45 protein-coding genes and 1 tRNA gene (2 of these 46 cut by a window edge) are annotated in these 57,671 nt (G+C 34.1%); 27 read left to right on the forward strand and 19 right to left on the reverse strand.

The genetic code is table 11. The annotated features are described in order from the left end of the window. Window positions 1-831 carry the 5' portion of an NAD(P)H-dependent flavin oxidoreductase gene (locus BMY39_RS13050; protein ID WP_092580423.1) on the reverse strand. It extends 117 nt beyond the left edge of the window, so only the first 831 of its 948 coding nucleotides appear in the window; its start codon is at window positions 829-831; the stop codon falls past the left edge of the window. A 175-nt stretch (window positions 832-1,006) separates the two neighbouring features. Here BMY39_RS13050 and BMY39_RS13055 point away from each other — a divergent pair, with 175 nt between their 5' ends. Continuing rightward, window positions 1,007-1,507: a hypothetical protein gene (locus tag BMY39_RS13055; protein ID WP_092580425.1), complete on the forward strand. Its 501-nt coding sequence runs from the start codon at window positions 1,007-1,009 to the stop codon at window positions 1,505-1,507. Window positions 1,508-1,513: 6 nt separating this feature from the next. Here the strand turns inward: BMY39_RS13055 and BMY39_RS13060 are convergent, their stop codons facing one another. Continuing rightward, window positions 1,514-2,743 (reverse strand): class I SAM-dependent rRNA methyltransferase, encoded by a 1,230-nt coding sequence (locus BMY39_RS13060; protein WP_092580427.1) that lies wholly within the window; start codon window positions 2,741-2,743, stop codon window positions 1,514-1,516. 97 nt (window positions 2,744-2,840) lie between these two features. Then, window positions 2,841-3,845, reverse strand: coding sequence for an NADPH-dependent aldehyde reductase Ahr (gene ahr / locus BMY39_RS13065; protein ID WP_092580429.1), 1,005 nt, complete (start codon window positions 3,843-3,845; stop codon window positions 2,841-2,843). Between the two features lie 430 nt (window positions 3,846-4,275). Between ahr and BMY39_RS13070 the strand changes: the two genes are divergently transcribed. After that, the gene (locus BMY39_RS13070) at window positions 4,276-4,950 is read left to right on the forward strand and encodes a Crp/Fnr family transcriptional regulator (protein ID WP_092580431.1); all 675 of its coding nucleotides are present in this window, start codon (window positions 4,276-4,278) and stop codon (window positions 4,948-4,950) included. Between the two features lie 129 nt (window positions 4,951-5,079). After that, window positions 5,080-5,628, forward strand: coding sequence for a hypothetical protein (locus BMY39_RS13075; RefSeq protein WP_092580433.1), 549 nt, complete (start codon window positions 5,080-5,082; stop codon window positions 5,626-5,628). 108 nt (window positions 5,629-5,736) lie between these two features. On the opposite strand, the gene dnaK is transcribed toward BMY39_RS13075, so the two are convergent. Then, complete coding sequence (gene dnaK, locus BMY39_RS13080; protein ID WP_262490336.1) at window positions 5,737-7,674, reverse strand: molecular chaperone DnaK; 1,938 nt, start codon at window positions 7,672-7,674, stop codon at window positions 5,737-5,739. Window positions 7,675-7,821: 147 nt separating this feature from the next. Between dnaK and BMY39_RS13085 the strand changes: the two genes are divergently transcribed. The 5 genes from BMY39_RS13085 (at window position 7,822) to BMY39_RS13105 (ending at window position 14,073) form a co-directional block, all read left to right on the forward strand. Further along, window positions 7,822-8,334: a hypothetical protein gene (locus BMY39_RS13085; RefSeq protein ID WP_092580436.1), complete on the forward strand. Its 513-nt coding sequence runs from the start codon at window positions 7,822-7,824 to the stop codon at window positions 8,332-8,334. A 135-nt stretch (window positions 8,335-8,469) separates the two neighbouring features. Beyond that, complete coding sequence (locus tag BMY39_RS13090; protein ID WP_092580437.1) at window positions 8,470-9,891, forward strand: L-serine ammonia-lyase; 1,422 nt, start codon at window positions 8,470-8,472, stop codon at window positions 9,889-9,891. 203 nt (window positions 9,892-10,094) lie between these two features. Next, complete coding sequence (locus tag BMY39_RS13095; RefSeq protein ID WP_092580439.1) at window positions 10,095-11,900, forward strand: DUF1800 domain-containing protein; 1,806 nt, start codon at window positions 10,095-10,097, stop codon at window positions 11,898-11,900. Window positions 11,901-11,905: 5 nt separating this feature from the next. After that, window positions 11,906-13,321, forward strand: coding sequence for a DUF1501 domain-containing protein (locus BMY39_RS13100; protein WP_092580441.1), 1,416 nt, complete (start codon window positions 11,906-11,908; stop codon window positions 13,319-13,321). Beyond that, entirely contained in the window at window positions 13,318-14,073 is a 756-nt protein-coding gene (locus BMY39_RS13105; RefSeq protein ID WP_092580443.1) for a T9SS type A sorting domain-containing protein, read from the forward strand. Before BMY39_RS13100 ends, BMY39_RS13105 begins: the two co-directional genes overlap by 4 nt. 23 nt (window positions 14,074-14,096) lie before the next feature. Here BMY39_RS13105 and BMY39_RS13110 read toward each other — a convergent pair whose 3' ends face one another. Continuing rightward, window positions 14,097-14,723 (reverse strand): DinB family protein, encoded by a 627-nt coding sequence (locus BMY39_RS13110; protein ID WP_092580445.1) that lies wholly within the window; start codon window positions 14,721-14,723, stop codon window positions 14,097-14,099. A 244-nt stretch (window positions 14,724-14,967) separates the two neighbouring features. Between BMY39_RS13110 and panB the strand changes: the two genes are divergently transcribed. From panB to BMY39_RS13125, 3 genes are all read left to right on the forward strand, one after another. After that, on the forward strand, window positions 14,968-15,786 hold the full coding sequence (panB, locus tag BMY39_RS13115; RefSeq protein ID WP_092580447.1) for a 3-methyl-2-oxobutanoate hydroxymethyltransferase: 819 nt from the start codon (window positions 14,968-14,970) through the stop codon (window positions 15,784-15,786). A 108-nt stretch (window positions 15,787-15,894) separates the two neighbouring features. Beyond that, window positions 15,895-16,593, forward strand: coding sequence for an RluA family pseudouridine synthase (locus BMY39_RS13120; protein ID WP_092580449.1), 699 nt, complete (start codon window positions 15,895-15,897; stop codon window positions 16,591-16,593). Window positions 16,594-16,610: 17 nt separating this feature from the next. Then, on the forward strand, window positions 16,611-17,990 hold the full coding sequence (locus BMY39_RS13125) for an aldehyde dehydrogenase (RefSeq protein ID WP_092580451.1): 1,380 nt from the start codon (window positions 16,611-16,613) through the stop codon (window positions 17,988-17,990). Window positions 17,991-17,994: 4 nt separating this feature from the next. On the opposite strand, the gene BMY39_RS13130 is transcribed toward BMY39_RS13125, so the two are convergent. The 4 genes from BMY39_RS13130 to BMY39_RS13150 form a co-directional block, all read right to left on the reverse strand. Further along, window positions 17,995-18,795 carry a sensor histidine kinase gene (locus BMY39_RS13130; RefSeq protein ID WP_092580453.1) on the reverse strand — a complete coding sequence of 267 codons (801 nt, stop codon included), beginning with the start codon at window positions 18,793-18,795 and terminating at the stop codon, window positions 17,995-17,997. Between the two features lie 720 nt (window positions 18,796-19,515). Then, a complete protein-coding gene (locus BMY39_RS13140) occupies window positions 19,516-20,031 on the reverse strand; it encodes a hypothetical protein (RefSeq protein WP_092580457.1) in 516 nt (171 codons plus the stop codon). A 75-nt stretch (window positions 20,032-20,106) separates the two neighbouring features. After that, window positions 20,107-20,736, reverse strand: a complete 630-nt coding sequence (locus tag BMY39_RS13145; protein WP_245738287.1) for a CPBP family intramembrane glutamic endopeptidase — start codon at window positions 20,734-20,736, stop codon at window positions 20,107-20,109. Continuing rightward, entirely contained in the window at window positions 20,733-21,191 is a 459-nt protein-coding gene (locus tag BMY39_RS13150) for an Lrp/AsnC family transcriptional regulator (protein WP_092580459.1), read from the reverse strand. Before BMY39_RS13150 ends, BMY39_RS13145 begins: the two co-directional genes overlap by 4 nt. Before the next feature lie 156 nt (window positions 21,192-21,347). Here BMY39_RS13150 and BMY39_RS13155 point away from each other — a divergent pair, with 156 nt between their 5' ends. Next, window positions 21,348-22,568 carry an aminotransferase class I/II-fold pyridoxal phosphate-dependent enzyme gene (locus BMY39_RS13155; protein ID WP_092580461.1) on the forward strand — a complete coding sequence of 407 codons (1,221 nt, stop codon included), beginning with the start codon at window positions 21,348-21,350 and terminating at the stop codon, window positions 22,566-22,568. On the opposite strand, the gene BMY39_RS13160 is transcribed toward BMY39_RS13155, so the two are convergent. Continuing rightward, window positions 22,565-23,587: a metal-dependent hydrolase gene (locus tag BMY39_RS13160; RefSeq protein ID WP_092580463.1), complete on the reverse strand. Its 1,023-nt coding sequence runs from the start codon at window positions 23,585-23,587 to the stop codon at window positions 22,565-22,567. The genes BMY39_RS13155 and BMY39_RS13160 overlap by 4 nt on opposite strands. A gap of 92 nt (window positions 23,588-23,679) precedes the next feature. On the opposite strand from BMY39_RS13160, the gene nhaC reads away from it, so the two are divergent. The 5 genes from nhaC to BMY39_RS13185 all read left to right on the forward strand — a co-directional run bounded on the left by nhaC (window position 23,680) and on the right by BMY39_RS13185 (window position 27,707). Beyond that, window positions 23,680-25,167 carry a Na+/H+ antiporter NhaC gene (gene nhaC, locus BMY39_RS13165; protein ID WP_092580465.1) on the forward strand — a complete coding sequence of 496 codons (1,488 nt, stop codon included), beginning with the start codon at window positions 23,680-23,682 and terminating at the stop codon, window positions 25,165-25,167. Window positions 25,168-25,386: 219 nt separating this feature from the next. Beyond that, window positions 25,387-26,031 (forward strand): peroxiredoxin, encoded by a 645-nt coding sequence (locus BMY39_RS13170; RefSeq protein WP_092580467.1) that lies wholly within the window; start codon window positions 25,387-25,389, stop codon window positions 26,029-26,031. A 157-nt stretch (window positions 26,032-26,188) separates the two neighbouring features. After that, complete coding sequence (locus BMY39_RS13175) at window positions 26,189-26,503, forward strand: thioredoxin family protein (protein ID WP_092580469.1); 315 nt, start codon at window positions 26,189-26,191, stop codon at window positions 26,501-26,503. Then, window positions 26,484-26,741, forward strand: coding sequence for a DUF6952 family protein (locus BMY39_RS13180; protein ID WP_092580471.1), 258 nt, complete (start codon window positions 26,484-26,486; stop codon window positions 26,739-26,741). The genes BMY39_RS13175 and BMY39_RS13180 overlap by 20 nt, the downstream gene beginning before the upstream one ends. Before the next feature lie 201 nt (window positions 26,742-26,942). After that, on the forward strand, window positions 26,943-27,707 hold the full coding sequence (locus tag BMY39_RS13185; protein ID WP_092580473.1) for a DUF6090 family protein: 765 nt from the start codon (window positions 26,943-26,945) through the stop codon (window positions 27,705-27,707). A gap of 158 nt (window positions 27,708-27,865) precedes the next feature. Here BMY39_RS13185 and BMY39_RS13190 read toward each other — a convergent pair whose 3' ends face one another. Continuing rightward, a complete protein-coding gene (locus BMY39_RS13190; protein ID WP_092580475.1) occupies window positions 27,866-28,336 on the reverse strand; it encodes an ankyrin repeat domain-containing protein in 471 nt (156 codons plus the stop codon). Window positions 28,337-28,414: 78 nt separating this feature from the next. Further along, window positions 28,415-30,649 carry a catalase/peroxidase HPI gene (katG, locus tag BMY39_RS13195; RefSeq protein ID WP_092580477.1) on the reverse strand — a complete coding sequence of 745 codons (2,235 nt, stop codon included), beginning with the start codon at window positions 30,647-30,649 and terminating at the stop codon, window positions 28,415-28,417. A gap of 281 nt (window positions 30,650-30,930) precedes the next feature. Between katG and tpx the strand changes: the two genes are divergently transcribed. From tpx to ribB, 6 genes are all read left to right on the forward strand, one after another. After that, entirely contained in the window at window positions 30,931-31,437 is a 507-nt protein-coding gene (tpx, locus tag BMY39_RS13200; protein ID WP_092580479.1) for a thiol peroxidase, read from the forward strand. Beyond that, on the forward strand, window positions 31,430-31,795 hold the full coding sequence (locus BMY39_RS13205; protein ID WP_092580481.1) for a diacylglycerol kinase: 366 nt from the start codon (window positions 31,430-31,432) through the stop codon (window positions 31,793-31,795). Before tpx ends, BMY39_RS13205 begins: the two co-directional genes overlap by 8 nt. A 63-nt stretch (window positions 31,796-31,858) precedes the next feature. Next, window positions 31,859-34,246, forward strand: coding sequence for a DNA translocase FtsK (locus BMY39_RS13210; RefSeq protein ID WP_092580483.1), 2,388 nt, complete (start codon window positions 31,859-31,861; stop codon window positions 34,244-34,246). A 22-nt stretch (window positions 34,247-34,268) separates the two neighbouring features. After that, a complete protein-coding gene (locus BMY39_RS13215) occupies window positions 34,269-34,907 on the forward strand; it encodes an outer membrane lipoprotein periplasmic chaperone LolA1 (protein ID WP_092580736.1) in 639 nt (212 codons plus the stop codon). A gap of 14 nt (window positions 34,908-34,921) precedes the next feature. Further along, window positions 34,922-37,378 (forward strand): LptF/LptG family permease, encoded by a 2,457-nt coding sequence (locus BMY39_RS13220; protein ID WP_092580485.1) that lies wholly within the window; start codon window positions 34,922-34,924, stop codon window positions 37,376-37,378. A gap of 40 nt (window positions 37,379-37,418) precedes the next feature. Beyond that, a complete protein-coding gene (ribB, locus tag BMY39_RS13225) occupies window positions 37,419-38,582 on the forward strand; it encodes a 3,4-dihydroxy-2-butanone-4-phosphate synthase (RefSeq protein WP_394333966.1) in 1,164 nt (387 codons plus the stop codon). Between the two features lie 57 nt (window positions 38,583-38,639). Here ribB and BMY39_RS13230 read toward each other — a convergent pair whose 3' ends face one another. The 4 genes from BMY39_RS13230 to BMY39_RS13245 all read right to left on the reverse strand — a co-directional run bounded on the left by BMY39_RS13230 (window position 38,640) and on the right by BMY39_RS13245 (window position 42,347). Next, window positions 38,640-39,785 (reverse strand): T9SS type A sorting domain-containing protein, encoded by a 1,146-nt coding sequence (locus tag BMY39_RS13230; protein WP_092580487.1) that lies wholly within the window; start codon window positions 39,783-39,785, stop codon window positions 38,640-38,642. A 283-nt stretch (window positions 39,786-40,068) separates the two neighbouring features. Continuing rightward, window positions 40,069-40,227, reverse strand: coding sequence for a T9SS type A sorting domain-containing protein (locus BMY39_RS15380; protein WP_092580489.1), 159 nt, complete (start codon window positions 40,225-40,227; stop codon window positions 40,069-40,071). Between the two features lie 144 nt (window positions 40,228-40,371). After that, window positions 40,372-41,568 carry a DegT/DnrJ/EryC1/StrS family aminotransferase gene (locus tag BMY39_RS13240; RefSeq protein ID WP_092580491.1) on the reverse strand — a complete coding sequence of 399 codons (1,197 nt, stop codon included), beginning with the start codon at window positions 41,566-41,568 and terminating at the stop codon, window positions 40,372-40,374. Window positions 41,569-41,714: 146 nt separating this feature from the next. Beyond that, window positions 41,715-42,347, reverse strand: a complete 633-nt coding sequence (locus tag BMY39_RS13245) for an NAD(P)H-dependent oxidoreductase (protein ID WP_092580493.1) — start codon at window positions 42,345-42,347, stop codon at window positions 41,715-41,717. A gap of 184 nt (window positions 42,348-42,531) precedes the next feature. Between BMY39_RS13245 and BMY39_RS13250 the strand changes: the two genes are divergently transcribed. From BMY39_RS13250 to BMY39_RS13260, 3 genes are all read left to right on the forward strand, one after another. Then, window positions 42,532-42,616: transfer RNA gene (locus tag BMY39_RS13250), tRNA-Ser, on the forward strand. 258 nt (window positions 42,617-42,874) lie between these two features. Then, window positions 42,875-45,841: an AAA family ATPase gene (locus tag BMY39_RS13255; RefSeq protein WP_092580495.1), complete on the forward strand. Its 2,967-nt coding sequence runs from the start codon at window positions 42,875-42,877 to the stop codon at window positions 45,839-45,841. Between the two features lie 5 nt (window positions 45,842-45,846). Then, window positions 45,847-47,103 (forward strand): McrC family protein, encoded by a 1,257-nt coding sequence (locus BMY39_RS13260; RefSeq protein WP_245738289.1) that lies wholly within the window; start codon window positions 45,847-45,849, stop codon window positions 47,101-47,103. A 335-nt stretch (window positions 47,104-47,438) separates the two neighbouring features. On the opposite strand, the gene BMY39_RS13270 is transcribed toward BMY39_RS13260, so the two are convergent. After that, the gene (locus BMY39_RS13270; RefSeq protein WP_092580501.1) at window positions 47,439-52,244 is read right to left on the reverse strand and encodes a RecQ family ATP-dependent DNA helicase; all 4,806 of its coding nucleotides are present in this window, start codon (window positions 52,242-52,244) and stop codon (window positions 47,439-47,441) included. Between the two features lie 743 nt (window positions 52,245-52,987). Beyond that, window positions 52,988-54,202, reverse strand: coding sequence for a peroxiredoxin family protein (locus BMY39_RS13275; protein WP_092580503.1), 1,215 nt, complete (start codon window positions 54,200-54,202; stop codon window positions 52,988-52,990). 144 nt (window positions 54,203-54,346) lie between these two features. Between BMY39_RS13275 and pheT the strand changes: the two genes are divergently transcribed. Further along, window positions 54,347-56,776, forward strand: coding sequence for a phenylalanine--tRNA ligase subunit beta (gene pheT / locus BMY39_RS13280; RefSeq protein WP_092580505.1), 2,430 nt, complete (start codon window positions 54,347-54,349; stop codon window positions 56,774-56,776). A gap of 65 nt (window positions 56,777-56,841) precedes the next feature. Here pheT and BMY39_RS13285 read toward each other — a convergent pair whose 3' ends face one another. Continuing rightward, window positions 56,842-57,671, reverse strand: partial view of a choice-of-anchor D domain-containing protein gene (locus BMY39_RS13285; RefSeq protein WP_092580507.1) — the final stretch only. Its footprint extends 1,855 nt past the window's final position; the window shows 830 of its 2,685 coding nt (coding positions 1,856-2,685); the start codon falls outside the window, past its right edge; it ends in the stop codon at window positions 56,842-56,844.

Genomic DNA, 57,671 nt, shown 5'->3' on the forward strand with positions numbered 1-57,671 from the left:
AGCATTCATACCAATGGAAAAACGAATCATCTTTACCCACTTTTTGAGCTTCTTATTTTTATTAAGTAGATTTTCTATCCATGTGGATTTTGTTCCAATTTTCTGAACATAAGGCGTATTAATTACGGTACATGGTGTTCCTGAAATACGTTCTGTCATAACAATATCAACAGCACCGTAATCCACACAGGCTTGTTTATACTCTTCGGTAACATTGGCTTCTTCTGAAGCAATAAACGGACTACCAACCGAAACTCCAGCAGCGCCATAACTGAGCATTTTATCAATATCTGCCTTACACCCTACACCTCCCGCAGAAATAATAGGGATATTACAATTTGTACTCAGTTCTCTAATCAAGGCTTCTGGAGACATATTACCACGATGACCTCCTGCTTCATTATTTACGGCAATAATAGCATCTGCACCTAAACCTTCTACCTTTTTAGCAAATTTCAAATCTGTGACATCACAAAAAACTTTTATTCCAACTTTATGTGCTTGATTTATGGTTTCTTCAGGACTTCCTAAAGAAGTGATAATAAAATCGCAGCCTTCATCACAAATCACTTCTAGTTGACCTTTATACTTCATATTGGATTTGTTAACAATCAAATTAAAACCAAAAGACCCACCGCTAGGTTTACTAGCTTTTAATTCGCGTAAAGCTTCACGCAACTCATCAAGAGTTCTATAATTTAAGGCCGGAATACAACCTGCTATACCACTATTCATAGCAGCTTGTACCATGGCAACGTTAGATACCAAGAACATAGGTGCTTGAATAATAGGATGTGTAATTTGAAGTAAATCTGTTAATGCTGTAGCCATCAAAAAAAGTTTTATCAAATATACTAAAATATTATGCACGCATAATAGTTGATAATCAAGAAGTTATAAAATCCATTTGAATAAAACCACATAAATTACTGATAACATGACATTTATCATTTTTTTATTATGCATGCATAGTTAATTTTGAGCCTATATCAATAAAACCTCAATCATGAAAACTTTTTTATTTAGCCTTTTTGTATTAGGCTGCTTTACTTTTGCAAATGCTCAGACCGTAGAACTTCCTGAAACTATTATTTCTATTAATGGTGACTACTTTAATTCTAGTGATTCTGAAAATTCGTGTAATTACGTTAAAAAATTAGAACAAGCGTTGTTGGAATATGATCATTCTGAGTTATCTGACCTTTATGATTCAAAAAATGACATTTATAAGGTAACCTTTAAGATTCCACAAGGAAAAATTATAGCTTCTTTTAACAAGGATGGAAAAATTATTGAAACCTTTGAAAAATACAATAATATTCGATTACCACATTCTGTATTGAAGGCCATTGCAGAAAAATATCCAAACTATAGCATTCAGGAAGATGTATATATTGTTAAGTTTCACTGTGATGATGATGCTAAACAACAAGAATACAGAGTGAAAATTAAAAACGATACAACCATTTTAGATTTGAAAGCTAACGAACAAGGTGAGTTTATTTAATACCAACTAGTCTAAAAACTGATAATATCCACTTTTTAAATAAGCCCCTTCTGGAAACCCAACAGGATGATCTATATCGTGTTGGGTTTTTAATTTTAGTTTATATGTTCTTCTTTTTAAGGATAGCACTTGGCTATTAATATCATAAAAAGATTGCGTCGAGACTCTCGAAGAACACGAACATAATACCAACAGTCCTTTTTTAGCAGTAAGTTGTTCTCCCAAATCGGCTAATTGTGCATATTTTTTCTTTGCTAAATCTATTTCTGAGGACTGTTTAGCAAAACTAGGTGGGTCAATAACCACCACGTCAAAAGTAGTTTTATTCTTAATAAGCTTTTTTAATTCTTCAAAAGCATCACCTGCTATGGTTTTATGAGCTCCCACGTATTCATTTAGTCTTCCGTTTTGAACTGCTATTTCTAAAGCTTGTTTACTAATATCCAAACTTGTTACCGTCTTTGCGCCATTAGCCAGCGCATGAACTGAAAAGCCACCGGCGTAACTAAACACATCGAGTACTGTTTTTCCTGTACTCCACTCGCCTACTTGCTTTCTATTAGCGCGATGGTCTAAAAAATAACCTGTTTTATGCCCTTTTATAACATTTGCTGAAAAATTTACACCATGCTCTACAAATTCTACAACTTCATTTTCTAAAGTGCCATAAACCACGTCTCCGTTTATTAATTCATGTGCATTCGATTGTTCCAAACTTCTGCTTAAACGTATTACAACTGTTTTTACTTTTGAAATGTCTTTTAAGCTTTCCATGATTGGTTCTAGGTAAGGCAACCAAATTTCTGAATACAATTTTACTACCAGAACCTGAGCATAAACGTCAGCAATCAATCCTGGAAAACCATCATTCTCTCCGAAGATTAATCGGTAACTGTTCGTATTTGTTTGCAATAAAGTTTGTCGTTTTTTAAATGCAGCTTTTACTTTATTTTGAAAAAACACTGCATTGATTTCTACTTTTTCTGTTCCTGCATGCAACATTTTTATTCTGATGGGAGAATTCGCATCATACAAACCTAAACCAATTACCTTGTTTTTATTTTTACTGAAAACTATTGCTAAATCACCCGTTTTGGGATTATCATTAATCTTTGTGATGCTATTGGAGAATACCCATGGATGCCCTTTTAAAACGAATTGCTCGCCAGTTGCGTTTAGCTTTATGGCTAATCGTTTGGGAGTATATTTTGATTTTATCTTAGAGGAAAACTGCATTCACAAATTTTAAGTATTCAAAAATATTGGTTTTATTACGCATAAAAAAACGCAACCATATGAATAGGTTGCGTTCTAGTTAAGTTAAATATACAATTTATGCTTTTAACACCACTCTAAATCTAGCTTTGCCGTCATGCAAGTGCTCAATAGCTCTATTTACATCTTCCATTTTAAATTCTTCTACCGTTGGATAAATATCATGACGTACACAAAACTCCAACATTTTACGCGTTAAAGCAATACTTCCCAACGGACTTCCGCCTACTGATTTTTCTCCTGAAATCATACTAAACGCCGGTATTTCCATAGGTTCTAAAACTGCACCAACAGTATGCAGCTTTCCTTGTGGCGCCAAGGTTGTTAAAAATGCGTTCCAATCTAAACTTACATTTGTGGTATTCAAGATAAAATCTAGAGTACCAGCTATTGCCTCTAGTTCGCTTTTGTTTGTTGAATTAACCACGTGGTGGGCACCCATTTCCTTAAGTTTTTCAACTTTATTTTTACTGGATGTAAATGCTGTTACTTCACACCCCCAAGCTTTTAAAAATTTTAAAGCCAAGTGTCCAAGTCCACCTATTCCGATAATCCCAACCTTATCTGTTGGTTTAACGCCTGATATTACTATTGGGCTAAATACGGTAATTCCGCCACAAAATAATGGTCCAGCTTTAGCCATATCAATACCATCTGGTAATAAAGTTGCCCAAGACCAATGGCCTCGCACCTTGTCTGCAAATCCGCCGTGACGCCCTATAATCGTACCTTCCGCTTCACCGCAAAGATGTTGCTTTCCTCCCATACATTGATTACAGTGCATACAAGACGCGCTATACCATCCCATACCAACTTTATCACCTTTTTTTAGGCCTTTTACCTCACTTCCTACATTTAGAACTTCTCCTACTATTTCATGACCTGGCACTAATGGGTATTGCGACATACCCCAATCATTATTAATCATGCTTAAGTCACTGTGACACAATCCACAATAATGCACTTTTATATCAACTTGCTCTTTACCAATTTCTCCAAGTTCATAGTCGTACTGCTCTAATTTTGCTCCGGCTTCATTAGCCGCATATGCATTTACTTTCATAGTTGCTTATTTTTTTGGTTGAGCATTTAAGATACAAATAACATATGGCATTTTGTTATTTTATTGTAAAAATATGAGGGAAAGTTTAATTTTAAATACTGGCCAATTGAGATATACTTTTGTTGCCTTTTTTAAATTACTGAAAACGCACAAATTATTTTTTATAATACAAATTCATCGTGGGCTCCTATTAATAACGTAGTACATAACCTAATTCTACTTTACGCTCTGTTTCTTTACAATTACAATATTTAATAGCTCAAAAGAAACATGACAGAATTACGTTAACCTACATTCTCAAGCATTGAATGTCAACATTTAAAATAGTTTTATTCAAATTTTATTAGTAATTTGTGGTTGTATTATTCTAAATAGCTAGTTTTCCCTTTAAACGTTAGTAGTTTTAATTAAACTTGAAACACTAATTTATATGTTCTTAACTCAGGAAAACGTCTTACTCTCACTACAAAATAATCCAATTTTTAGGGAATTTCCTGATGAACAGTTAAGTATCCTGTTAAAAGATTCTGCATTAAAAACTTTTAATAAGCGCACTTGTTTTATAAGCTCTAATCTTATATCACATTATTTTTATGTTATTATTGAAGGGAGAATGAAGGTGTATTTTTATGATGAGAGTAAAGATCGAAAAATAACTCTTTTTATATTAACAAAACACGATGTATTTAACGTATATAATCTTTTTGATTATACGTCATACAATGTTTTCTATGAAACGCTGGATGACGTTACCGTTATTCAAACGCCTATAAATAGGTTTAAGAAATGGATGGATGACAATCCTAGGTTTAGTTCGGGCATTCTGCATTATCTAATTTCTAAAATGAAGGCACTGGAAACTTATGTTACCGCCTCTTGCTTAGATTGTACATCTACCAAACTAGCAAGACTTCTACTTAAAAATGCCGAAATAAACAGCAGTTTAATTGATGGTTTACCTCATAAAGAAATTGCCCAATATATGGGAACAACAAGAGCTGTTTTAAACAGACATCTTCAAAAATTTAAAAATAATGGTATTATCGAAATTCATAATAAAACTATAAGAATCGTTAATTTAGAATTATTAAAAAAGCATATATAAGGCAAAAAACTATATGTGCTACTAGAGTAGCATTTTCTTAGGTTTTCTATGTGTAAATTTGGTTATCTTATTTTCTCTCCCAACACAATTCTAGTTAATAAGCTATTCGTTTAATTTAATCTTATAATTATGAAAAAACTATTAACTATTTTACTCATTTTTGGGTTCGGAAGCCTCGTTTATTCTCAAATTGCATTCAATTACAAATCCGCTGATTTAAAAGTACTTGACATTTATAAAACAAAACCTATAGTAAAAACCAGTGCTGTTAATGCCAAGTATTACAGTGCCATTATACCTTTTACAGAATCAAAAAAGGTGAAATATCTAGAACAAAAAGTTGCTAACTTTAATATTACAGAGCACGAATCATTTAAAGAAAAAAAAGATGTCTATGAGATTGTTTTTACTGATCCAAATTCAAACGGCAGAATTAAAACCTTTTTTAATAGAGATGGTAAGCTTATTAAATCTTACGAGTCTTTTAAAAACGTGAGATTACCTACTGCTATATGGAAAATAGTTTATGATAAATATCCAAAATCTGTAGTCAAAAAAACAGTTTACCAAGTACACTATTCTGATATAAAGGGTAGCAAAAAACTGTATAAAGTCACCATAATACATAATAATGAAAAAAAGCTAGTTAAACTAGATGAAAACGGTAATTTTATATAAGTAGGAAATTTATAATAAAAAAAACGCAACTTTATGAGTTGCGTTTTTTTATGTTTCAAACTTTCGAAATCTAATTTATAGAGATTCTTGGGTTTGCTCGGTACAGACTTACTTTACTTCTTCGAAGTCTACGTCCTCAACATCATTACCTTCAGATTGTGCTTGCTCTCCTGCTCCTGCATCAGGACCTGGTTGTGCACCACCTGCTTGTTGTGCTTCAGCTTGTGCTTTGTACATTTCTTCAGACGCCACTTTCCACGCTTCGTTTATTTTCTCTAAAGCAGGCTCTATTTGTGCCAAGTCCTTAGTTTCATAAGCCTTCTTCAATTCTTCTAAAGCGTCTTCGATTGGCTTCTTCTTATCATCAGATAATTTATCACCAAACTCCTCTAATTGTTTTTCCGTTTGGAATATCATAGAATCTGCTTCATTCAATTTCTGAGCTTGTTCTGCCGCCGCTTTATCTGCTTCAGCATTGGCTTCAGCATCAGCTTTCATCTTTTGGATTTCTTCTTCAGTTAATCCAGAAGAGGCTTCAATTCTAATATCTTGTTTCTTACCAGTCGCTTTATCTTCAGCAGATACTTTAATGATACCATTAGCATCAATATCAAACGTTACTTCAATTTGCGGTGTACCGCGTCTAGCTGGTGGAATACCATCTAAATGAAAACGTCCGATAGTTTTGTTATCCGCAGCCATGGCCCTTTCACCTTGCAATACATGAATTTCTACAGAAGGCTGGTTATCAGCAGCTGTTGAAAACACTTGTGATTTCTTGGTAGGAATGGTTGTATTTGCTTCAATAAGTTTTGTAAATACATTACCCATCGTTTCAATACCCAAAGATAATGGCGTTACATCTAGAAGCAATACATCCTTCACATCACCTGTTAATACCCCTCCTTGAATACCAGCACCTAGAGATACAACTTCATCTGGGTTCACACCTTTACTCGGTGCTTTTCCAAAGAATTTCTCTACAGCAGCCTGTACCGCCGGAATACGTGTAGAACCACCTACTAAAATCACTTCATCAATATCACTCTTGCTTAAACCTGCAGCTTTTAAAGCAGACTCACATGGCTCAATAGTACGCTTAACCAAATCATCAATTAATTGCTCGAATTTAGAGCGTGTTAACGTACGTACCAAGTGCTTTGGTCCACTAGCAGTTGCAGTAATATAAGGTAAGTTTATTTCTGTTTGAGAAGACGATGACAATTCAATCTTAGCCTTTTCAGCAGCCTCTTTTAAACGTTGTAAAGACATTGGGTCTTTACGTAAATCCATATTCTCTTCAGCATTAAACTCGTCTGCTAACCAATTAATTATTTTCTCATCAACATCGTCACCTCCTAAATGTGTATCACCATCAGTAGATAATACTTCAAATACACCATCACCTAATTCAAGGATAGATACATCGTGCGTACCACCACCAAAGTCAAACACCACAATTTTTTGGTCTTGTCCTTTTTTATCTAAACCATAAGCCAATGCCGCAGCAGTAGGCTCATTAATAATACGCTCTACTTTTAAACCAGCAATTTCACCGGCTTCTTTGGTTGCTTGACGCTGACTATCGTTAAAGTAAGCAGGCACTGTAATTACCGCTCTGGTAACATCAGCTCCTAAATAATCTTCAGCGGTTTTCTTCATTTTTTGCAGAATCATAGCCGAAAGTTCTTGTGGCGTATATAATCTGCCATCAATATCAACTCTAGGCGTATCGTTATCACCTTTTACCACTTTATAAGGTACACGTTCTGCCTCTTTTTTAGATTCAGAATATTTATTCCCCATAAAACGCTTAATAGAATAAACCGTTTTAGTAGGGTTTGTTACCGCTTGTCGTTTTGCAGGATCACCAACTTTAATCTCTCCGCCTTCTACAAATGCAATCACCGATGGCGTGGTACGTTTCCCCTCCGCATTTGGGATTACAACAGGATCGTTACCCTCCATTACCGAAACGCAAGAGTTGGTTGTTCCTAAATCGATTCCAATAATTTTACTCATAATATGTTTTTTATTGTGTTGAATGTTCGTTTTATAAATCGATTAACAATAGTCAATCATTATGCCAATACAAAAAGTATGACATGATGTCATAAATTTATTTTAAACATTAATAAAATATTAATCACTTTGGTATATCATTTGATATTATGACAACAAAACTTAGTAATCATGAAACATATTTTATTTTTTATTGCAGTATTCGCTTTATTATTAACATCTTGTACAGGACCCCAAGGACCTCCTGGTTTTGACGGTTTTGATGGTATTAATGGGGAAGATGGAGGTCTTATAGTCGCTTCAGCTTTTGAAATTGAAGTTAATTTTAATGCGGATAATAATTTCCAGTTTGTAGAATCTTATGGTTTTGAAGTTTTGCCTTCTGATGTAACTTTAGTTTACATTGAATGGGATAATGATGCTGGTGAGCCTATTTGGAGACTATTAACCCAAACTGAGTATTTTAACGACGGTGTTTTAGTTTATAATTATGATTTTACACAACAGGATGTTAGGTTTTTCTTAGATGGGACAATAGATTTTAACACCCTAGATGATACTTGGACTCAAAATCAAGCGTTTAGAGTCGTTGTTGTTCCGGCAGATAATATTGATGGTTTAGATACTTCAGATTTAAATTTAATAATGGATGCTAGTACCATTAAGTCATTTAATATAAGGTAAATTTTTATCTAATATAGGTTGAAACATTTACACAGAGTATTAAAGTATTTTCATTAATTTGAAAGTACTTTTTTATTTTAAAAAACTTAAGGCTTCTATTTGATATATTTGCCCAACTACAACGTTTGCGTAACTATGGAATGTATTTCTGTTTTCGACATGCTAAAAATAGGTATTGGTCCTTCAAGTTCTCATACTTTAGGCCCATGGCGTGCCGCTGAACGCTGGATAAATGAACTTAAAGCTTCCCAAAAATTTAAAAACGTAGAAAGTATCACGGTTAATCTCTATGGCTCATTGTCATTAACAGGCAAAGGGCACGCTACAGACTACGCTATTATGTTGGGACTAAGCGGAAAAGATCCAGAAACCATTCCAGTAGAACAAATAGAAAGTACTGTAAACGCCATTAAAGAAAGTCATATTTTACATTTTGGAGGAGAAATTCAATTGGTTTTTAATCCAAAAACCAATATTATCTTCAATAGAAAATTTTTACCATTTCATGCAAATGGCATGAGTTTCACATCTGTAATATCCGGTAAAAAAACCACATCAAAATTCTATTCAATAGGCGGAGGATTTGTTGTAAAAGAAGAGCGTAAAAATGCAAAACGAAATTTTGAAATAAAATGTACGTTCCCCTATCCTATCGATAAAGGCACAGAATTATTAAATTATTGCAAACAACTTAATAAACCTATATCGCAAGTTGTTTTAGAAAACGAAAAGTCTATTCGATCTTCCGAAGTTATTGATAGAGAGCTGCAGCGTATTTGGGATACCATGTTAGAATGTATGTATTTGGGATGCCACACCGAAGGTAAACTTCCTGGAGGCTTAAATGTAAGGCGTCGCGCTTACGATATCTATCAAAATATAAAAAGCAATAAGCCATACAGTTCACCAGTAGAATGGATTTACAGCATTCGTGATACGGAAGTAAAATTTCGTCAAATCTTAAAATGGGTAAGCTGTTTCGCTTTAGCTGTTAATGAGGTAAATGCGTCGCTAGGTAGAGTTGTAACGGCACCTACCAATGGTAGTGCGGGTGTAATCCCAGCAGTTTTAATGTATTATTTAGTGATTGAAAACCATGATGGCAATTTTGAGGATATTAAACGCTTTCTACTGGTTGCAGGAGAAATTGGCAGTATCTTTAAAAAAGGGGCGACTATAAGTGCAGCTATGGGTGGTTGTCAAGCAGAAATTGGCGTATCATCGGCTATGGCTGCAGGGGCTTTAACCGAATTACTTGGAGGCACTCCAGAACAAGTTCTTGTGGCAGCCGAAATCGCTATGGAACACCATTTGGGTTTAACCTGCGATCCTATTGGCGGCTTGGTGCAAATACCTTGTATAGAGCGCAATGCAATGGGTGCAATTAAAGCCATAAATGCTGCTGAATTAGCACTGGACACCTCTCCCGAAAATGTAAAAGTTCCTTTAGATAAAGTAGTAAATACGATGTGGGAGACCGCAAAGGATATGAATACCAAATACAAAGAAACATCAGAAGGTGGTTTAGCCGTTGGTGTACATTTATCTGATTGCTAATAAAAATACCTGATTCATAATTACTAAATCTTTTAATGTTAGGATTATAGAAATTGTTTAACCTTAGCTGTGAAATACAAGTTAACGTTTATAATTATTTTACCATTCATCGAAAAAATAAATCATTAATCGGTTATTTACCTATATTTGAATGCATTAAGACTTAAAAAACTTACAATTTATAGCTGATTCAATAAAAAACTATGAAAAAATATCTACTCTACACGCTCTCATGCTTAACGATTGGTATTTCTGCACAAGATTATAGAGATTATTTAGGTGCAGGTCATAGTAAAGGTATTACGGTAACCTCTAGCAGTCAACTAACTAAAACAGATTGGAGAGAAAGTGCCGATGCGATAAATACAATAAATGGTAATGGCTTAGATGGAAGATTATTGGAAACCTCGCGTTTTTTAGCTCAGGCGACTTTTGGAACTGATTTAAAGTATATACAAACGGTTTCTAAAATGTCTTTTGAAGCCTGGATGGATAATCAATTTGCCATAACATCAAAACCTTTGCAGCAATTAACGCAAGATATTTTTTCAGAAGCACGTCAAATACATGTCTCCAATGGTGGCAATGCCGAAGATTTTGATAGTCCTAATTGGCAATACTTTATGTATGCATGGTGGCAAAGCAATATTAAAAATGAAGACCTGTTACGTCAACGAATTGCTCTTGCTTTAAGCGAAATTTTGGTGATTTCAAGAGATTCCAACCTTTCAGGTTATGGTGTTGGTTTAGCCGACTATTATGATGTGTTGATTGATAATGCTTTCGGAAATTTTAAAGATTTATTGAAGGATATTACACTGCACCCTATGATGGGTATTTACCTTAGCCATTACAACAACCCAAAAAGTATCCCAGAGAGAAACATCCATCCCGATGAAAATTTTGCAAGGGAAATCATGCAGTTATTCACCATTGGACTTTATGAGTTAAACCAAGATGGAACTTATATTTTAGACGGACAAGGCAACCGTATTCCAACTTATAACAATGATGATATCAAGGAGTTCGCTAAGGTTTTCACAGGCTTAGGGCCTGCAGCTGTTGAGGATTTTTCAAATCGAACTCCAAAGTTTGGATTAGGGCATTATCAGGCTAGAAAAGATGTACCGATGATAATGTATGACGAGTGGCACGAACCAGGATCCAAACAATTATTGAATGGTTTTACTATTCCTGGCGGACAATCAGGAATGCAAGATATAGATGCTGCTATAAACCATTTGTTCAACCATCAAAATACAGCACCCTTCATTGCTAAACGCTTAATCCAACAGTTGGTAAAATCTAACCCCTCGCCCGCTTATGTGTCGCGAGTAAGTGCTGCATTCAACAATACCAAAGGTGTTAGAGGCGATATGAAGGCAGTAATCAAAGCAATTCTTTTAGATGAAGAAGCAAGGAATTGTAGTTGGGTAGAATCACCAAACAGTGGTAAATTAATAGAGCCCATGATGCGCTATTTTAACGTAGTACGCCAAATTGATTTAAATAACAACGACGGGCGCTATTGGAATAATGCACAACCATTTTACAGAAACACAGGGCAAGCGCCACTATCGGCTCCAAGTGTATTTAATTTTTTCTTACCAGAATATGTTCCAAATAATGCATTTGCCAACGCTAATTTGGTGGCACCAGAATTTCAAATACACGATTCTGCTACAAGCATAAATTATCTTAATCAAGTTGATGCTTGGACCAACCCACGTTGGTATGAGGTATTAAGAACCTGGGGCTTAGAATTGGAAGGAACAACATTGGACTTTGAAGGTTTAAAATATTATGCTAAAGACAGCGATGTTTTGGTGAATCAGCTAGACAAACTATTTACCCGAGGTCAACTTTCCAACGACACTAAACAAACTATAGTAAAAGCTGTTGAAGGCATTACAAGAGGTTGGGGTGACGATGTTACCCAAGCAGACTTAAGAGTTAAAATGGCTATTTATCTTATTATGATAAGTCCAGATTACGTCATACTTAAATAACACAGATGACAAAAAAAAGAAACACAATATCCAGAAGAAAATTTATTGGTGATTCCTGTGCTGCACTAGGTTATACCACCTTATTTTCTTCACTCATCAACCTAAAAGCTATGGCTGCTGCAGCTATGGATAATTCGGCAATTATCCCTTATGGCGGTGATTACAAAGCTTTAGTGTGCCTCATGTTGAGTGGCGGAAACGATTCGTTTAATATGTTAATTCCAAAAGGGAATAGTGAATATAATGAATATGCCACCTCACGTTCCAATTTAGCGATTCCTCAGAACGATATTTTACAGATAAATCCAAATATCTCCGATGGTAGAGTGTTTGGTTTACATCCTGAACTTTCTGATATGCGCCAAATGTTTGAAAGTGGGAATATGGCGTTTCTCTCAAATGTGGGCACTTTAATAGAACCAGCAACCAAAAGCGATATAAAAAACAATGTGGTTAAAACGCCTTTGGGTTTGTTTTCGCATTCTGATCAAGTACAACAATGGCAGACCGGAAACCCAGGAGAACGCTCTAATATTGGTTGGGGCGGAAAAATTGCTGATTTGGTGCAATCCATGAATTCCAACGACGAAATTTCTATGAATATTTCACTTAGAGGCACAAACATTTTTCAACGTGGAGATCAAATAACACCTTATACCATTAAAAACTCAGGTAGTGTTGGCATAAATGGATACGGAGGCAACGGCTTTTTTAACGAATTGAAGACTGAAGCACTAAACTCTATGCTTGAAAAAGACTACCAAGATATTTATAAAAATACCTATAAAAATGTTGTAAAGGCCTCAAACGATGCGAATTTAGCATTTCAAGATGCCATAGATGGTGTTCAAGAATTTGTAACATCGCTCCCAGAAGAAAACAATCTCGCAGAACAACTACGAATGGTGGCCAAAACAATAGCCGCTAGAGATTCACTTGGTTTTTCAAGGCAAATTTTCTTTGTTGAAATTGGGGGGTTTGATAACCATGATGAATTACTCATTAATCACGGGAGCAATCTAAAAGAAGTAAACGACGCCTTGCTTTATTTTAATAGTTTATTGTTTGAACTAAATATGAATGATTATGTTACAACGTTTAGCGTTTCAGACTTTGCAAGGACATTAACCTCTAATGGCAACGGAACTGACCATGCTTGGGGTGGAAATGCATTTATAATGGGTGGAGCCGTTAATGGAAAAGATATTTATGGCAATTATCCCACACTTGCTCTAAATAGTGATTTAGATTTAAGAAGTGGTGTAATTATCCCCACCACTGCTGCAGATTTATACATGGCAGAATTAGCGCTTTGGTTTGGGGTTTCTGCTTCAGAATTAACTACTATCTTACCAAATCTATCGAATTTTTATGATACCAGTAGCGGTACACCGCCTTTAGGATTTATGAAAATGTTATGATGAAAAACTTATACATATACATAGCAGTATTCTTTGTTTCTGGCATGCAAGTCGTGGCAGCACAATGCTTTCCAGATCGCCACAGCACCAATTGGTTTGATGGTTGGGTGTCTTGTGAACCATCTCAAAACCCGATTTCCTCTTATGGCGAAACGCATTGGATAATGTACGATTTAGGCTATGACTATGTGCTTACTGAAACCCAATTTTGGAATTCCAATGAGCCAAAACATTTGGATTATGGAATGAACGAATTCAATATTGATTACTCTTTGGATGGTGTAACTTGGGATAATCTAGGTGAATTTAACTTAGAGCAAGCTTCGGGTTCATCTACCTACCAAGGAATGGAAGGCCCTAATTTTAATGCTGTAAGAGCCCGATATGTGCTAATTACACCAACATCAAATTTTGGTGGTGATTGCTTTGGCTTTAGTGAGTTAAAAATAGCTATAACCGATCCGTTTACTGTTGTAGATGAGGAAGACGGCTATAATGCTTCTGTATATCCAAATCCGTTTGTTAATACTGTATCGCTAAGAGTGGTGAGCTTATCGCAATCAGAGCCAGTTAGCTTTACACTCTACGATATGATGGGGCGCGCTATTACTTCTGGTAATATTACCATTTCAGAAGACAACCAAAACTATCAATTACCAATTAATGGATATAATTTATCCGGTGGTATCTACATTCTAAAAACCAATCAAAACGGAAAAGAAAAGTCTTTTAAAATTATCAAGAGACAATAAGTTTTAAACTACTTCTTTTCTATTTATAACGTGTTATACTTTGAATACCCTGGAGGTTGCACCCCTTTCATTCGTAAATATCCAATGGCTTGCGCTCTATGGTGCGCTGTATGGGTTTCCGCTCTCAGAATAAGATCTAAATGTGTATGCCCCTCTAAATACCAAGGTTTTACTTTATCAGCGCCACGTTTCAAATCGTTGTCATCCAATTTACCAATGCCTGCAATTACGTAATCAAAAGTTGCGTTTAAGTAATCAACCACCTTTTTCTTATTCGCTTTGGCATCCTTTGATTTAAAAGTATCTGGCTGAAACAAATTCACTGTATCTGGGCGCTCTATTAAAAAATCTGCCTTCATCACACTATTAAAATCTGGATAAGTTTTAGAGTCCAATAGTATACCAATAAAAACATTATTCGTAAAACCTACATGCAAAAAGTGTTGTGCAAAACTCAGTTGTGCTTCAGTTGGACTATACTCCAAATCTTTTTCTGGCATTGTATTAAAGACAGCTATAGTATAAGTTCTGGATGCCTCTAACCGTTTTATTAAATTAACTATAAATGTATTTTCATTACTAGGCATTTTTGAAGATAAGAATGCCAAAGGGCTCAGTCCTATCAAGCCCAATAATTTTCTTCTATTCATATATTTATTTAAATTTTTAATTTCATTCTTACTAGTAAAATACCTTCCTGTATCATTCAATTAAATAATTTTCAAGTACACTCGATTTTTTAATTACTCAAACGAATATAAAATATAACGCATCCTAATTTTTATCTATTAAACCAAAATAATCCATATACACTAACCTAACGGCGCATTAAAGAAAAGTTTAACAGTATCTGCTTTATTTAGTATTTTTACGAACTAACAAATTTGATAAGACATGTCTACAGCCAAAAAAGAATATAAGCGCGTTACCGTAAAGTCACTTGTTGATATGAAAGCAACTGGCGAAAAAATATCCATGCTAACAGCATATGATTACACTATGGCAAAAATTGTGGATAGCGCAGGTGTTGACGTGATTTTGGTTGGGGATTCTGCTAGTAACGTTATGGCTGGCCATGAAACTACACTGCCTATTACTTTAGATCAAATGATTTATCATGCATCCTCGGTAGTTCGTGCAATAGATCGCGCTTTAATCGTTGTAGATTTACCCTTTGGCAGTTACCAAAGCGACCCAAAAGAAGCATTGCGTTCTGCCATAAGAATCATGAAAGAAAGTGGCGCACACTCTGTAAAACTTGAAGGTGGAAAAGAAATTAAAGAGTCTATAAAACGTATTTTAAATGCTGGAATTCCTGTAATGGGGCATTTGGGCTTAACACCGCAATCTATATATAAATTTGGTACTTATACAGTTCGTGCAAAAGAAGAACAAGAAGCCGAACGCCTTTTAGAGGATGCAAAAATGCTTGAAAGAATAGGTTGTTTTGCTATAGTCTTAGAAAAAATACCAGCTAAATTGGCGCAACAAGTTGCCGAAAGCGTAAGTATACCTATAATTGGAATTGGCGCAGGGCCAGATGTAGACGGGCAAGTTTTGGTACTACACGATATGATTGGGATGACCCATGAATTTAATCCAAGGTTTTTACGCAGATATTTAAATTTATACGAAGATATGAGTAATGCTATTTCGCAATACGTAGATGATGTAAAAACAAAAGATTTTCCTAATGAGAGTGAATCTTATTAAGTTATCAACCTCTGCTATAGTATTCAGTTACATCTATTTTTAAATCTTTATGTAAATAACCTAATTACGCTTTGTTTATTCGGTTCAAGGCAGTAAAACAAAAGTTTCGTGTCAAACAAAACACTTTCAAACCAAAATAATCTTCAGGTTTTATTTGAAGACAACCATATCATCATCGTAAACAAACGTGCAGGTGATATTGTTCAAGGTGATAAAACGGGCGACACACCATTAAGCGATGTTGTAAAAGCCTATATAAAAAACAAATACAACAAGCCCGGAAATGTATACTTAGGCACTGTTCATCGATTAGACAGACCAACCTCAGGCATAGTAATATTTGCTAAAACCAGTAAAGTGCTGCCAAGATTAAATAAGTTATTTTTATCTAAGGATATAAAAAAAACATATTGGGCCGTTGTAAAGCAACCACCTCCAAAACCAGAGGGTACTTTGGTGCATTGGTTAAAAAAGAACCAAAAAACCAATAAATCTTATACCTACAACAAGGAAGTAAAAGACAGTAAAAAAGCCATCCTCCATTACAAAACCATAAAAAAACTAGATAATTACACATTGTTAGAGATAAACCTAAAGACTGGCAGACACCATCAGATTAGGGTTCAATTGTCAAGTATTGGAAGTCCTTTAAAAGGCGATTTAAAGTATGGTTTTGATAGAAGCAATAAAGATGCAAGCATACATCTTCATGCGAGAGCTATCGCCTTTATCCATCCGGTAAAAAAAGAACAAATTTTAGTTAGTGCACCTTTACCGAATGATGCTATTTGGAATGCATGCCTTTAATGTTTTATCTTTAAAAGATGAAATCGATCCCAGAAATAGTTGCATTACAGAAATCATTTTTCCAGAAGCAAAATACACTTGATATTTCTTATAGATTATCGCTTTTAAAGGCGTTAAGACAAGAAATTCTAAGTAAGGAACAAGATATTTTGGATGCCTTGCATAAGGATTTTAAAAAATCTGAATTCGAATCTTATATTAGTGAATTCGGTTTGGTAATTTCTGAACTTAATCTTGTTATAAAAAAACTAAAAACATGGGCTACACCAAAACGAGTATTTCCTGCTTTAATAACACTTCCTTCCAAAGATTATATCTATAAATCGCCTTACGGAACAGTTTTAGTAATCGCCCCTTGGAACTACCCATTTTTATTGGCTATAGAGCCTTTAATCATGGCAATTGCTGCCGGAAATACAGTGGTATTAAAACCTAGCGAATTAACCGAAAACACGGCAAAAACAATTACTGAAATTATAAATAAGGTTTTTCCTAAGGAAGTAGCAACTTCCGTTGAAGGTGGTGTAGAAACTGCTACCGAATTATTAGCACAAAATTGGGATTACATCTTCTTTACAGGAAGCACAAAAGTTGGTAAAATTGTTGCAAAAGCGGCTGCAAAGCACTTAACACCTGTAACTCTAGAACTTGGTGGTAAATCTCCGTGCATTATAGATGATACAAATAACTTAAAGCTTGTGGTACGCCGTTTGGTATGGGCTAAATTATTTAATGGTGGGCAAACTTGTATTGCACCAGATTATGTGATCGTTAAATCTGCTATAAAAGACGAATTGATTGAAGGTTTAAAAAAAGAAATTATAAGAAGGTATGGCAAAAATCCTAAAACATCTGAGGACTTGCCAAGAATCATAAATGCTGAAAACCTAAAACGATTAAAACAGCTAATAGAAAACGAAGTCATTTTGTTTGGAGGTGAGTTTGATGAAAACGATAACTATTTTGCACCGACCTTAATTGATAATCCAGGGCTAGACAGTGCTGTTATGCAAGAAGAGATTTTTGGGCCTATTCTACCCATTTTAACTTACGATACTGAAGAAGATATAGAACGTATTATTTTAAATGGTGCCAAACCATTGTCCTTTTACATATTTTCAAAAGACAATAACTTCATAGAACGCACCGTTAAAAAGTATCGTTTTGGAGGAGGCGTTATAAACGATTTAATGGTACATTTTGGAAACCCTAAACTACCTTTTGGCGGCATAGGAAACAGTGGTATGGGTAAATATCACGGTAAACATGGGTTCAATACGTTTTCACATGATAAATCAATTATGAAACGTGGCACTTGGTTAGACCCTTCGTTTAGATATGCACCATATAAAGGAAAAATGAACCTTTTACGAAAAGTGTTTAAATATTTAGGTTAAATAGCTAATGTAACGGGTATTCCAGTTGTAAAGTCACACCCTCTCCTAATTTTGATTGTAAATCTAAAGTTGCACCAATAAGTTCTGCTCTACTTTTCATATTGATTAAACCTGAACCTTTTTCTACAACATGAATATCAAAACCTTTTCCGTCATCCTTTGCGGTAATCCGTATGTTATCAGAACCGTAATTTATAGTAATATTCAAATTTTTTGCTTCAGAATATTTCACCGAATTAGACAAAAACTCTTGTAGTATCCTAAAAACTATAATTTTATGGTTTTTATCATTGAAATCTACCTTTTCACCAATAACCATTAATTCTGCTGAAGTAAACTTCATACGCTTTAAGCGATCCAACTCGTTAGTTATAGATTTTTCGAAACCTATATTTAAAATCACATCGTTATTAAGCGTTTTAGATAAAGCGCGCACCTCTTTTAACCCATTGCTTAGTGCCTCTGTAGTGTCTTTAAACTTATCCCTTACATCATCAGCTACTTGCATCTTTAAAATACTTAATTGCATACTTGCAAAAGACAATAATTGCCCCACGTTATCATGTAGCTCCCATCCAATATTTTTTAAAGTCTGTTCTTGTGTTTCGGTTTGTGCCTTTACCATTTCCGCTTCGAACTCGCGTTGTTGCTTTATTTTGTCTAACAACAACTTATTTTTTCGTTTTTGAAATACAATAAAAAACACAATCACGAGTGATGTAATGATAACTAAAACTAGTATCATATACACCAACATGTACCGCTCTGAAGTACTACTTACGATTCGTTCTCCGGTTTGCACCATATAAAAGCAAAAATAAAAGTTATATACATGAAAATATTTGAAAATAAGAATATTAAACGTCTCAAATCATGAAATTCTTGATCATAAAAGGATTTACCAACTTCGTATTTATAATACACATCATAAAATGACAATGGTGCCGTAATCAACCACCAAATAAATATAGTGGCGCTAATGTAAAAACTTATAGATGTATAAAAGTATAGAATCTTTTCACTTAATAAAACTTCAATAAAGTAGAAAACGGTACATACAAAAATGATTAATGCACCGGATAAATCAAGAACAGCAAAAAATGAATTAAAAAATGCTTCCCAATGCAACGCTATATATATTAAAGAAAATACTAAAAAAGCATAATGCAACGTCTTGATGATTTTTTTAAACAGAGCCGTTTTTAAAATCCTTTGATAATAAAACGCATAAAAAAGTATAGCGCCTATAACCCAATAGATATTTGCCCACCAGTGATTTTTCTCAAATTTTGTGCCTTTTAAAAAATATAAAAATTTATTTGGCCTTATAAAATAGTTATACGCACATAACAAATCTGCAAAGGCTATAAAAATTAAAAAATATATAAAATATTTAACTGGAGTTTTATTGTATTTCTTAAAATAAACTATTCCTGTTATTGCTGCTGAAAACTCTAATATGGTATATAAATAGAAGTTGTTATTTAGTAAAAAATCAATCAATACAAGAATAAATTAAATGCATTTAAGGGTATTCGTTTCCTCCTCCAGCTCCTCTATTTAGAGGTGGCGCTCCAGTATCCTCATCATCGCCCTGTAGACTTAAATTCAGGGTACTCCCTTTTGAAATATTTTTAATTCCCACTGGAGCAATAAACAAGGTGTTTCTATTTTTTAAGGCAGGATCTGGATTTTTACCATAATTTCCCATATACACTCTAATTCCGGTCATTTCAAAACCAAGGGAATCAGATTTAGCTTCGGCATAGTCTAGATAGTCCCGTACTTCACTTAAAGACCAACCAACATTAGTTATTTTCTTTCTAGACCCCTCTACTTCAATTGTTGAGTCTATTTCTGTTGGATTATTTTGTTGCCAGTTTTTAAACAACTTAGTGGCTTCGGCCACCGAAATAGTGTCTTTTGGAATTTTAATCTTGGTGTCTATGGCATGTATTTCTCCACCGGGTCTTGGGCAAAAGAAATAAGTTAACACTGCACCGATAATGAATCCTAAGATAATAGGTCCTAATTTTTTCATAAGTCATAAATTGGTTAATAATAGCTTGCTTAAAAATAGCAAAAAGATTTGATTGTGTGAGATTTCTTTTATTTTTTAGGTTGGAAACCCGAGCATCTCCCCCATTCCTACGGTAAACAACCATGAACCATATATCGCGTGCTCTATTGATACTAAGAGCGTTGACTTAGTCTTTTGATACGTTAAGGCAAATAAAATTCCTCCTAAAAATGTTAATGCTATTACTAGCGTATTTTTAAAAAACAAGTGTGCCATTGCAAAAATCACGGCATTTACAAATACCAATAATCTGTTTTGTCTAAAGAAAACACTATACCGTTTAAAGAAAAACGTGCGATAAATGAGCTCTTGCGGATACACCGAAAACAAGGCGTAAACGCACAATAAAATCAACCACTTTAGCGGTTTGTTAAGCAACACATAAAACAACGCTTCCTTATTGGTAAACCCTACAAATACCATTGTTATTATGGCAATGATTAAAAGCTTAATCATCGTTTGTTTCCAAAACACGCTCCAATTTAAATTTGGAGCTATTTTAAATTTTTGGTTTTCAACTTTTAAAAGCACATACATTACATATAGAAAACCAACAAAGCCAATACTTAACTTAATAACAGGATGATAAGCCAATGTGAAACTTACAGGAACTAAAATAAAAATAATAAAAAACTCAACGCCTCTATATACTCTTGTATGTATCAAAATCGTATGATGTTGGTTTGTTTTACTTCACTAATTACAAACATGCTATGCGTGCTACCAATATGGTTAATACGTGTCAGCTTTTTTACCATAAACTCCCGAAAAGTCGCCATATCCTTTACAATTACCTTTAAAAGATAGTCGTAATCCCCACTTATATGATAACATTCTAAAACTTCATTTAAGCTATTTACTTCTTTCTCAAAACTTACGACAAACTCCTGACTGTGCTGCAGTAGCTTTACATGACAAAACGCCACAAAATTTCTATCAATTTTCTGCTTATTAATTACTGCTGTATACCCATCAATAAACCCTTCTTTCTCTAGTTTTTTAATACGCTCATAAACGGCTGTAACAGAAAGCCCTAGCTTATTAGAAAGTTCTTTATTGGTTTGTTTACTATCCTTTTGAAGGTGTTCTAATAATGTTTTATCGGTTGCATCAAAAATCATGATTGAAAATTTTTCACAATAAGCTAATTAAAAATTAAAAATACTATTTATAAATCTAATAATTAATCTTTTATCAGTTTTATTTTCTAATAAATACAGATACTATTGATTTTATTTCTAATTATCACGAATTTAGTAATTTAAAGATAACATACTATGAGTTTCAAGCCAGCAAACAGCATTCAAGATTTACAGTACTTCGGAGAATTTGGAGGTGTAAATCCATCTATTTCAGATTCTTCAACCTATACATTTCTTTCAGCCAAAACCATGTTTGACACCTTTGAAGGAAATGCAGACGGATGCTATCTATACTCACGTCACTCATCACCCTCTAACCTGTATTTAGGGGAAGCCCTAGCTGCAATGGAACATACCGAAACAGCCAACGTTACAGCATCTGGAATGGGTGCCATTACCGCGGTTATGTTGCAATTATGCAATGCTGGAGACCATATTGTTTCAAGCAGAACTATTTATGGTGGTACATATGCGTTTTTTAAAAATTTTACCCCAAAATTTAATATTGAAACTTCCTTTGTTGATATAACGAAATTAGAGGCGGTTGAAGCTGCTATAACAAAACGTACGAAAGTGCTATACTGCGAATCGGTAAGCAATCCACTTTTAGAAGTGGCTGATATTAAAGGTTTAGCCGCTATTGCAAAAAAGTATAGTTTAAAATTGGTTGTAGATAACACCTTTTCACCCTTATCCATATCTCCAGCAATTTTAGGTGCCGATGTGGTAATTCATAGTTTAACGAAATTCATTAACGGCTCTAGCGATACTGTTGGTGGTGTAGTTTGCGGCACTCAAGAATTTATCAACGATTTACGAAATGTAAACGATGGTGCGGGGATGCTTTTAGGGTCCACCATGGATAGTTTGCGGGCTTCATCCATTCTAAAAAACCTAAGAACACTGCATATTAGAATGCAACAACACAGTAAAAATGGTATGTATTTAGCGGAAAGGTTTGAAAAAGACGGACTAAAAACCGTGTACCCCGGATTAAGCTCTCATCCATCCCACAATTTATTTAAACGTATGATGCATACTGAATATGGTTTTGGCGGTATGCTCACTATTGATGTCGGTTCTCTTGAAAAGGCAAACGAACTCATGGAACTAATGCAACACAAAAACTTGGGTTATTTGGCAGTAAGTCTTGGATTTTACAAAACCTTATTTTCTGCTCCTGGGACTTCAACATCGTCTGAAATTCCTGAAGAAGAACAAGCTGAAATGGGATTAAGCGATGGTTTAATTCGTTTTTCCATTGGGCTAGATGCCGATATTGAACGCACTTACAATATGATGCGCAAATGTATGACAGAGTTAAATATTTTGGTTAAAAAAACTACAGCTATTTAAATACCCTTTATTCTTTCCCAAAGCAATTGAAGAATATTACCTAGACTATCAAATTTGGGTTCAAAGGGCTTCATATTTAAACGGTTTTGGTCTTTAAACAATAACAGACTGAAAACAGAGGTATTCGGATTGTCTAAATCTAAAAGCGGGTAGCGTAAATCGTTATACTGATATTCGTTATCATTAAGCTTATAAATGCTATAGTAATTATTGCTAAACCATGCTAAACCCTTAATGTCATCATACGATAAAGGTGTTAAATCGCGTTGTTTAGGAACTTCCCTAAAGTTTAAAAACCTATTCTTAGTATCAAATAATGAATAATCCGCAACGTAATATGCAGTTTCTGTTTCAGCTATAGCATACCACAAAATATTGTTGAATATTGCCGGTTGCGTGCTAAATCGAGCTGCATTTATATTAGCATCTTTCAGAGATTTTCTGAATATAGTATCAATATATAATTTGTTTCCTAAGGTAAACAGCAAATACACTGAACTGATGCCTAACCCTAATTTTAGCCATAAACGCCGTTTATCTGAAGTTCTTTTGAAAAACATAACCCCTATCATACAAACTAAAAATGGCAAAGTATAAGCAGGATCTGCAACAGCTATATTGTTTAATGCTACACGATAATTACTAAATGGCGCAAATAGTTGCGTTCCATATGGTGTAAAAGCGTCTAAAATAGGATGTGTAAATAAAGACCAGAAGAACAATGAAATCCAGTCCTTTTGGGTGGTGGTTCCTCTTCGTTTTCCCAAATCATATAACTTGTGGACCAACCAGCCTAACAAAAACGCAGCTAAAATTGAAAACAATATAGAATGCATAAACCCACGGTGAAACAGCATAGCGTCTATTTCATTACCATAAAGCCAACTTCCAACCAATACGTCCAAATCAGGAATAGTGCCACCAATGGCGCCAAACAATAATGCTTTGTTGCCTATTTTTTTGCCAAGTACCGCTTCTCCACAAGCAGCACCTAAAACAATTTGAGTTAAGGAGTCCATTTCAATTTTAAATAAACATCAAAAGTAGGGAACTATTTTCCATTTGCATACCTAAAGTCAAAATCGTAACATTACGATACAAAAAAGGACCTATGAAAGACGAACAGAATATCTCTAAATTTAAAGCCGATAACCAAAATATTGTTGAAAATACCGAATTGAACATTTGGGAGGCTCTAATCCCATTATTTGCACTAGTAGGAATGCTGGCCTATAATGTTTTTGTTTTTGGAGATGATGCAATAAGTGGTTCTAATCAATTTATTCTGTTACTTGGTGCGGCAGTAGCGGCTATAGTTGGTTTTTACAATAAAGTATCCTATGCCATAATGCTTGACGAAGTTGCCGAAAGCATAAAATCTGCAACTGGAGCCATTCTTATACTTTTAATGGTGGGAGCGCTTGCCGGAACTTGGTTAATAAGTGGTATTATCCCGTCGATGATGTATTATGGTTTGCAAATTTTAAATCCCAATATATTTTTGGCTGCTTGTGTTATTATTTGTTCGATAACCTCCGTAGCGACTGGCAGTTCCTGGACTACTGCCGCCACTGTGGGTATTGCATTGATTGGCATTGGAGAGGCCTTGGGTATATCATTAGGAATGACTGCCGGTGCTATACTTTCAGGAGCCTATTTCGGAGATAAAATGTCACCGCTCAGCGACACTACTAACTTAACTCCAATAATGGCTGGAGGAGAATTGTTCTCGCACATCAAGTATATGACACTAACAACTGTACCAACTGTAATTATTACACTTGTTGTATTTACTATTATAGGTTTCACAATAGATACTAGCGGGATAACGGACACTTCGTCTATTCTAAAAACGATTGATTCTGCATTTAACGTTAGCGGCTGGTTATTCATTGTCCCGTTGGTACTTGTTTTTTTGATTGTAAAAAAAACACCTCCGCTTGTAGCGCTTCTCATTGGAACCCTACTTGGAGGCTTAGTTGCAATTATCGCGCAACCGGAAATTGTTAAAACAATATCAGGGGCGGACTCGCTTACATTCAAATCGGCGTACAAAGGCATTATGAATGCAATGACAGTGGATACTGCAATAAAAACAACTAATGAAAATTTGAATGAACTTTTCACATCTGGAGGAATGAGCGGAATGCTCAAAACCGTATGGTTAATTATTTGTGCCGTAGTGTTTGGCGGTGTAATGGACGCCATAGGTGCACTGTCAAAAATCAGTAAAGAATTACTAAACTTAGCCACAACAACCTTTGGTCTGTTTGCCAGTACGGTAATTAGCTGCCTAGCCATAAACGTTACGGCATCCGACCAATATCTTGCATTGGTTGTTCCTGGTAAAATGTTTAAAAAGGCTTACGAGGATAGAGGGCTCGCTCCTGAAAACTTAAGTAGAACACTTGAGGATTCAGGCACCGTAACCTCACCCCTTATACCATGGAACACCTGCGGGGCATACCACAGTAGCGTACTCGGTGTAAGTGTTTTCGATTATTTCTTCTATGCCATTTTTAATTGGTTAAGTCCTTTTATGACTCTTCTTTTCGCAGCCTTTAAAATAAAAATCAAGCAACTTTCAATTTCTAAATAAAGGATACCTTACCCATATTTACTCAAATTTGTCAAGTAGATAATTTTGAACTTAATTTTCTATGCATTTCTCAAAAAACAATACCGCTTTTTGAGGCCATACAGAAATGCTATTATCCGATAAACTTTTATAATTACGTTATATATAAACAGGTGATATGAAGCGCTAGTTTTGTCATGACCATAGAAAAGAAATAATCAAACTTTAAATAAAATAATTATGACCTTAGTAGGAAAAAAATTTCCAGATTTAAACGTAAATGCTATCAACGAATTAGGCGATACTTTTAAATTAAATGTATTAGAAGAAGCCGTAAATAATAATAAAAAAGTAGTACTGTTTTGGTATCCAAAAGATTTCACTTTTGTATGCCCTACAGAATTGCATGCATTTCAAGCAGCACTAGGTGAGTTTGAAAAACGCAACACTATTGTTATTGGTGCCTCATGTGATACTGCCGAAGTACATTTTGCATGGTTAAATACAGAAAAGGATCATGGAGGGATTGAAGGTGTAACGTATCCGCTTATAGCAGACTCTAACAGAAACCTGGCGTCTACCCTTGGTATTTTAGATATCACTAACGAAACTTATAACGAAGAAACCGGTGTTGTTACTGTAGAAGGTGATAACGTAACATACAGAGCTACATACATTATCGATGAAGAAGGTGTTGTACAACACGAAAGCATCAACAATATGCCATTAGGAAGAAACGTTGGTGAGTACTTACGTTTAATTGATGCCCTAACGCACGTACAAGAAAAAGGCGAGGTGTGTCCTGCAAACTGGGAAGAAGGAAAAGACGCAATGAATGCGAATAGAGATGGTGTTGCTGAGTATTTAGCAGCGCACGTAAACTAAAAACCCTTAAATATAATGATTGTCAATTCGAGTGAATTTTTCGATTGAAATGAGTAAAATTTGTATCGAGAATATTTCATTTATAATATTGTTCTCGATACAATTTCGATTACAAAAATCGAAATCACTCGAACTGACATTACGAATTTAAACAGTTATGCTAAAAGAATTAAATCAAGATAATTTACAAGACTTAGTTTCTGAAAATGATACGGTTGTTGTGCAATATTCTGCTACATGGTGCGGTAATTGTCGTATAATGAAACCTAAGGTAAAAAAGTTAGCTTCAGAATTAGAAGATGTAACTTTTATTATTGCTGACGCGGAAAAGTTTCCAGAAAGCAGAAAGCTTGCAACTGTTGATAATTTACCAACCTTTGCTACCTTTAAAAATGGTGCTTTTGTAAATCAAGTACAAACCAACAAGTTTGATGTTTTAAAAGACTTAGTACATGAAGTTACCAGTAATTAAGCATTTAACAAATTTTATAGAAGACAACGATGAGGATTTTGTTGTTGAAACTATTGAAACATTAGAAGCCTTAACAGAAGTACCCTCCTTAAAGGATGAGGAACTAGACGTTATTGGAGAACTCATCTCTAACATGTATGGCGCACTAGAAGTTAATAAAATGACCAAAGATGGTACGCCAAAAAAAGAAGCTTTAAACAGCTTTATGAAACGTGTTATGGGTTCTATTGACACCTAATTGAAAAAGAAAAATGTTATATCTAAAGCCGTCTCTTTTGAGGTGGCTTTTTTGTTTCTCCAAAATTGACTTTGTAAAAAATTTCAACTACCTTCGTTTAATGTCGGATATAAGCCCCTTGTGCTGAGCTTGTCGAAGTATTAAATAACGGCGCATATCCGTTAATACGTTGTGCTTCATTATTCTGAACACCAATGACCAATGATAAAATTCTTTAGAAAAATTAGAAAAAAACTACTCTCTGAAAATAAGTTCAGTAAATATATTCTGTATGCGATTGGCGAAATTATTCTTGTTGTTATTGGAATTTTAATAGCACTTCAAATTAATAGTAAGAAAGAAGAAATAAATAATAGAATAGTTGAGCAGTCTATCCTTAATAATTTAAAAGAAGATTTTAATAAAAACCAACAAGAAATTGAAGTATTAATATTTGCAAATAATAAATATCATCGCAATTTAAATAAGTTCATTGAAATTCTTAAGACGACTCCTAAAGATATAAAAGTTAAAATTGATGATACTTTGGCAATTGTCGCAATTGCAGCACCAACATATATTCCTACAACTTCAACTATAGATGTAATAATATCAACTGGAAAAATTGATTTAATAAAAAATGAGGAATTAAAAACTTTGATAAGTCGCTTTAAAAGAGAAGTCGCTGATTTAAGTGAAGACGAAAAGGATGTACGGATTTTGGCAAATATTCAAATATGTCCATTATTAGGACAAAACAGTGATATGATTGATGTGTATCAAAACACTTATCCTTATACAGTTGATAGGTTTAATAAGATTAAATTAAGTTCATCTTCAATGATATTAAATTCCAATTTATTAGGCTCGTTAATAGCTCAACGATTTTATTACAATAAAATGATTTTAAATGAGTTGAATAGTATTTCAGAAATGCAAAAAGAAATTCTACAACTTATAAATAGTGAAATTGATACTGAAGAATAAAAAAATAACGAAAGGCTAACAACGTATAAAATTAATTGCTAGTTCAAGCTTGCTTACGAAAATCCTAGCGGATTTTCTATACGATTTGATTTGCTAAATTAGGAACTTAAACACGCAACTAATCTTATACAAACACGTTAAACGAAACTCTAAAAAAGTCATTTCAACAATTCAATAACATCCCGAAACTTCTTTTCTTCAGCATAATCTATAGCTGTTTTCTCCTCATTATCTTTAATAGTAGCATCTGCATTATGCTTCAACAATAGTTCCACCATTTTAGTTTGTCCGTACATACTAGCGAAAATTAAAGATGTATATCCCAAATTATTTTGCGCATTAATGTTGGCGCCTTTTTTTAATAACAGTTTTGCCAAGGTTGTATTACCTTTAAAGGCTACACCAATTAATGCTGTATTGCTGGAACCATCAGTATCATCAACTGGGGCATTGTACTCTAAAAGCGTTTCAACAATATCTTTTTTATCAAAATAGGCTGCAAAAATTAGTGGTGTAAACCCTCTAGAATCTTTACCGTTTACCAAATTTGGATGTAGTTTTAACAAGGTTTCTACCCTATCTTTCTCTCCGGATTGTATAGCTCCGAAAAAATGTGTAATGTCATTCATAGTAATTCAAACATAAAACAAAATTGGGACAAACATTATAAAAACATTCATCCCAATTTCTACTATTAACCAACCAAACTATTTTAAATCAAATCTATCTAAGTCCATTACTTTCGCCCAAGCAGCGACAAAATCTTTAACGAATTTTTCTTCGCCATCGTTAGCACCATAAATTTCACAAACTGCTCTTAGTTCTGTATTCGAGCCAAAAATTAAATCTGCTCTTGTACCTTTAAACTTAAGCTCACCTGTGCTGCGATTACGCCCTTCAAAATGTGTTTCGGCAGGTGATGTTTCGCTCCACGTGTAAGTCATATCTAAAATATTCTTAAAGAAATCGTTCGATAAAACCCCTACTTTATCAGTAAAAACACCATAATCTGAATTATCAAAATTTGCTCCCAGCACACGCATACCTCCAACTAGAACGGTCATTTCAGGGATTGACAAGGTTAAAAGATTTGCTTTGTCGACCAATAAATCTTCAGCTTTTGCATCTACATTAGCATTTTGATAATTTCTAAATCCGTCTCCTACAGGTTTAAGGTAGTTAAATTGTTCTATATCGGTCTGCTCTTGCAACGCATCGCCACGTCCTTGAGTAAATGGAACGGACATATCGTATCCTGCTTTATTTAAAGCTTCTTCAATACCCGCGTTTCCAGCTAAAACAATTAAATCTGCAAGTGAAACATCGCCCTTGAACTCTTTTTGAATGCCTTTATAAACATTTAATACCTTATCTAATTCCTTTGGATTGTTCACCTTCCAACTACGCTGAGGCTCTAAAGCGATACGTGCACCATTTGCACCGCCACGTTTATCAGAATCTCTATACGTTGATGCAGAAGCCCATGCTGTTTTTACCATTTCTGAAATTGATAACCCAGAGGCTAAAACCATCTTTTTTAAGGATGTGATATCCGCATCGCTTAACGTATAATCTACTGCTGGAATAGGGTCTTGCCAAATTAAATCTTCCTGAGGTATTTCTGGTCCTACATATCTGTGTTTTGGTCCCATATCCCTATGGGTTAATTTAAACCAAGCGCGTGCAAACGCATCTTCAAATGCTTTATGGTCTTTATGAAAACGTTTAGAAATTTCTAAATACGCAGGATCGGTTTTTAGTGCAATATCAGCCGTAGTCATCATTAACGCCTGTTTACCTTCTCCCCCAGCTCTTGGAGCCATTTTTGCTTTAGACGCTTCAGTTGGTGTCCACTGGTGCGCACCAGCAGGACTTTTTGTTAATTCCCAATCGTAATTTAACAATACATCAAAATAATCAGCGTCCCATTGTGTAGGATTAGGTGTCCAAGCACCTTCAATACCAGATGTAATGGCATCTTCTAAAACGCCAGATTGAAATGTATTTTTCCAACCTGTGCTCATTTCTGCTATACTTGCACCATGAGGTTCTACACCCACATATTTACCAGGGTCTGCTGCACCATGAGCCTTTCCAAAAGTATGCCCTCCAGCCACCAAAGCAACTGTTTCTTCATCATTCATCGCCATGCGCCCGAATGTTTCACGTACATCATGTGCTGAAGCCATTGGATCTGGATGACCATCTGGACCTTCTGGATTTACATAAATCCACCCCATCATCACAGCTGCCAAAGGATCTTCCAAATCTCTTTTTGTAGGGTCCTTTTCACCATCGTATCGAGAGGCATTTTCACCCCATTCAGTTTCACTTCCCCAATACACATCTTGTTCTGGTTCGTAGATATCTTCACGTCCACCAGCAAAACCAAAGGTTGGGAATCCCATAGATTCTAAAGCCACATTACCAGCCAGAATCATTAAATCTGCCCAAGATAATTTGCTTCCATATTTTTGTTTAATTGGCCATAACAATAAACGTGCTTTATCTAAATTTCCGTTATCTGGCCAACTATTAATAGGCGCAAAACGTTGGTTACCTGTAGCTGCTCCTCCTCGACCATCTCCTACACGATACGTTCCTGCACTATGCCACGCCATTCGTATCATTAACCCACCATAGTGCCCGTAATCTGCTGGCCACCATTCTTGAGAATCTGTCATTAAATCAGTGAGATCCTTTTTTAATGCTTCATAATTAATACTCTCAAACGCTTTTGAATAGTCAAAATCTTTACCAAGCGGGTTATTTCTTGCATCATGCTGTCGCAGGATATTCAGTTTTAATTCATTTGGCCACCAATCGCGATTTTTTGTACCACCGCCAGCAGCCTGACTTTGTGAACCACTTAAAAAAGGACATTGGCTAGCATCAGAATTATTAATGTCAAATGCATCACCGTGAGGATTGTTGTTACTCATAGTTTATAGTTTTATGTTTTTAATTAATTTTCTTCTTTTTTGAATGTTATAAATTTAGTCAATAAAACAGCTAGTTGTATCCACAAAACATTTTTATATGTTATATTAAAATTGATAAAACTTATCATATATTACAAAACTATAGTTTTTACATATAATGATAGCAGCTTTAGGGTATGATACTAGGTATTCCGATAATAATTTCATAAAGATTTTTAATAATATCGTCTTAACATTTTAAATATTCTTAATTTAGACGACCTAATTAAAAAACAAAAAAAATGGCTAATATCACTTTAGGCGGAACGCCTGTAAAAACTTCTGGTGAACTACCATCAGTTGGTTCTCAGATTTCAGATTTCGAATTGGTGGCAATCGATTTATCTACAAAAACCCTTGCTGATTTTAAAGGCAAAAAATTGGTTTTAAATATTTTTCCAAGCGTAAATACGGGCGTTTGTGCTGCTTCCGTAAGACAATTTAACACAGAGGCCAGCGAACTAGACAATACAAACGTGTTATGTATCTCTAGAGATTTACCTTTCGCTCAGGATCAGTTTTGTGCAGCGGAAGGCTTAGACAATGTGGTGATGCTTTCTGACTTTAAAACAGGGAAATTTGGAAAGGACTATGGTGTGATGTTTGTAAGCGGTGGTTTTGATGGCCTGCTGTCTAGAAGTATTATTGTAACAGATACTTCTGGAAAAGTATTGCATACTGAACAAGTACCAGAAACTGGAGACGAACCAAACTACAAAGCGGCATTAGAAGCTTTACAGGATGCCTAAAAACGAATCCTTCTTGGTAAATCGCATAAAAAGTGTAGGATATGCACTTAAAGGCGCCTTATTACTTACTAAAGAGCCTAGTATAAAAATCCAGCTTGTTATTACTGTATTAGTAACTATAGCTGGATTTTATTTTGAAATTTCCAAAACTGAATGGCTTATTCAAATACTGGCTATTGCTTTGGTTATGGGAATTGAAGGCATAAATACCGCCATTGAAGAAATTGCCAACTTTATTCATCCGGAATATAATGCGAAAATTGGTTACATAAAGGACATTGCCGCTGGTGCTGTTTTTATTGCGGCTATTTCTACTTTTATAATGGGATGTATTATTTATATTCCTAAGATTTTTTAAAGTAATAATCCATCTAGGATAAACGTTAGTAATTTGTATTTTTGCTGAAACTAAATCCGCATAATGGCGAAACGAACCAAAACTAAAAAACCTACTAAATCTAAATTCAAAACACCAAGTTTTAAGTTGTCCAATCAACAAAAGCTCGTGTTTGGTAGTTTTTTAGTGATTTTTGGTATCATTCTTTGCGTTTCATTTATCTCTTTTTTCTTTACAGGTAAGGCAGATCAAAGTACACTTTCAAATTTTGCGTCACGCGATACCGAAGCACAAAATTGGTTGAGTAAAATTGGAGCATGGTTAAGCGATTTTTTTATTCACCGTGGTTTTGGTATCTCAGCATTCATTGTATCTGGTTTGGTTTTTTTATCAGGTATTTATGTATTGATGGACATCAACAGAGCAAAATTAAGAAAACATTGGTTCTGGGGGATTCTTATTATGATTTGGTGCTCTGTCCTTCTAGGATTTTTCGCTTCAAAAAACGATATACTCGGTGGCACTATTGGTTTTGAGGTAAATAGTTTTTTACAGGATTATATTGGGAAAATTGGCACTTCACTCCTATTATTGTTTGGACTAATTACTTATCTCGCAATGCGATTTAAAGTTACCTTTGATAGCTTTAAGCGCCTGTTTTCGTCAGCTAAAAACGATATAAAAAAAGAATTCTCTGATATACAAGACGATACCTTCGTTGTTGATAATAACCTTTCGGAAGAGGCAGAAGCAATAAAAACGGCGTTTGATATTCCTCTAGATGAAAAACCTGAAAAAAACCCCATAAAGCAACCAAAACCCGTCACAGAAGTTGCACCAATGGAAGTAAGCATTCCTGAATCTGAACCAGAAGAAGACACAGAGCTAGAAATTAAGGTGGAAGCGCTAACAGAAGAATTATCTGAAACCGATAATTTGGCCAATAAGTTGGTGGAAGATTTTGGACTGTTCGATCCTACGCTAGAGCTAGGTAATTATCAATTCCCTCACCTAGATTTATTAAAAAAGTATGATGCTGAAGGCATAAAAATAAATCAAGAAGAATTAGAGGAAAATAAAAACCGTATTGTTGAAACCCTTAGCAACTACAAAATAGGTATTGCAAGTATAAAAGCTACTATAGGTCCAACTGTTACACTTTACGAAATAGTACCAGACGCTGGTATTCGTATTTCAAAAATTAAAAATCTGGAAGATGATATTGCCTTATCGCTTTCTGCATTAGGTATTCGTATTATTGCACCAATTCCAGGAAAAGGCACCATAGGTATAGAAGTACCTAATAAAAACGCCACAATCGTTTCCATGCGCTCTGTGATAGCTTCCAAGAAATTTCAGGAATCTAAAATGCAGCTACCTATTGCACTGGGAAAAACCATTAGCAATGAAACCTTGGTAGTAGATTTGGCTAAAATGCCACATTTACTAATGGCAGGTGCAACCGGACAAGGAAAATCGGTTGGATTAAATGCTGTTTTAACTTCGTTATTATACAAAAAACACCCTGCAGAAGTAAAATTTATTTTAGTAGACCCGAAGAAAGTTGAGCTTACCCTTTTTAATAAAATTGAACGTCACTATTTGGCAAAATTACCAGATAGCGAAGAAGCCATAATTACTGATAATACTAAGGTTATCAATACCTTAAATTCGCTTTGTATTGAAATGGATAACCGCTATGAACTTCTTAAAAATGCCATGTGCAGAAACATTGCGGAGTACAACAAGAAGTTTAAGGCTCGTAAATTAAACCCTAACGACGGCCATCAATTTTTACCCTACATTGTTCTGGTAGTTGATGAGTTTGCAGATTTGATTATGACTGCAGGTAAGGAAGTGGAAACACCTATTGCACGTTTAGCGCAATTAGCCCGTGCCATTGGTATTCATTTAATTATTGCTACGCAACGACCTTCTGTAAACGTTATTACAGGTATCATTAAAGCAAATTTCCCAGCGCGTATTGCGTTTAGGGTAACGTCTAAAATAGATTCTAGAACCATTTTGGATGGGTCTGGTGCAGATCAACTTATTGGTCGCGGAGATATGCTATACACGCAAGGCAACGACATAATTCGCGTACAATGTGCCTTTGTTGATACGCCCGAAGTTGAAAAAATCACTGATTATATTGGTTCGCAAAAAGCGTATCCTGAAGCCTATATGTTACCCGAATATGTGGGTGAAGAAAGTGGCACAAGTCTTGATATAGACATATCAGACAGAGACAAGCTATTTAAGGATGCTGCTATCGTGATTGTAACAGCACAACAAGGTTCGGCCTCGTTATTACAACGAAAATTAAAACTAGGCTATAACAGAGCAGGACGCTTAATAGACCAATTAGAAGCCGCAGGCATTGTAGGTCCTTTTGAAGGTAGTAAAGCAAGACAGGTTTTAGTTCCAGATTTAGCCTCTCTAGATGAGCTATTAGAAAATGAAAATATTTAATTTTGTATTAAAGCAAAAACAAATGAAAAGATTAATTACCATTATATGCGTTGTGTTCATCGGCTTATCCGGATTTTCTCAAAATAAAGGCAAAACTTTATTAAATGAGGTTTCAGAAAAAGTGAAGAACTACGATAATATTTTTATCGATTTTAAGTACATTCTTGAAAATACTGCCGAAAACATCAAACAGGAAACCCGTGGCGATGTTGTACTGGAAGGTGAAAAGTATAAATTAAACATACTAGGTATTACACGTCTTTATGATGGTAAAACACTTTATACCATTAGTCCGGAAGATGAGGAAGTAACCATTAGTACTCAAGCAGAAGATGAAGCAGATGCGATAACGCCAAGTAAAATGCTATCTTTTTATGAGGATGGTTATACCTACGCCATGGATATTGTTCAAAACATACAAGGTAGAAAAATACAATATGTGAAATTAACACCCATAGACTCCAATTCCGAAATAGAATATATCCTATTAGGTGTCGATGCTACTACGAAACACATCTACAATTTAATTCAAATTGGTAAAAACGGAACTAAAACGACCTTAATCGTTAATTCTTTCAGAACTAACGAACCGTTGTCAAAAACCTTATTTACCTTTGAAGAAGATAAATATCAAGATTATTACATCAATAAAATTGATTAGGTAGTCGCCTTCTTGTGAAAATACTAGACCGTTACATACTTACCACCTACCTGAGAACCTTTTTAAGTGTTTTTACTATTTTACTACTCATTTTTGTACTGCAAATGATATGGCTGTACATTAAAGAGTTAGCAGGAAAAGACTTGGATTTAAATACCATAATGAAATTTATTATTTACGGACTTCCAAAGCTTATTCCGCTAGTATTGCCGCTTACCATTTTGTTAACCTCGATTATGGTATTTGGTAATTTTGCCGAAAACTATGAGTTTGCCGCCATGAAATCTACGGGCATCTCATTACAACGTGCTATGGCAAGTTTAAGTGTTTTCATCGTAGCTTTAGGATTTGTAACCTTCTGGTTTTCTAATAATGTTATCCCTTGGGGCGAATATAACTTCTTTAACCTAAGAAAAAATTTAGCCAAAGTGAAGCCCTCTATGGCGATTGCCGAAGGGCAATTTAATGAGATTGAATCTACACCCTACAATATAAAAGTTGCTAAAAAAACCGGTGATAAAGGTCAGTATTTAGAAGGAGTCGTTATCCACAAGAAATCTGCAGATAACAGAAGAAATGCTACAACGATAACCGCTAAAACTGGAGAACTCGTTAGTAGCGAAAAATCTGATGTTTTAAAATTAGTGCTCTATGATGGTAATTTTTACGAAGATGTATACCCTAAAAAAATAAAGGATCGCAAAAAATATCCTTTTGCTAAAAGTAGTTTTGAAACATACACCATGAATATAGATTTGTCTAACCTCAACACCGTTGATATAGATGACAAATCCTATTCCAATAAGTACAACATGTTGAATGTTTCAGAACTCGACTATACCATAGACTCACTTACTATTCAACACGATAAAAATATTGAAGAGTTTGGTAAAGTGATGTTTCAACGCTCAAGTTTTGGCAAGGTTATTACTCCAATAGAAAATATTGATGTAAAAAAAGATGTTGACATAGATGAAGATGAAGCAGAAGTTGAAAAAGCTATAAGCGTAAAACAGCGCCCAATTCCATTAGACTCTGTATATGCTGGCGAACTACAAGATTTATTCAAAACTCAAAAGAATTCTCAATTTGTAAATAATGCCATTAGTGCCGTAAATAGTATTGATCAACTTATAAAAAATAAAAAAACATCCTTAGATCCTAAGAAGAAATGGTACAGCAGGCACATTATTTCTTTTCATGAAAAGTTAGCCTTACCCTTTGCCTGTATCATATTATTTTTTGTTGGAGCACCTTTAGGAGCTTTAATAAGAAAAGGAGGTATTGGCCTACCAATGGTTATAGCCATTTTACTTTTTTTAACCTATCATTTTATTGGGATTTTTGCCATGAACAGTGCAAAAAATGGTAGCTTTAATCCAATTTTAGCAAGCTGGTTTTCTACTTTAATTATGCTGCCTTTGGGTATATTTTTAACTAAAAAAGCTACTGCTGATAGAGGACTGTTTGAAACAGAAGGCGTTTTAGAACCACTTAAAAAGCTCTTAGGAATTAAGAAAAAAGACATTGAGATAGACACCTCGGTTTTTGAAGATGACACAGATGAATACGCTACTTTAAGCTCGTATGATGATAACGAACTTATAAAGGTTATTAAAAATTACCGACAATATAATTACTCTAGAACCCACAGAAATACTGCAGTTGCTATTTTAAATTCTAGAGGCATTACCAATCAACAACTAAAGTTTAGTGGAAATTTCGATAATCAGAAATTTGTAGAAGGCATCAGGCTAAAGTATAAGTTTGACGAAGACTCTAAACTAGCATTTATACTTTATGTAATTGCCATTCCGCTTATGCTTGTTGGAAAAATTTTAGAAAACAATAAATTTTCTGTCTTAGGACTATCCTTGTTTATAATCGGAGTTATAATTGGCATCGTATATTTATTTGCGCTTATTAAATCATTTATAAGCAGTTCTAACCTCAATAAGCATTTGGGTAAGGAATCGGGGACTAATGCCATACTTTTTTTATTATTTGGCTTACCCCTATATTTTATATTTTACCTCTATCAAAAGAGAGCAACGCGTGAAGCACTGTACTTGAATCCTAAAAAGACATTTAGAAAAACGTCTGAAATTGATGTTCCAGAACCAAAGCATATCAACATAGCCGAAATATCTTCAACATTGAAGGATTATAAAGCGCATTCATTGTTTAGCATTATACTTTATAGTTTGGGGGTAGTTTTGTTAGTCCTATTCTTTGTATTTAAAAACAACAAACTACCGTCTTTACAATCAGCTTCTATCGAATTAAGTCTAATCGCTTTGGCGTTATTTATCATATATTATGTTAAATCTATCTTAAACCTGTACAAGATTTACAAAACTGATGCCTTATCAAACGAAAAACCAAAGGTTTTTCTTTTAATGTTTGGGCTTCCGTTTTATGTGATAACCCACTTTATACTACAGCAAAAAATTAAAAACGATATAGAATAATTCATTTTATAGAGTTTAAAATAAGCAATATCTTTGCAAAATGATATTTGAAGATTCCATGACTACAGAAAACACCACACAATTTCAATTAAATTCTATTCATGATGCTATAGAAGATATAAGAAACGGCAAGGTTATTATTGTTGTAGATGACCAAAACCGTGAAAATGAAGGTGATTTTGTAGCTGCAGCAGAAAAAGTTACACCACAAATGATAAACTTTATGGCTACTCATGGTCGTGGTCTTATTTGTGCGCCACTAACCGAAAACCGCTGTAAGGATTTGGAGTTACATATGATGGTACACAACAATACCGATCCTATGGAAACGGCTTTCACAGTGTCGGTAGACTTGCGTGGAAATGGTGTTACTACAGGAATTTCTGCAGTAGACAGAGCGAAAACAGTTAAAGCGCTAATTGATGATACCACAAAACCGTTTGAGCTGGCCAGACCAGGGCATATTTTTCCATTAGTAGCCAAAGAAGGTGGTGTACTTAGAAGAACAGGGCACACCGAAGCTGCTATAGATTTTGCTAGATTAGCCGGTTTAGAACCTGCTGGCGTTATTGTTGAGATAATGAACGAAGATGGCACCATGGCGCGCTTACCGCAACTTATTAAAGTTGCAAAAAAATTCGATCTTAAAATAGTTTCTATTGAAGACCTAGTGGCCTACAGAATGCAACACGATTCTTTAATTGAAAAAAAGGAAGACTTCGAAATACATACACGTTTTGGTGATTTTAGATTACGCGCCTACAAACAAACCACCAATAATCAAATACATATAGCCTTAACTAAAGGGCAATGGAAAAATGATGAATCTGTTTTAACACGCATTAACTCTACTTTAATTAATAATGATGTACTTGGTACGCTGACCAACAATAGTGATGAACAGCTTAATGCAATGTTTAAAACAGTGAATGATTTTGGTAAAGGCGCCATCATTTTTATTAATCAGGAAATACAGGCTACGAATATTTTAAATAGGTTATCATTTTTAAAAGAACATCAAGAGCCAAACAAAGTGCTAAAAGCACCAAGAATTAATATGGATACCAGAGATTTTGGTATTGGCGCCCAAATTCTACATGACTTAAACATTCATAAGTTAAGACTGATTTCTAACAGTGAAAAAACAAAACGTGTTGGCATGATTGGTTATGGGTTAGAGATTGTAGAGTATGTGAATTATTAAAAAAAGAGGAGTGCTTTGCTAATTAACAACTCCCCTTTTGTTACAATTGATGTTTCTTTATGATTTCTGAATGACTATTCTTCTAGTTGCCGTGTTATTATCATTAAATACCTTCAGTAAATACACTCCTGATTTTAGGTTTTCAATATTCAATTGATGCGTTTTTGAGACTTCTAAAACTTTATGCCCCAAAACATTGAATAATTGTATGTTTTCAATTGAAAATTTTGATGAGATATTTATTACATCTTTTGCAGGGTTTGGGTAAACTTTAAAGTTTGTTTTATTGAAATAATCTGTACTTAAACTAAAAGGTGCAGCAACAGAAAATGTTTTCTCTTCCTTATAGTAGAAATTCCATCCTGGATTCGGCGAATTCCAGGATTCGAAAGTATATACTGTTTTATTGCCATTACTATCATAAGTACTAGAATCTCTATCTTCATTAACCCATGAAGAACCATTCCATACCTGTGTAAGCAATTGAGTTTCTAGTCCATTGGAATCATAAGTAAAAAATGTTATGTCTGAATTTTCCCATATACTACCATTATATTCTTCGGATAGTGTCTCAATAATTCTATTATTTCCAACGTCATATGTTGCAGTAATTCTTTCAGATTGACTCCAAGCATTGGCAACCCAGTCGTAAAATAAAACGCTCATGGGCTTTCCTGGTGCCATATACGTATAAACTGCTTGTTCTACATTATCCCATTGGTTTGTACTGGTATTCCATTGTTGATTGGTTTGTTTTCCAACATCAGAACCCGAATAATCTTCATATAGATTTCTAAAACTATTTATATAGGACATTGAAATAAAGTTGTATATTTTATAAACTTCATCTATCAAATTGCCCGAAGCGTCATAAGTGTATTCGTCTAAGCTATTCTCCACCCATTCGTTGGAAACGCTATTCCAAAATTGCAGTTCGTCAGATATAATATTATTATTTGCGTCATACACTTTTATGTTTTGGTAAGCCAGTTCCATACCTGGCATGCTATAACCCGTTATTTTAGTTTCCTTATTACCGTTATTGGCAAATTCGAATTCTTCCAATAGTTCTAATTCCCAATCGTTTGCCGCAGTATCCCAAGTAAAAATACTTTTTGTATCGGTTTTATACGTTTGTGAAAAAGTAAAAAATGAGTTTAAAATGAAAAGTAAAAAAATTGAGTAGTGTAAAAATTGTTTCATAATTAATAGCTTTATAATGGATTAATATTAATACATCGTAATGAACCTAAATTATCATCATTTAAAGTTCAATTAAAAATTTCCTGCGAATACTATCAAGAAATTATTATGGGGGTGCTATTAATTAAAACAAACAGGTTGCGAAGCTCAATAAATCATAAAACTTCTTTTTTAAAAGACTTCAGACTCACTAAGTTAATATTTTATAAGAAGTTTTAAAAACAATTCTGTAAATTTTAAAAAAAATAAAAAGTCAACGTGGTCACAATAAACATACTAATACTCAATTTTTTATAAATTTTTTAATCTCAATTTTTTGATTTGAGTAGACATGTAGAAAATATAAACCTGAGTTTAAATTCGTTATGTCTAATTGTTTATTCGGAGAAGATTTACGAAATATCATAGCACCTAAAATTGAGTAGACTTCAATTTTATCAATCTTTTTTTTGTTTTTATACTTAGATTAATTTTGTGTAGTTGTAACGCATAGCTTTCATCTATATTTTAAAGCTATCATTTACACTTTAAAAACTAGAATATTACACCACTACAAAAACCATACAAACTTAATAGGATAAAGAAATTAAGATACAACCTTCTTAATGACCTTACACATTGTGTTGGCCCTTGCTTGTGCTTCATCTTCCGTCCAAGATAATTTTATCAGGCACGATATATTTCTTCCAATAAAAAAATCAGACTTTGAGAAATCTTGGTATTTTAATTTGGATAAGCCTGTTTTTACATCTTCAGAAATTGGATACAGTGATTTTAAATCTTTTAAATGATCCCATCTTCTAATGTAATGCCAGTTGTTATTGTAGTAATTCCAACAAGCGTCAACTCCATTATCCTTAAAACCTTGAGATACTTTTGTTGCTGTTTCTAAATCTGGTAAAAAGAAATTTAAAAAAGAGCAACTTTCTTCACCACCCTCAGGTACAGTTCTAAACGTAACTTCTGGGATTTCGGACAGTGCATCTCTTAATATTTTAAAATTACGTTTTTGAATGCTTAAAAACTGGGGTAAGCGCTTAGCTTGTGCTAAACCTACAGCCGCATGTAATTCTGAAATTCTAAAATTATAGCCCAAAAATGGATGCGTTTCTGCTCCCCTATCGTTACCTACATGATCGTGACCATGATCACTATAATGGTCTGCATTTATATAGTATTGTTCATTATTGGTTATTACTGCTCCTCCTTCGCCACAGGTTATGGTTTTTACAAAATCGAATGAAAAACAGCCCAAATCTGCAATACTTCCAAGGGGCTTTCCTTTGTAAGTACCTCCAATGGCTTGACATGCATCCTCTAAAACTATTAAATTATGTTTATTCGCAACCTGCTGAATAGCGTCCATATTTGCCATACTACCGCACATTTGCACTACCATGATAGCTTTAGTTTTTGGCGTAATGGCGTTTTCTATGGCTTTTGCATTTAACCCCAATGTATCATCTATATCTGCTAACACAGGAATTGCCCCAAGCATCATAATAGCCTCAAAACTTGCTACGAATGTGAATGTAGGCATAATTACTTCATCTCCTGCACCAACGCCAGCTGAAGCCAATGCTACCGATACTGCGGCGGTACCGCTAGACACTAATTGTACGTGTTTTGTTTGAAAGGTGTTTTGCAGTTCTTTTTCTAGTTCTTTTGCTTTCCAATGGCCTTTGCGCATACCATCAAATCCGTAGCGCATAATAACCCCATTGTCTAACACGTCGTTTACTTCTTTTCTTTCTAAATCTCCAAATAATTCAAATCCTGGCATTTATTTAATGTTTTTATCCTAACCCGCGTTAGGGATTGTAACGGCAGCTTTTGGTCCCGCCAGGGCGGGAAACCAAAACTATTAGTGTAAAGCCCGACCCAACTGCACTGAGCTTGTCGAAGTGTTGTGGGTAACGCACAAATAATTTATAATTCTATTACTGCTTCGTTTATTGGTTTTCTTACTTTTTTAAATTCTGAAAACATATCGTCTTCCGCTCTATAGCCTACTGGGAGTAATAGTACCGATTTTAAACCTTTAGCTTCCAATTCTAAAATCTCATCGTATTTTGAAGGTACAAAACCTTCCATGGGGCAAGCGTCTATTTTCTCCAATGCACAAACCGTCATGAGGTTGCCCAAGGCAATGTAGGCTTGTTTCGTGGACCATTGTTGACGTTCTTCTTTAGACATTTTTGACACCATAGCCATTAAGCCTTCCCGATAGGGTTTTAAAATGGTTTCAGGGGTATCCCTAATGTTTTTTATATTGTCGTAATATGTATTTATGTCGTTATCAACTATGTTTTCTTGAATGCAAATTACTAATAAATGTGAAGCTTCTGCCACTTGTTTTTGATTATAGCTATGTGCCACCAGTTTGGCTCTAATCGATTTATCTTTAACAACGAGCATTTTTATAGTTTGTAAACCATAGGATGTTGCAGTAAGGTTAAATGCCTGTTTTAAAATGTTTAGCTTTTCTAGCGATAGTATTTTAGAGTTATCAAACTTCTTAGTGGCATAGCGCCATTGTAATTGTTTTATTGTATTAGACATTATAGCTTATTTTTGAACAAAAATACGGTTTGAAATTGTCTTTTTATTGAAATGCGATATAAAATAAAGCTATGCAGAAATGGCATAAATTTATTTTAAAAAGTTGGCCATTTATTTGAAAGAATTAAAAAAGGGTTCTATATTTGCACGCGCATTCAAGCAAATAGCTTGATAAGGCACTCTAGGAGAAATGGCAGAGTGGTCGAATGCGGCAGTCTTGAAAACTGTTGAGGGTCACACCTCCGGGGGTTCGAATCCCTCTTTCTCCGCAAAAGCCTTGCATTTTATGTGAGGCTTCTTTTTTTTAAATCAGTTTTCCGTAATACCCCCCTTCTAAAGAAAAGAATGATGCTATGTTAAATATTGGGGATTAATACAAAAATGTGAAATGTAAAAGTGTTGCAGACTCAGAAACAAGCAGAATTCTTGTAAGACACATCTTAAATGGATAAAGTTTGAATCAGAAAATGTAAAATTTTGTAAAAAGTGTCCTGAAGACCAAAGTAGGTATAAAATGTAAACACTAAATGAGTGAATTAAAAAATAGTCTTGAATGGAGTAATGAAATATTAGATTATTTAGTCCATAAACGGTTGGACAAACCTAATCTTAAGTTCTGGCTCAGGCAAAGAGATACCAATAATCGATTTGGAGAGGGTTATTGGTTTCAAGGTACAGATGATTATATAGCTGTCGGTTTCGTGAATGCTAATGCTGGAAATCAGTCAACTAGGTCTGTTTCATTTGTAGTAACCTTTGATGAAAATGGACTTCCTAATTCAAAAATAGAAGTCATTTTTAAACAAGAGGAGAATGAGAGATTAATATCTTTTTACCGAAAGTTAGTTGAAACCTTATCAGGTTTTGAACAGAAGAGCGACATTCATTACGAGAAACAGTACTCATCCAATGATTTATTTCAATGTTTAGATGAATTCCTAACAAGGGATAAACCTATAATGGACAATTTGATAGTAGAAATGAATCTTCAATCAATTTTAGAAATCCCAGAGAAGAAGTTCGAAAGAACACTTAAGAAGACATTAAAAATACAAGCAGAGTTAATGGCCACTGACAAGCTTAGTATCATCCTTGCGAATATAACGTGGAATAGCAAAGATTGGAAAGAGGTAAGTGAAGACATGAGTGGTCATGCATGGGTTGGTGGTGATAACATACCTCACGAAAGTTGGAATTTTGATTATGATAACCCCAGAAATGAAGGGGATAATTTATACGGCTTTGTAAAGTTTACTAATGCACCAAAAGTTACTGGAAACAACAACCTCATCATATTTTATTCTCAAGGTAAAATAGTTGGCTTTTATGGCAAAACAGAGGTTCTGAAAGATTGGGTAAACATAAATGAAAGAGAATCTTATAACCTCATTGCAGATAAAAATTTAAGTGTCGTACTTCCAAACAAAATAGACAACATAAAAGACAAAGGCTATTTAGAAGGCTTGAGTCGTGTAGGTCAAATAGGGTTTAGCTATCTCAAAAAACCTGAAACTGCGATTAGTATTCTGGATGAAGCCATTGAGTTAAACCCAGAATCGAGTGATGCCTTAAATAATATTAGAAAATGGATTATGGAATATGATTCTATGAAAGACAAATTCCATAAATGGTTAATAGAAAATGGTGTTGAAAGTGGAAAAGCATCTGCTTATATAAGAGCTATTGACATCTTAATTAATAATTTTAATATTAATATTTACACCGAGAATGATTTAAAAGCCCTAGAAGACCTTTACATAGATTTAAAACTACATCAAACAGAAAAAAATGGTAAATATTATTTTGCCAAAGCCAAATCTTATGGAGAGGGACGCTTTTATTCAGCTGCTATAAGAGCATATATGGATTTTTTAAAAGGTAATACAACTAAAGAAAGTGATATAATAACAACATTAGATATGGATAAAGAAATAGATTTAAATCAAATATTTTTTGGACCACCAGGCACAGGGAAAACATATCACACCATAAATGAAGCCATTAAAATTGTAGACCCAGAATTCTATAAGCTCAATCATGACAACAGGGATAACTTAAAAGAACGTTTTAAGCTATTATTATTAAATAACGATAATGAGGATTTAGGGCAAATTGGCTTTACCACATTTCACCAATCCTTCAGTTATGAAGATTTTATTGAAGGGATTAAACCCATCGAACCTAAAGAAGATGATACACACCTAAAATATGATATTCAAGAAGGCATATTTAAAAGGGTTTGTAGACTTGCCAGTGATAGTTTAGAAGGAGTTTCAATTCATTCAGAATCTTTAATTTCTTTATCTCAAGAGGAGTATGATAAAGCTCATTTCTATAAAATGTCTCTAGGCAACACACAAGATGAAGCCGATAACGAAGTTTATGACTATTGTATTGAAAATAATGTGATAACAATTGGTTATGGAAATGGACTGGATTTTACGGGTAAAAATGAAAAAGAATTAAGAGCTTTTGGTGAAGAAAATGACCTAGACTCTTATCCTGTTACTGCTATGAATTTGTTTTCTAATTATTTAAAGGTAGATGACTATGTAGTTATATCTTATGGAAATCTTTATGTTCGGGCAATAGCTAAAGTTACGGGTGAGTATGAGTACAAAGAGGAGTCCCCATTCCCAAATAATTCAGACTGGAAACATTTTAGAAAAGTTGAGTGGATATTTGAAAATAAAAAGATTGGGGTTAAGGAGATTTACAATAAAAATTTACAACAGCAGACAATTTATAAACTTGAAAAAAAGGAAATAAAGCCAGAATTTTTTGTAAAAGAAAAAAAAGCTAACCCACTTAATCTCCCCAAAAACCCAAAGAATTTTGTAATAATTATTGATGAAATAAATAGAGGAAACGTCTCATCTATTTTTGGAGAATTAATTACGCTTATTGAAAAAGATAAGCGTGCAAATAAAGATGAAGAGTTAAGTGTTACGCTTCCGTACTCAAAAAAGGAGTTTAAGGTACCTCACAACGTTTATATCATTGGAACCATGAATACAGCTGACAGGAGCATTGAAGCGTTAGACACAGCCTTAAGAAGACGATTTTCTTTCAGAGAAATGCCCCCAAGTCCTAAATTAATTTTAACAGAAGGAAAATTAAAAAATACAGAAGGAATGATTGGTGATATCAATGTTGTTAAAATTCTAGATACTATAAATGATAGAATAGAAAAACTAATAGATAAGGACCACAAAATTGGTCATTCATATTTCTTAAATATCGAAACCGAAGATGAGTTAAAAGACACCTTTAATGACAAAGTGATTCCGCTTTTAGAGGAATATTTCTTCGGTGATTTCGGGAAGATAAGTTTAGTACTAGGAAGTAGCTTCATAACAAAAGGAACTAAAGCTGGGGTGACTTTTGCTAAATCAAATGAGTATGACCCTTCAATTGCTAATGATTTACTGGAGCGTTCTGTTTATGAAGTGACCAGTAAAGACGATTGGAATTTTAAAGCTATTTACGAATAATTAATATGTCTAGAGTCATTCAAGTCTTTGAGTTCGAAAAGCTAACCCTTCACAAGGATTGGAGAGGACGCTATTTAGAAGAACGAGAACTTGACAAACTTTATGAGTTTAATGACAAAAACAACAATGTATATTTTACAGGCATCAGGGATGGGATTAAGGTTAAAAACTATGTCGGGGTTATTCAGATTGGTGGGTTAACTATTGAAATTCTTCCAAAAACAGATAAGAATATTGCGGAGGATTCAGAGTTTAGTGCATGGCATGGTGCTTTACTTAATATGCTCAAAATTTGTAACCACATAAATGTTAATTCAGTTTCAGAAGCGAATCTGAAAAGAAAGCATAATTCACTACTGGACCTTTATTTTGAAATGTATTTAGATGAAGTTCAAAGTTTACTTAGAGCAGGATTAGTTAAGCAATACAGAAGAGACGCTTCAAATGTACTAGCTTTAAAAGGGCGATTAGATTTCAATAAAAATATACAGCAAAATCTTATCCATCAAGAACGGTTCTATACAGAACACCAAGTCTATGACTTTGAGAACTTGGTGAATCAAATTCTATTAAAGGGATTAACCATTTTAAGTACATTAACTTATAACTCTCAACTAAAAGATAGAATATCAAGGTTGAGAGTAAACTTTCCAGAAATAAAAGAAATTCCAATTCAGAAGTATCATTTCGATAAAGTTAATGAGAATAGAAAGACTGTTGGATATACCAGAGCATTGCAAATCGCAAAAATGATAATTCTAAACTATTCACCAGATATTAGGTCTGGTCAAGAAAACATGTTAACCCTATTGTTTGACATGAATAAGTTATGGGAAGAGTATGTGTACAGAATGTTATTGAGGGCTAAAGAAGATAATCTTAACGTCAGTTTTCAAAACAAACAAGTATTCTGGGAAGGAAGAACGATTAGACCTGATTTAGTTTTGACTCGAAATAAGGATGAGGAAAATGAAGAAACCTTTATTATTGATACAAAATGGAAAATTTTAGATGTAACTAATCCAAAACCAAGTGATAATGATTTAAAGCAGATGTATGCTTATAACTTATATTGGGATGCTAAACGCAGTATGCTACTTTATCCTAATTCATCTCAAACTAATGAAAAGTTTGGTTCCTTTTGGAAAGGAAGAGTAGAACCTAAGCTTAACCAATGTAAAGTAGGCTTTATAGATGTTTTGGACGAGAGCAATTATCTGAATTTAGATATTGGTGCCGAGATTTTGAGTAAGTTAAATTGATTATGTTCGGATGAAAAAATACATGCTTTCTAAATCAACATTCATTAGAGGTTTACAATGTGAAAAATCATTGTATCTCTATAAAATCATTATAGTTTAAAGGATGCGGTTTCCCCTCAATTACAAGCGGTTTTTAATCAGGGCAATAAGGTTGGGTTACTAGCCCAAGATTTATTTCCTAATGGTGTGGATGCTTCACCAGATAATCATTTTAAAATTCAGGAATCAGTTTATGAAACAAAAGAATTTATTGAGCAAGGAGAAACAATTATTTATGAAGCTACGTTTCAGTTTAATGGTGTGATTGGCGCTTTAGATATTCTTGTTAAAAAAGCTTATTGCATTTTCTCAAATAATAATCTTGGTAAAACAATCTTATATTCCTTATTTTCATTCCTATTATACCAATAAATAATATATTCTGCTGAAGCACTTTTTATTTCGTAACCTTTCCTTAACATTGGCTCATATTGTTCAGTCACAAACTTTTTAGAAAACAGCAATAAGTTTCCTTTTGAGTTCACTCGTAAACCTGGAGCTTCATTATCTGCAAATACCTTTATATCTTTTTCAAGTTTATCGCCTGTTCTAATTGTTGTCAATATTGATAATGGTTGAGGAAAATTAAAAGAATTTAAACTTACATCTTTATGGCTTAGTATCATTTCATACTCCAATGGCTCGGTCAATTCACCTTCATATACACTCCTAGAAATATTTTTAGAATCAATTTTATCATAAAAACCCACATTGGTATGAATATGCAAAGTTTTTTTAGCTCTAGTACTGGCAACATACAACAACCTTCTAGATTCATTTGCAGTATAATCATAGTTTTCAACCAACATCAGTACATGGTCATACTCTTTACCTTTAGCTTTATGCATGGTTGACACCACGATAATTTCTGAATTGGGTTTTATGGCATCTTCCATATTAATTTCTCTACAGAACTCTCTCCAATCTACTAATAGCTTTTTGTCTGGATTTGAAAAGTCAAACTTTCTAAACAACTCTATGCAAGTCTCATAGTGGATAGATTCCTTAAAACCTTCTCTAAACCACTCTATAGCCATTTCCCAAGTAGCCTCTAGAATTATCCCTGATTCTCCAACTTCTTCCCTTAATTTCTGATCAAAACTTCTCACTTCAAACAAGTCTGAAATTCGAAACCCATCAAAACCCGCCATTAATTTTACCTTATAACCCAATTCCTTTAGTAAAGAGCTAACATGCAAAGCTTGAATATTTGTTCTAGTTAAGATGGCTTTACTTCCTGACAAATGAATACCATCTAAATATTCAACCAAAGGTTTTTCTAAATGCGCTCCTTTATATTTTACAATATTAACACGTCCTTCGCCTCTTTTTCGATTAGCAATTAAACGTTGTGTTTTTAATCTATTTTTCAAATAATCTAAAATATGATTGTTAAATTCCACAATCTCATAATAGCTTCTATAATTTTTTGGAAGTGTGTATAATGTAGCAGAATATTTGCTTCTAAACTTACTCATAAAAGCATTCGAAGACCCTCTAAAACTATAAATGTTTTGATCATCATCTCCAACTGCGATTACTCGTGGTTTGTCCGCTTTTTCTATTATTAAATCTATTAATTCCCATTCCACTTTGTTTATATCTTGAAATTCATCGAACATCAAAATACTCTTATTCTCCAATGATGTAATATCAATTTCTCCTTCTTTAATAGCTTTGATACAATCTTGAATTACATTTTGAGATTTGTAAAGGTCTCCTAATTGACCTAGTAACTGAAAGCAAAAACCATGAAATGTAGTTATTTTAAGGAGCCCCGAATACTCAGGAACGAGTTTCCTAACACGATTTTTAAACTCCAAAGAAGCCGCCTTAGAAAAGGTAAGCATCATAAATTGTTCTGGCTTTATATCTTCTATAAGCAGTAAACTCGCTATTTTGTGAACCAAAACTTTGGTTTTGCCACTTCCTGGACCCGCGTAAACCAAAATATTGTCTGATTTATTATCTTCTATAACTTTGGTTTGATCGGTATCCAAATCGTCAATTATTTCCATAAAACGCTTTGGGGTAATCGACCTTTGTATTTCCTTTTTCTTTCGTGGAAAATATCGCGCTAAAAACTCTTCATAGTCCAAGGTGAAATAGTCATTTACATACGCTAAAGCCGATTCGTAATTTTGCACACATTTCTTCGCATATTCTCCCACAATATGTATTTGTTCTGTTTTATGAAGATAAAATTCATCCATTTTACTATAATTATCCTTAGTAAAAACCCTCCTATTTTTATCTACATCTGAAATATTTAGTTTATTGTAAGATACCATAAAGCCCCCTTCTAAGGTAATAGCCTTTATATCGTTTAAATACAACAAGCATACTTCATATTTTTTAGTATTCTCTTCTACCAAACTACCCATAAACTGGTTAGATTCTTTCAATTCAAGCAATGAGAATGAAACGGGAACCTCTTCTTTTTTACCTATATGGGCTTCATTTTTTATAGCTAAATTCTCTAAGTATTGAAAAGTCAACTGCGATAAATCATGACGCCATTTTAAGTCCTTAACGAGTTCTTCCTTCTTAAAAAATTCTATCTCATAAATGTCTCTTTCTTTATCTTTTCTGCTTTTCTTTATGAATCGTCTCTTATCCCAATAGGTTAGCAATGCTCTGATATACTCAACGCTTGATTCCAAAATTCCGTTATCTAACAACCTTTGATTTAATTCTCTTAATGGAATTAATAGTTTTTTTGACTTAAGGTTTTCTAGTATGCCTTTTTCAATTTTTAAATAGGCATCTAATACCTTTCTTGACCCATTTTTGGATTGTAGCAAACTTAAAAATGCCGTTAAATCTTTTGCATCACCTAAAATACCATGATCTCTTAGTATTCTTATGACATCTTGTATTCTATTGGCATTCAGAAGTGTAATATCTGCTAAATAATCAACTCTCGTTTCTCCATCAGTAATTATCCTTTTTAAAACAATAGCACAATCTTTTTTATCCTGCTCAGAAATCTTGTTGCTACCCCGAAGAATCTCTTGCCCACTACCAAAGTTTTTAACTAATAAGCTATCAGCAAATACTCTGGGTGTATTTAAAGATCTTACCAAAAACCCTTGATCCTCTAAGGCCGAAATAGCTGTTTTAACTTTAGTTTCTAAGTCCATCATTTCAGCATCCCACCCAGATTTTTTGGCAATCTCTAATGCTGATTGACTTACTTTATCTCTATACTTTGCCTGACCTTTTATTGCTCTCCAAATGTCTTTTATCTCCTTATGGTTGAGTTTCGTTTGTTGCAATAAACTAAAATGTTTGTTGAGATCTTCTTCACTGTATAGAATGTAGCATTTTGCACTAATTTTTTCGTCTCTCCCGGCTCTTCCTGCTTCTTGAACATAATTTTCAAGGGAATCTGAAATGTTATAATGGATTACTGTTTTTACATTGTCCTTATCAACCCCCATTCCGAAAGCAGAGGTCGCTACAATAATTTCATGATCCTCATTCATGAAGGCATCCATATTAGACTTCTTGCTGTCCTTGTCCAATTTTCCATGAAAATAAGTAGAATCATAACCTGCTTCATTAATTAAGGTACTAACTTGTTCTACTTGTTTTGTTCGAGAAGCATATATAATGGTAGGTTTTTCACAATCTTCAAGTACCTTCAATAAATAATTCATCTTCCTTTCTGGCTCCTCAACATTAACTACTTCATACGAAAGATTTGTTCTTCCTTTATTGGTAATAAACTCATCCAACTCCAACCCAAGTCGATCTTCAAAATAATACTTAATGTCTTTAATTACTTGAAGTTTTGCCGTAGCTGTAAAACAAGACACTGGTATTTGTGATACATGCTTTTCGCTTTCTATCTTTTTAATAAAGTCTGCAATAAATAAATAATCAACCCTAAAATCTTGTCCCCAGCTTGAAAAACAGTGTGCTTCATCTATAACTATGCGACCTACCGAACGTGTTAGTATCAATCTAAAAATAGAAGGCGACCTTAACGATTCTGGCGATAAATACAATAAATCGGCTCTTCCATCAGATACCATTTCATATGCTTCTTGGCGTTCAAGAGGCGACAACAACCCATTAATCGCTACCGCTTTTGTTATACCAAAACGATCTCTAAGATTATCTACTTGATCTTTCATTAGAGAAATTAAAGGAGAAATTACAATGGTAAGATGCCTAGTTGAAGCTCCTCTCATGAGAGCTGGTAACTGAAAAGTTAACGACTTGCCGCCTCCTGTTGGAAATACAGCTACAAACGATTTTTTATGCAAACCTGCTCTTACAGCCTCTTCCTGCAAACTAACTGTTCTATGCTCTTCAAATTTCCTGAAATTACTGTAATTGAAGTATTCTTGTAGTGCCTTTCTAGGATTCAATTTATTTGAACAATATGGGCAATCTGAATCGCTACATGATTCAAAACGTATTTCATTTAATATTTTTTCCGCTTCTGGATATTCATGTCTAACCCAAGGTGGTAAAACAGCATCTTCATCTCCTAATTTCAATAAAGTAAATACATAAGAAAGCCCAGTTGCGTAATGATTTGCATAATAGTCCAAATCAACAGTTGAACAAATCACATCACCCAATAAAACATCTATGTGAGATTCAACAAATTTGGAATCATCAAACCCAGCTAAATCAAAAAAAGTATTAAAGCTAGGGTTATTTTTCAGCAGACCATAATACACACTTTGTTCTTCCCTGCTTAATTCATTGAATCTGTTTAATTCCTTAATTAAATAATCTTGCGTTAATTTACAGTCGGAAAGTGGATTATTTACTTCCGATACGTTTACAATGCGATAGCCTTTAGTAAGTTTATGGTTGGGCCTTTTTACAAAAAGTATTGGAGACCACAATAAGGTATCTATAAGTTTCTTTCCTGAAAAAATATCGTCTCCCAACTTCTTTTTTAGTTCAGGAATGTCGTGTTTAATAATATTATGACCACATATATATTTAGCTTCCCTAATCCAATTCTCTAACCTATCACTATTTCTTTCGTGTAGTTCTTGTCCTTTAAACGTTGCTCCATAATCAATCTTATTTGTTTTAGGGTTAACTTCAATATCTAAAAACAATATGTGTTTCATTTTATTTTATGTTCTTGACATATTCAGCTTATAGCAAAAAAGAAACTTACTTTATTAACCACTATATTTCTTAATTTACCGCTATTTATTTCGCTATTTAATAAGAGAGAGTTTTGAAACATAAAAATAGGTATATAGCTTGAGAAACAAAATATAAACCTAATTTATTTTAGATATTATCTTACAAATAATCAACTTTGTATTCACCATAATATTCCATGATAAATTTATGAGCTTAAATCAATTTAAAAACGGAAGAAACTGTAAAATATAATCCATCAATATCACTTAGTGCTCTAATAAAAGCGTATTCTATAGGATGATGTGATGTCCTAACTTCAGACTAACCGATTCTACCTTGGTAATACCAAATATCTATTCTAAAGATAAATTTATAATTCAAAATTAATATGTTTGCGTAAGTTTTACCAGAATTATAAATTAGTGCTACTATACCACCCACAAAACACCAATAGTATTAACTTCAAAACCTTATACCTTGTCGGGAATATTATTTTCCAAACAAAAGTTTTAATAACAAGAAAAGTATACCAAACAAAACACTCAATCCTGGAGAAGGATTGAGTGTTTTAACTGATTGTTTGGTTTGATTGATGTGTATAAAAGCATAAACTTTTATAATACACCAAATTAATCCCAAATTGCATTGGGAGTTGTTAGCGTTTTGTTAAATTAAGCTTATCATTTGTTAATTAACAGGTTTAACATTTTTTAAAATGAAGTTATTCAGCTAGTAATTCCTTTATAAAACCTTTAAAATCCTCCTTAAATTCAATATACTTCTCCCCCGTTGCTGGTCCATTAAAGCCAGTATGTATTTTTCTCACTTTACCCGCTTTGTCTAGAAAAATAGTTGTAGGATAAGACAATACATGATTTAACATAGGTAGTTTCTCTTGCGCTTTTACTTTACTCGAAGATCCATATTGCGCCAATAGAACTGGATATGAGATATCTGTATTTTCTTTTAATCGCCTTATATTTTCAAAGGCTTTTTCTTTGGATTTTACATACTCAAAGGCTAAAGCAATAATTTCAACATCATCATTAGTATTATTGTTGTAAAAATTGGAATAAAATCGGCTTTCGTCCAGACAATTAGGACACCATGTACCCATAATTTGAACGAGTACGACTTTATTTTTAAACTGCTCATCATGTAGCGACACCATATTACCATTTTCATCAGGAAAAGAAAATTCCATCTTATCATAGCCATCTTTTAAAAACGTAAGTGAATCGGCATCTGGCAATTCATAATTTTCATTACGTTTTGCTGTGAATGGCTCTTTCCAATGATTTCCAGAATAAAACATACCATGCATTACACTATCGCTAACTTCAGCAGTAAATAAAAACGCATGCGCCCCATCAAACGTAGAAAGTTTTAATTGGTTACCATTCAAAACGCCTTCTAAATACCGGTAATCGCCCGTTGTGGTTCTAAAAGTTCCTGTAACTATATTGTCATATTGCTTAAAAATACCTTTGGCCACATAAACATCTTCTTGAGAATTTGGACTAAATACTGTTTCCCAATTTCCCGAGATATTATATCTAGTCCCGCTTTCGTCAATTTCAAACCTAGAATCGTTTTTTTTTGCATAAAATGGTACAACCCTATCTAATTCTGGTTGCACAAAATTACCTTTTAATGCGCCATCGTCAATTTTTGCAGCTATAAATCCCTCAAAAACTGGAGTTTGAATATATACCGAATCGTTTTCATACTTTACATTATTTACTGCGATAACCTCCTCTGCATTAAATATTTTCAATTCATTGTCAGACATCACCTCAAAAACAAATGGCAAATTCAAGGTTTCATCCACTTTTAATTCCGCCCTGTACTTACCAGTTTTCAATGTAACTACCTCGTGTTCCTTTTTACATCCAAATACTAACACAAACGCTATAATAAAAAACTTTGCCTTCATAAATTACCAGAATCGATTTTTGAAATTTGAAGCAAGATACACAACTGCTTTCAGACTTTTATTTTTGACATACAAAATAGTATGCATTGTTTGAATACTAACCTCAAAAAATTATCTTTGTGAGCTCTAATAGGATAATGATTTATGAAGATTTCATACAACTGGTTAAAGCAATTTATTGATATTGATTGGTCACCAGAACAAACCAGCGAATTACTTACAGATTTAGGACTTGAAGTTGAAGGATTAGAAAAGTTTCAGTCTATAAAAGGTGGACTTGAAGGCGTAGTAGTTGGCAAGGTTTTAACATGCAACAAACATCCAAATGCAGACAAATTAAAGGTAACCACTGTTGATGTAGGTGATGCAGTACCATTACAAATAGTATGTGGCGCACCGAATGTTGCCGCTGGACAAAAGGTACCTGTTGCTACTATTGGTACTACTTTATATACTGAAGAAGGTGAGGCATGGACCATTAAAAAAGGTAAAATTAGAGGTGAAGAAAGCCATGGTATGATTTGTGCCGAAGATGAACTTGGTTTGGGAACTTCACATGATGGTATCATGATTTTAGACGAATCTATTAAAGTTGGAACACCTGCTGCCACTATTTTTAAAATTGAAAATGATACTGTTTTTGAAATAGGCTTAACACCAAATAGAGCGGACGCCATGAGTCATTATGGTACAGCACGCGATTTAAAAGCGGGATTATTACAAAAAGAGATTAAGGTAGAGCTAATAACACCTTCTGTTAGTGCATTTAACGTTGAAAATAGAACATTAAAGATTGATGTTGATGTTATTGATAAGGAGTTAGCACCACGATATTGCGGGGTTACCATTTCTGGAATTAAAGTTGCTGAATCTCCAGAGTGGTTAAAACACCGTTTGCAAGCCATAGGCTTAAGCCCGATAAATAATGTAGTAGATGTTACCAATTACGTTCTACATGAACTCGGGCAGCCTTTACACGCTTTTGATGCTAGTAAAATTGAAGGTGATAAAATTGAGGTTAAAACATTAAAAAAAGGAACAAAGTTTATCACACTTGATGGTGTTGAACGCGAGCTGCATGAAGAAGACCTTATGATTTGTGATGCCGAAAAACCGATGTGTATCGCTGGTGTATTTGGCGGGATTGATTCTGGTGTTACCGAAAAAACTCGAAGTATTTTTCTTGAAAGTGCGTATTTTAATCCTGTTAGCGTTAGAAAAACAGCGAAACGCCATGGTTTAAATACAGACGCCTCTTTTCGTTTTGAGCGCGGAATTGACCCCAAGATTACGGAATACGCTTTAAAGCGTGCAGCCCTGTTAATCCAAGAATTGGCTGGCGGTGACATCACAAGTGATATTATTGATGTTTACCCTAAGAAAATTGAAGATTTTCAAGTTCGCTTGAGCTTTGAAAATGCCAAAAAAATTATTGGCGAAGAAATCCCAAAAGAAACCATTAAAAGCATTCTTACATCTCTAGACATAAAAGTGAATAATGTTACTGAAACTGGATTAGGTTTAACTGTTCCTGCTTTTAGAAATGACGTGCAACGAGAAGCTGATATTATTGAAGAAATTCTTCGTGTTTATGGTTATAACAACATTAGTATTTCTGAAAAGTTGAATGCTTCTATTTCCAGTATGTCCCGTTTTGAAGATTTTAAAATACAGAATACTATTGGTGATCAGTTGGCAGGACAAGGCTTTTTTGAAATATTATCAAACTCTTTAACTACGCCTAACTATGCCGCTTTAAGTGAGCAACTCAAAGAAACGCACAATATAGAAATGCTAAATCCGCTAAGCAATGATTTATCGGTGTTAAGACAATCCTTGGTGTTTTCTGGACTTGAAGCTATCTCCTACAACAGCAATAGAAAACGCCAAGACTTAAAGTTATTTGAATTTGGTAAAACCTATCACAAGTATTCTGAAGAAAACGTTGAAAGCAAGCATCTTACGCTGTTTGCGTCTGGAAGCCAAAGTTTAGAGCGATGGAATGCCAATACGAACCAAAAAAATGATTTTTTCTTTTTAAAAGGTATTGTTGTTGCTATTCTTGAACGCTTAGGTATTACTAGATTTAACGAAACACCTATTAAAAATGATGTGTTCAGTGAAGGTGTTTCCCTTAGTTTGGGCAAAATGAACCTAGTTGACTTTGGTCTGGTAACGAAAAGCATATTAAAACATTTTGATATTTCCCAGGAAGTGGTTTGTGCCGATTTTAATTGGGATACTATTCTTGATATGGTGAAACGTAACAAGATTACGTTTAAGCCCATACCTAAATATCCTGAGGTACGTCGCGATTTTGCTTTGTTATTAGATGATAGTATAACGTTTGAATCTATTTATAAAATTGCGAAACAAACTGAAAAGCAATTACTAAAGCAAGTAAATTTATTTGACGTTTATCAAGGCAAAAATCTGCCTGCTGGAAAAAAGAGTTACGCTGTTAGTTTTACGCTTCAAGATGAAAACAAAACACTTAATGATAAGCAGATTGACAAGATTATGAATAAACTTCAATCTAATTTTGAAAAGCAACTTGGTGCGGAGTTGCGCTAAATTATAGAAAAAAATCAAAAAGCCAGCGTGTGCTGGCTTTTTTAATCTTTAAAATATTGCGCTTTCTACAATCTTTTTAATGTTAACTTTCCACTAGCTTTCGCACTTACAACCAAACCTCCAGTAATATCGGAAGTATAGTCTCCCTCAAAAGAGTCTGTAGACTCATTATAAACCCCTGTATAATTTAAATCTCTATAAGTAAACTGCCAGCCGCTGGTTTGAGCACTTATAATCTTAATTGTTAAAGTGTTTCCATCTAATGACCATTCGTTTATTGTAGGTGTATCAGAATTACCGATTCTTTGAGTATTCCAATCCATTATACCGCATAAATCAACATTAGTACACCCTAAACTACTTTCAATAAAAACAAAATTCCTAGTGTTTTCATGAAACGAACATCCACAACAATAGCTACCTAATTTATCACAATTACTCACATTCCACGTAGGGCTCCAATCTCCAGACATGTCCAGCACCCCCTCCTGAATCCCTTGTCCTTTTATTTCAATTTTATTATTTATATCATCTACGTCGTTACTTATGACTAGAATATCATCATAGTTTCCAACCTCGGTTGGATTGAAAGTAATTTCTATCTGCTTCTGGACGAACGGATTTAATACCCCTCCATTAACCCAACCTGTTGCTGTATAACCATTCGGTAAAACTACAGGGTCTACATTTATACTCTTATTTAAATTATGATTGCTTATTGTTAAAACTCTCGTTGGAGGTGTTTCTGGATTTATAAGTACATCCCCAAAATCTAAATTACCCTCAAGGGTAATTTTATCATCTGTACCAAAACCAACAACTTCTATTTGGTTGTTAATATTATCTACGTTATTGTTAAACGTAATAGTTCCTGTATAGTCTTTAACTTCAGTTG

Origin of the sequence: Hyunsoonleella jejuensis (genome assembly GCF_900111025.1) — a bacterium.
GTDB classification, from domain to species: Bacteria; Bacteroidota; Bacteroidia; order Flavobacteriales; family Flavobacteriaceae; genus Jejuia; species Jejuia jejuensis.

What these genes read in the sequence shown, in the direction of transcription:
- BMY39_RS13180 (WP_092580471.1), top strand. Translation starts at nt 26,484, where the DNA reads ATGAAGTTACCAGTAATTAAGCATTTAACAAATTTTATAGAAGACAAC.
- katG (WP_092580477.1), bottom strand. Translation starts at nt 30,649, where the DNA reads ATGAGTAACAACAATCCTCACGGTGATGCATTTGACATTAATAATTCT.
- BMY39_RS13215 (WP_092580736.1), top strand. Translation starts at nt 34,269, where the DNA reads ATGAAAAGATTAATTACCATTATATGCGTTGTGTTCATCGGCTTATCC.
- BMY39_RS13140 (WP_092580457.1), bottom strand. Translation starts at nt 20,031, where the DNA reads ATGAAAAAATTAGGACCTATTATCTTAGGATTCATTATCGGTGCAGTG.
- BMY39_RS13255 (WP_092580495.1), top strand. Translation starts at nt 42,875, where the DNA reads ATGAGTGAATTAAAAAATAGTCTTGAATGGAGTAATGAAATATTAGAT.
- nhaC (WP_092580465.1), top strand. Translation starts at nt 23,680, where the DNA reads ATGAAAGACGAACAGAATATCTCTAAATTTAAAGCCGATAACCAAAAT.
- BMY39_RS13155 (WP_092580461.1), top strand. Translation starts at nt 21,348, where the DNA reads ATGAGTTTCAAGCCAGCAAACAGCATTCAAGATTTACAGTACTTCGGA.
- BMY39_RS13110 (WP_092580445.1), bottom strand. Translation starts at nt 14,723, where the DNA reads ATGAATAGAAGAAAATTATTGGGCTTGATAGGACTGAGCCCTTTGGCA.
- BMY39_RS13260 (WP_245738289.1), top strand. Translation starts at nt 45,847, where the DNA reads ATGTCTAGAGTCATTCAAGTCTTTGAGTTCGAAAAGCTAACCCTTCAC.
- pheT (WP_092580505.1), top strand. Translation starts at nt 54,347, where the DNA reads ATGAAGATTTCATACAACTGGTTAAAGCAATTTATTGATATTGATTGG.
- BMY39_RS13075 (WP_092580433.1), top strand. Translation starts at nt 5,080, where the DNA reads ATGAAAAAACTATTAACTATTTTACTCATTTTTGGGTTCGGAAGCCTC.
- BMY39_RS13230 (WP_092580487.1), bottom strand. Translation starts at nt 39,785, where the DNA reads ATGAAACAATTTTTACACTACTCAATTTTTTTACTTTTCATTTTAAAC.
- BMY39_RS13125 (WP_092580451.1), top strand. Translation starts at nt 16,611, where the DNA reads ATGAAATCGATCCCAGAAATAGTTGCATTACAGAAATCATTTTTCCAG.
- BMY39_RS13055 (WP_092580425.1), top strand. Translation starts at nt 1,007, where the DNA reads ATGAAAACTTTTTTATTTAGCCTTTTTGTATTAGGCTGCTTTACTTTT.
- tpx (WP_092580479.1), top strand. Translation starts at nt 30,931, where the DNA reads ATGGCTAATATCACTTTAGGCGGAACGCCTGTAAAAACTTCTGGTGAA.
- panB (WP_092580447.1), top strand. Translation starts at nt 14,968, where the DNA reads ATGTCTACAGCCAAAAAAGAATATAAGCGCGTTACCGTAAAGTCACTT.
- BMY39_RS13090 (WP_092580437.1), top strand. Translation starts at nt 8,470, where the DNA reads ATGGAATGTATTTCTGTTTTCGACATGCTAAAAATAGGTATTGGTCCT.
- BMY39_RS13275 (WP_092580503.1), bottom strand. Translation starts at nt 54,202, where the DNA reads ATGAAGGCAAAGTTTTTTATTATAGCGTTTGTGTTAGTATTTGGATGT.
- BMY39_RS13205 (WP_092580481.1), top strand. Translation starts at nt 31,430, where the DNA reads ATGCCTAAAAACGAATCCTTCTTGGTAAATCGCATAAAAAGTGTAGGA.
- BMY39_RS13085 (WP_092580436.1), top strand. Translation starts at nt 7,822, where the DNA reads ATGAAACATATTTTATTTTTTATTGCAGTATTCGCTTTATTATTAACA.
- BMY39_RS13170 (WP_092580467.1), top strand. Translation starts at nt 25,387, where the DNA reads ATGACCTTAGTAGGAAAAAAATTTCCAGATTTAAACGTAAATGCTATC.
- BMY39_RS13245 (WP_092580493.1), bottom strand. Translation starts at nt 42,347, where the DNA reads ATGTCTAATACAATAAAACAATTACAATGGCGCTATGCCACTAAGAAG.
- BMY39_RS13240 (WP_092580491.1), bottom strand. Translation starts at nt 41,568, where the DNA reads ATGCCAGGATTTGAATTATTTGGAGATTTAGAAAGAAAAGAAGTAAAC.
- BMY39_RS13270 (WP_092580501.1), bottom strand. Translation starts at nt 52,244, where the DNA reads ATGAAACACATATTGTTTTTAGATATTGAAGTTAACCCTAAAACAAAT.
- BMY39_RS13070 (WP_092580431.1), top strand. Translation starts at nt 4,276, where the DNA reads ATGTTCTTAACTCAGGAAAACGTCTTACTCTCACTACAAAATAATCCA.
- BMY39_RS13175 (WP_092580469.1), top strand. Translation starts at nt 26,189, where the DNA reads ATGCTAAAAGAATTAAATCAAGATAATTTACAAGACTTAGTTTCTGAA.
- BMY39_RS13190 (WP_092580475.1), bottom strand. Translation starts at nt 28,336, where the DNA reads ATGAATGACATTACACATTTTTTCGGAGCTATACAATCCGGAGAGAAA.
- BMY39_RS13100 (WP_092580441.1), top strand. Translation starts at nt 11,906, where the DNA reads ATGACAAAAAAAAGAAACACAATATCCAGAAGAAAATTTATTGGTGAT.
- BMY39_RS13210 (WP_092580483.1), top strand. Translation starts at nt 31,859, where the DNA reads ATGGCGAAACGAACCAAAACTAAAAAACCTACTAAATCTAAATTCAAA.
- BMY39_RS13130 (WP_092580453.1), bottom strand. Translation starts at nt 18,795, where the DNA reads ATGGTGCAAACCGGAGAACGAATCGTAAGTAGTACTTCAGAGCGGTAC.
- ribB (WP_394333966.1), top strand. Translation starts at nt 37,419, where the DNA reads ATGATATTTGAAGATTCCATGACTACAGAAAACACCACACAATTTCAA.
- BMY39_RS13150 (WP_092580459.1), bottom strand. Translation starts at nt 21,191, where the DNA reads ATGATTTTTGATGCAACCGATAAAACATTATTAGAACACCTTCAAAAG.
- BMY39_RS13095 (WP_092580439.1), top strand. Translation starts at nt 10,095, where the DNA reads ATGAAAAAATATCTACTCTACACGCTCTCATGCTTAACGATTGGTATT.
- BMY39_RS13060 (WP_092580427.1), bottom strand. Translation starts at nt 2,743, where the DNA reads ATGCAGTTTTCCTCTAAGATAAAATCAAAATATACTCCCAAACGATTA.
- BMY39_RS13160 (WP_092580463.1), bottom strand. Translation starts at nt 23,587, where the DNA reads ATGGACTCCTTAACTCAAATTGTTTTAGGTGCTGCTTGTGGAGAAGCG.
- ahr (WP_092580429.1), bottom strand. Translation starts at nt 3,845, where the DNA reads ATGAAAGTAAATGCATATGCGGCTAATGAAGCCGGAGCAAAATTAGAG.
- BMY39_RS13105 (WP_092580443.1), top strand. Translation starts at nt 13,318, where the DNA reads ATGATGAAAAACTTATACATATACATAGCAGTATTCTTTGTTTCTGGC.
- BMY39_RS13185 (WP_092580473.1), top strand. Translation starts at nt 26,943, where the DNA reads ATGATAAAATTCTTTAGAAAAATTAGAAAAAAACTACTCTCTGAAAAT.